The 56959-nt window shown below is 71.2% G+C and carries 53 protein-coding genes (1 of these 53 cut by a window edge); 38 read left to right on the top strand and 15 right to left on the bottom strand.

Annotated features, from left to right (window positions below; genetic code table 11):
* A protein-coding gene (locus ABGB08_RS25885; RefSeq protein WP_347594583.1) for an amidase crosses the window boundary here: on the bottom strand, positions 1-307 show its 5' end (the start). 1085 nt of this gene lie to the left of the window's left edge; only the first 307 of its 1392 coding nucleotides appear in the window; its start codon is at positions 305-307; its stop codon lies beyond the left edge, outside the window.
* Positions 308-566: 259 nt separating this feature from the next.
* Between ABGB08_RS25885 and ABGB08_RS25880 the strand changes: the two genes are divergently transcribed.
* A complete protein-coding gene (locus tag ABGB08_RS25880; RefSeq protein ID WP_347594581.1) occupies positions 567-1409 on the top strand; it encodes an SEC-C domain-containing protein in 843 nt (280 codons plus the stop codon).
* Here ABGB08_RS25880 and ybaK read toward each other — a convergent pair.
* Both ybaK and ABGB08_RS25870 read right to left on the bottom strand, forming a co-directional pair.
* A complete protein-coding gene (gene ybaK, locus ABGB08_RS25875; RefSeq protein ID WP_347594579.1) occupies positions 1406-1897 on the bottom strand; it encodes a Cys-tRNA(Pro) deacylase in 492 nt (163 codons plus the stop codon). The two genes, ABGB08_RS25880 and ybaK, sit on opposite strands and share 4 nt — an antisense overlap.
* Positions 1898-1902: 5 nt before the next feature.
* Positions 1903-4485, bottom strand: coding sequence for a CHAT domain-containing tetratricopeptide repeat protein (locus ABGB08_RS25870; protein WP_347594577.1), 2583 nt, complete (start codon positions 4483-4485; stop codon positions 1903-1905).
* Between the two features lie 100 nt (positions 4486-4585).
* On the opposite strand from ABGB08_RS25870, the gene ABGB08_RS25865 reads away from it, so the two are divergent.
* Entirely contained in the window at positions 4586-5857 is a 1272-nt protein-coding gene (locus ABGB08_RS25865; protein ID WP_347594575.1) for a S8/S53 family peptidase, read from the top strand.
* Between the two features lie 133 nt (positions 5858-5990).
* A complete protein-coding gene (locus ABGB08_RS25860) occupies positions 5991-6452 on the top strand; it encodes a hypothetical protein (RefSeq protein ID WP_347594573.1) in 462 nt (153 codons plus the stop codon).
* 93 nt (positions 6453-6545) lie between these two features.
* Here the strand turns inward: ABGB08_RS25860 and ABGB08_RS25855 are convergent, their stop codons facing one another.
* Positions 6546-8090, bottom strand: a complete 1545-nt coding sequence (locus ABGB08_RS25855) for a phospholipid carrier-dependent glycosyltransferase (protein WP_347594572.1) — start codon at positions 8088-8090, stop codon at positions 6546-6548.
* A gap of 122 nt (positions 8091-8212) precedes the next feature.
* Here ABGB08_RS25855 and hisD point away from each other — a divergent pair, with 122 nt between their 5' ends.
* From hisD to hisF, 8 genes are all read left to right on the top strand, one after another.
* Positions 8213-9517 (top strand): histidinol dehydrogenase, encoded by a 1305-nt coding sequence (hisD, locus tag ABGB08_RS25850; protein WP_347594571.1) that lies wholly within the window; start codon positions 8213-8215, stop codon positions 9515-9517.
* Positions 9514-10587, top strand: a complete 1074-nt coding sequence (locus ABGB08_RS25845; protein WP_347594569.1) for a histidinol-phosphate transaminase — start codon at positions 9514-9516, stop codon at positions 10585-10587. The genes hisD and ABGB08_RS25845 overlap by 4 nt, the downstream gene beginning before the upstream one ends.
* Positions 10584-11177 carry an imidazoleglycerol-phosphate dehydratase HisB gene (gene hisB / locus ABGB08_RS25840; protein WP_155356222.1) on the top strand — a complete coding sequence of 198 codons (594 nt, stop codon included), beginning with the start codon at positions 10584-10586 and terminating at the stop codon, positions 11175-11177. Before ABGB08_RS25845 ends, hisB begins: the two co-directional genes overlap by 4 nt.
* Positions 11178-11325: 148 nt before the next feature.
* The gene (gene hisH, locus ABGB08_RS25835) at positions 11326-11961 is read left to right on the top strand and encodes an imidazole glycerol phosphate synthase subunit HisH (RefSeq protein ID WP_347594567.1); all 636 of its coding nucleotides are present in this window, start codon (positions 11326-11328) and stop codon (positions 11959-11961) included.
* Entirely contained in the window at positions 11958-12296 is a 339-nt protein-coding gene (locus tag ABGB08_RS25830; RefSeq protein ID WP_347594565.1) for a hypothetical protein, read from the top strand. Before hisH ends, ABGB08_RS25830 begins: the two co-directional genes overlap by 4 nt.
* Before the next feature lie 7 nt (positions 12297-12303).
* On the top strand, positions 12304-13032 hold the full coding sequence (priA, locus tag ABGB08_RS25825) for a bifunctional 1-(5-phosphoribosyl)-5-((5-phosphoribosylamino)methylideneamino)imidazole-4-carboxamide isomerase/phosphoribosylanthranilate isomerase PriA (protein WP_347594707.1): 729 nt from the start codon (positions 12304-12306) through the stop codon (positions 13030-13032).
* On the top strand, positions 13029-13415 hold the full coding sequence (locus tag ABGB08_RS25820) for a RidA family protein (RefSeq protein ID WP_347594563.1): 387 nt from the start codon (positions 13029-13031) through the stop codon (positions 13413-13415). The genes priA and ABGB08_RS25820 overlap by 4 nt, the downstream gene beginning before the upstream one ends.
* Entirely contained in the window at positions 13412-14182 is a 771-nt protein-coding gene (gene hisF, locus ABGB08_RS25815) for an imidazole glycerol phosphate synthase subunit HisF (RefSeq protein ID WP_347594561.1), read from the top strand. Before ABGB08_RS25820 ends, hisF begins: the two co-directional genes overlap by 4 nt.
* A gap of 3 nt (positions 14183-14185) precedes the next feature.
* On the opposite strand, the gene ABGB08_RS25810 is transcribed toward hisF, so the two are convergent.
* The 3 genes from ABGB08_RS25810 to ABGB08_RS25800 form a co-directional block, all read right to left on the bottom strand.
* Entirely contained in the window at positions 14186-14827 is a 642-nt protein-coding gene (locus tag ABGB08_RS25810; RefSeq protein WP_281356318.1) for a GPP34 family phosphoprotein, read from the bottom strand.
* Between the two features lie 352 nt (positions 14828-15179).
* Positions 15180-15341, bottom strand: coding sequence for a hypothetical protein (locus ABGB08_RS25805; RefSeq protein WP_170321267.1), 162 nt, complete (start codon positions 15339-15341; stop codon positions 15180-15182).
* Positions 15342-15478: 137 nt separating this feature from the next.
* A complete protein-coding gene (locus ABGB08_RS25800) occupies positions 15479-15646 on the bottom strand; it encodes a hypothetical protein (RefSeq protein WP_170322588.1) in 168 nt (55 codons plus the stop codon).
* A 301-nt stretch (positions 15647-15947) separates the two neighbouring features.
* Between ABGB08_RS25800 and ABGB08_RS25795 the strand changes: the two genes are divergently transcribed.
* The 5 genes from ABGB08_RS25795 (at position 15948) to ABGB08_RS25775 (ending at position 25978) form a co-directional block, all read left to right on the top strand.
* Complete coding sequence (locus ABGB08_RS25795) at positions 15948-17117, top strand: cyclopropane-fatty-acyl-phospholipid synthase family protein (protein ID WP_347594558.1); 1170 nt, start codon at positions 15948-15950, stop codon at positions 17115-17117.
* 62 nt (positions 17118-17179) lie between these two features.
* Entirely contained in the window at positions 17180-17629 is a 450-nt protein-coding gene (locus ABGB08_RS25790) for a hypothetical protein (protein ID WP_347594556.1), read from the top strand.
* Between the two features lie 9 nt (positions 17630-17638).
* The gene (locus ABGB08_RS25785) at positions 17639-19546 is read left to right on the top strand and encodes a CHAT domain-containing protein (protein ID WP_347594554.1); all 1908 of its coding nucleotides are present in this window, start codon (positions 17639-17641) and stop codon (positions 19544-19546) included.
* On the top strand, positions 19543-24645 hold the full coding sequence (locus ABGB08_RS25780; RefSeq protein ID WP_347594552.1) for a hypothetical protein: 5103 nt from the start codon (positions 19543-19545) through the stop codon (positions 24643-24645). The genes ABGB08_RS25785 and ABGB08_RS25780 overlap by 4 nt, the downstream gene beginning before the upstream one ends.
* Positions 24646-24727: 82 nt before the next feature.
* Positions 24728-25978 (top strand): hypothetical protein, encoded by a 1251-nt coding sequence (locus tag ABGB08_RS25775; protein ID WP_347594550.1) that lies wholly within the window; start codon positions 24728-24730, stop codon positions 25976-25978.
* A 75-nt stretch (positions 25979-26053) separates the two neighbouring features.
* Here the strand turns inward: ABGB08_RS25775 and ABGB08_RS25770 are convergent, their stop codons facing one another.
* Complete coding sequence (locus ABGB08_RS25770) at positions 26054-26764, bottom strand: GntR family transcriptional regulator (RefSeq protein WP_347594548.1); 711 nt, start codon at positions 26762-26764, stop codon at positions 26054-26056.
* A gap of 107 nt (positions 26765-26871) precedes the next feature.
* Here ABGB08_RS25770 and ABGB08_RS25765 point away from each other — a divergent pair, with 107 nt between their 5' ends.
* The 8 genes from ABGB08_RS25765 (at position 26872) to ABGB08_RS25730 (ending at position 34619) form a co-directional block, all read left to right on the top strand.
* Positions 26872-27855, top strand: a complete 984-nt coding sequence (locus ABGB08_RS25765; RefSeq protein WP_347594546.1) for a phosphoglycerate dehydrogenase — start codon at positions 26872-26874, stop codon at positions 27853-27855.
* A 196-nt stretch (positions 27856-28051) separates the two neighbouring features.
* A complete protein-coding gene (locus ABGB08_RS25760) occupies positions 28052-29434 on the top strand; it encodes an acyclic terpene utilization AtuA family protein (protein WP_347594544.1) in 1383 nt (460 codons plus the stop codon).
* Entirely contained in the window at positions 29427-29795 is a 369-nt protein-coding gene (locus ABGB08_RS25755) for a DUF4387 domain-containing protein (protein WP_347594542.1), read from the top strand. Before ABGB08_RS25760 ends, ABGB08_RS25755 begins: the two co-directional genes overlap by 8 nt.
* Entirely contained in the window at positions 29788-31446 is a 1659-nt protein-coding gene (locus tag ABGB08_RS25750) for an FAD-binding dehydrogenase (RefSeq protein ID WP_347594540.1), read from the top strand. The genes ABGB08_RS25755 and ABGB08_RS25750 overlap by 8 nt, the downstream gene beginning before the upstream one ends.
* A 342-nt stretch (positions 31447-31788) precedes the next feature.
* A complete protein-coding gene (locus ABGB08_RS25745) occupies positions 31789-32901 on the top strand; it encodes an extracellular solute-binding protein (protein ID WP_347594538.1) in 1113 nt (370 codons plus the stop codon).
* A complete protein-coding gene (locus ABGB08_RS25740) occupies positions 32898-33275 on the top strand; it encodes a hypothetical protein (protein WP_347594536.1) in 378 nt (125 codons plus the stop codon). The genes ABGB08_RS25745 and ABGB08_RS25740 overlap by 4 nt, the downstream gene beginning before the upstream one ends.
* Positions 33272-33529: a hypothetical protein gene (locus ABGB08_RS25735; RefSeq protein ID WP_347594534.1), complete on the top strand. Its 258-nt coding sequence runs from the start codon at positions 33272-33274 to the stop codon at positions 33527-33529. The genes ABGB08_RS25740 and ABGB08_RS25735 overlap by 4 nt, the downstream gene beginning before the upstream one ends.
* Positions 33522-34619: an ABC transporter ATP-binding protein gene (locus ABGB08_RS25730; RefSeq protein ID WP_347594532.1), complete on the top strand. Its 1098-nt coding sequence runs from the start codon at positions 33522-33524 to the stop codon at positions 34617-34619. The genes ABGB08_RS25735 and ABGB08_RS25730 overlap by 8 nt, the downstream gene beginning before the upstream one ends.
* Positions 34620-34735: 116 nt before the next feature.
* On the opposite strand, the gene ABGB08_RS25725 is transcribed toward ABGB08_RS25730, so the two are convergent.
* Both ABGB08_RS25725 and ABGB08_RS25720 read right to left on the bottom strand, forming a co-directional pair.
* The gene (locus tag ABGB08_RS25725) at positions 34736-35902 is read right to left on the bottom strand and encodes an alpha-hydroxy-acid oxidizing protein (RefSeq protein ID WP_347594530.1); all 1167 of its coding nucleotides are present in this window, start codon (positions 35900-35902) and stop codon (positions 34736-34738) included.
* A 508-nt stretch (positions 35903-36410) separates the two neighbouring features.
* Positions 36411-37064, bottom strand: a complete 654-nt coding sequence (locus tag ABGB08_RS25720; RefSeq protein ID WP_347594528.1) for a TIGR03085 family metal-binding protein — start codon at positions 37062-37064, stop codon at positions 36411-36413.
* A 230-nt stretch (positions 37065-37294) separates the two neighbouring features.
* Between ABGB08_RS25720 and ABGB08_RS25715 the strand changes: the two genes are divergently transcribed.
* Entirely contained in the window at positions 37295-39058 is a 1764-nt protein-coding gene (locus tag ABGB08_RS25715) for an ABC transporter ATP-binding protein (protein WP_347594705.1), read from the top strand.
* Positions 39059-39060: 2 nt separating this feature from the next.
* The gene (locus ABGB08_RS25710; protein ID WP_347594703.1) at positions 39061-40821 is read left to right on the top strand and encodes an ABC transporter ATP-binding protein; all 1761 of its coding nucleotides are present in this window, start codon (positions 39061-39063) and stop codon (positions 40819-40821) included.
* Positions 40822-40964: 143 nt separating this feature from the next.
* On the opposite strand, the gene ABGB08_RS25705 is transcribed toward ABGB08_RS25710, so the two are convergent.
* Positions 40965-43010 carry an HNH endonuclease gene (locus tag ABGB08_RS25705; protein WP_347594526.1) on the bottom strand — a complete coding sequence of 682 codons (2046 nt, stop codon included), beginning with the start codon at positions 43008-43010 and terminating at the stop codon, positions 40965-40967.
* 436 nt (positions 43011-43446) lie between these two features.
* Here ABGB08_RS25705 and ABGB08_RS25700 point away from each other — a divergent pair, with 436 nt between their 5' ends.
* Together ABGB08_RS25700 and ABGB08_RS25695 are read left to right on the top strand one after the other, a co-directional pair.
* Positions 43447-45270, top strand: a complete 1824-nt coding sequence (locus ABGB08_RS25700) for an AAA family ATPase (RefSeq protein WP_347594524.1) — start codon at positions 43447-43449, stop codon at positions 45268-45270.
* A complete protein-coding gene (locus tag ABGB08_RS25695; RefSeq protein WP_347594522.1) occupies positions 45267-45614 on the top strand; it encodes a hypothetical protein in 348 nt (115 codons plus the stop codon). The genes ABGB08_RS25700 and ABGB08_RS25695 overlap by 4 nt, the downstream gene beginning before the upstream one ends.
* Positions 45615-45665: 51 nt before the next feature.
* Here the strand turns inward: ABGB08_RS25695 and ABGB08_RS25690 are convergent, their stop codons facing one another.
* From ABGB08_RS25690 to ABGB08_RS25675, 4 genes are read right to left on the bottom strand one after another with little or no spacing between them, the layout of a single operon-like run.
* On the bottom strand, positions 45666-46463 hold the full coding sequence (locus ABGB08_RS25690) for an ABC transporter permease (RefSeq protein WP_347594520.1): 798 nt from the start codon (positions 46461-46463) through the stop codon (positions 45666-45668).
* Positions 46460-47293, bottom strand: a complete 834-nt coding sequence (locus tag ABGB08_RS25685; RefSeq protein ID WP_347594518.1) for an ABC transporter permease — start codon at positions 47291-47293, stop codon at positions 46460-46462. The genes ABGB08_RS25690 and ABGB08_RS25685 overlap by 4 nt, the downstream gene beginning before the upstream one ends.
* Before the next feature lies 1 nt (position 47294).
* Positions 47295-48500, bottom strand: a complete 1206-nt coding sequence (locus ABGB08_RS25680) for an ABC transporter substrate-binding protein (protein ID WP_347594516.1) — start codon at positions 48498-48500, stop codon at positions 47295-47297.
* 15 nt (positions 48501-48515) lie between these two features.
* The gene (locus ABGB08_RS25675) at positions 48516-49535 is read right to left on the bottom strand and encodes an ABC transporter ATP-binding protein (protein WP_347594514.1); all 1020 of its coding nucleotides are present in this window, start codon (positions 49533-49535) and stop codon (positions 48516-48518) included.
* 82 nt (positions 49536-49617) lie between these two features.
* Here ABGB08_RS25675 and ABGB08_RS25670 point away from each other — a divergent pair, with 82 nt between their 5' ends.
* The 10 genes from ABGB08_RS25670 to ABGB08_RS25625 all read left to right on the top strand — a co-directional run bounded on the left by ABGB08_RS25670 (position 49618) and on the right by ABGB08_RS25625 (position 56844).
* Positions 49618-50343 carry an FCD domain-containing protein gene (locus ABGB08_RS25670; protein WP_347594512.1) on the top strand — a complete coding sequence of 242 codons (726 nt, stop codon included), beginning with the start codon at positions 49618-49620 and terminating at the stop codon, positions 50341-50343.
* A gap of 4 nt (positions 50344-50347) precedes the next feature.
* Positions 50348-51070, top strand: a complete 723-nt coding sequence (locus ABGB08_RS25665; RefSeq protein ID WP_347594510.1) for a cache domain-containing protein — start codon at positions 50348-50350, stop codon at positions 51068-51070.
* Positions 51071-51127: 57 nt separating this feature from the next.
* Positions 51128-51475 (top strand): phosphoribosyl-AMP cyclohydrolase, encoded by a 348-nt coding sequence (gene hisI / locus ABGB08_RS25660; RefSeq protein ID WP_174889783.1) that lies wholly within the window; start codon positions 51128-51130, stop codon positions 51473-51475.
* Positions 51472-52011 (top strand): Trp biosynthesis-associated membrane protein, encoded by a 540-nt coding sequence (locus ABGB08_RS25655; RefSeq protein WP_347594507.1) that lies wholly within the window; start codon positions 51472-51474, stop codon positions 52009-52011. Before hisI ends, ABGB08_RS25655 begins: the two co-directional genes overlap by 4 nt.
* A 118-nt stretch (positions 52012-52129) precedes the next feature.
* Positions 52130-52696 (top strand): DUF4190 domain-containing protein, encoded by a 567-nt coding sequence (locus ABGB08_RS25650; RefSeq protein WP_155360642.1) that lies wholly within the window; start codon positions 52130-52132, stop codon positions 52694-52696.
* A 44-nt stretch (positions 52697-52740) separates the two neighbouring features.
* Entirely contained in the window at positions 52741-53145 is a 405-nt protein-coding gene (locus ABGB08_RS25645; RefSeq protein ID WP_347594505.1) for a DUF2752 domain-containing protein, read from the top strand.
* Positions 53146-53253: 108 nt separating this feature from the next.
* Positions 53254-54075: an indole-3-glycerol phosphate synthase TrpC gene (gene trpC, locus ABGB08_RS25640; RefSeq protein WP_155342984.1), complete on the top strand. Its 822-nt coding sequence runs from the start codon at positions 53254-53256 to the stop codon at positions 54073-54075.
* Complete coding sequence (trpB, locus tag ABGB08_RS25635) at positions 54072-55301, top strand: tryptophan synthase subunit beta (protein ID WP_347594502.1); 1230 nt, start codon at positions 54072-54074, stop codon at positions 55299-55301. Before trpC ends, trpB begins: the two co-directional genes overlap by 4 nt.
* Positions 55302-55310: 9 nt before the next feature.
* Complete coding sequence (trpA, locus tag ABGB08_RS25630) at positions 55311-56108, top strand: tryptophan synthase subunit alpha (protein WP_347594500.1); 798 nt, start codon at positions 55311-55313, stop codon at positions 56106-56108.
* Positions 56109-56343: 235 nt separating this feature from the next.
* Positions 56344-56844 carry a MauE/DoxX family redox-associated membrane protein gene (locus tag ABGB08_RS25625; protein WP_347594498.1) on the top strand — a complete coding sequence of 167 codons (501 nt, stop codon included), beginning with the start codon at positions 56344-56346 and terminating at the stop codon, positions 56842-56844.
* Positions 56845-56959: the final 115 nt, after the last annotated feature.

Raw genomic sequence — 56959 nt, 5'->3', positions numbered from 1 at the left:
GGTCGTCTTCCTCCGGCACATGATCGGCGAACAGCCGCGAGCCGTAGGTGGTGCGCACCCCCGCCGTGTCCACCAGATCCTTGTGCCCGACCGGAAGCCCGTGCAGCGGCCCCCGCCAGGGCCCCGCGTCCAGCTCGGCCGCCTGCTTGAGCGCCCGGTCGGCGACCAGCGTGACGATCGCGTTGACCGCCGGATTCACCGCCTCGATCCGCCGCAGATGCGCCTCGGTCACCTCGGCCGCGCTCACCTGCCTGCCGCGCAGCAACTCCGACAACTCCACCGCGGACGCCTCGTGCAACGTGCTCATCCGCCCATAGTGCCAGGGGTCAGAAGCAGTTCAGGAAATGCGAGCGAGCGTAGGCGAACACATGCTTTGATGAGACCAACGTCGCCCAGAGTTGCGGGGAGACGCAAAACGCCCGTGGAGCCGGTGTAAGACCTACGAAAGGTAGGCGGTCGGTGCTGAAGCGGGAACCCCGGAAACGGGGAACGCCGGGCCGTAAGGCTACGGCTGCCTGTTCTGTGCTCGCATTTGATCACATTTCAGGTAACGGTAGGGTGCTCTGGTGCTTCCCGATCACCTCTTCCAGCCGCTCGACCTGGACCGGGCCCTCGACCGGGCGTACGACCGGGGGGAGGAGCGGGCCGCCTGGGACCTGCTGGCCGACGCGCTGCTGGACCCGAGGGCGCGCGGCGACGCGGGGCTGCGCGCCTATGTCGAGGTGCTCGTGGACGAGTACACGCTGGACGGCTGGGAGCGGGACACCTTGGCGGTGCTGGGCGAGCTCGCCGACGCCGAGCCCGGGCTGCGCGGGGCGCTGCGGCTGCCGATGGCGGAACTGCACGCGCAGCTCGGCGAGGAGGAGACGGCGCTGCGGCTGCTGCGGGCCCGGCAGCGGGAGCTGGCCGGGTTGCCGGAGGCGGAACGGGACGAGGAGTTCTATCCGGCGGCGGCCATGGTCGCCGGGGCCGCCGATCCGAGGTTCGCCCGGGCGCTTCTGGACGAGGGGCTGGCGCTGGCGATGGGCCTGCGCCGCCCGGAGGCGACCGTGCGCTACCTGAGCCTGCTGCGCAACCGCTTCGGGGGCGCGCAGGATCCGGCCGTCGCGGCCTATCTGGCCGGGTCGGCCGAACCGGAGCCGGAACGGCCACGGCCGGTCCAGCCGGAGATGGCGCGCAAGCCCACGGTGCGAATGCCGTATCCGCCCGGGGCGGACCGCAAGGCGCTGGAGAAGGGCTTCCGGGAGGCCGACCTGGAGGCGAGGGTGGCGGTAGTCAAGATCGCCGCGGGTGGTTCCGTGGCGGATGCCGATCCGGCGGGCGACATCGCCTGGCCGCCCGGGCGTAACGATCCCTGCTGGTGCGGGAGCGGGCGCAAATACAAGAAATGTTGCGGGTCGCCGGTCTAGCCGCGGGAGATCGGGGCGGTGACCGCCTGGGTGAGCCGGACCAGGTTGCCGGGGGCGGTCTCGATCTGCAGGCCGCGCCGCCCGGCCGAGAAGTAGATCGTGTCGAAGCCGAGCGCCGACTCGTCCACCACGGTGGGCAGCCGCTTGCGCTGGCCGAGCGGGCTGATGCCGCCGACCACGTAGCCGGTCACCCGCTCCACCTTGGCGGCCTCGGCCATGGCCGCCTTCTTGCCCTTCAGCGCCGCCGCGAACGCCTTCAGGTCGAGCTTGCCCGCCACCGGCACCACCGCGACCGCGAGCCCGCCCTCGGTCTCCGCCACCAGCGTCTTGAAGATGCGCTCGGCGGGCACTCCGAGCGCGTTCGCGGCCTCCTCGCCGTACGCCTCCGCGCTGGGATCGTGATCGTACGGGTGCAGGGTGAACTCCGCCTTCGCCTGGGTGAGGGCCACCGTCGCCGGGGTGCCCTGCCCGCCCTTGGTCTTCGCCACGGCCCTCAGCCTAGTGTGGTGGATCCGGCGCCCAGGCAGACGAACCCGGCCGCCGCCACCCCGCCCGCCCGCTCCTGCGCCAGGGCCAGCGCGCTGGCGGCGGGGTGGCCGTCGGCGAGCAGGCCGTGCAGGTCGACCATCAGCGGGGTGGTCTGCGCGTCCGGCACCGGGACCAGGGAGGCGATGATGCATTGGGTGCCCAGGGCGAGGAAGGTGGCGCTCAGGCCGAGCAGCTCGTCCCCGGCCCTGACCACCGAGCGCCCGCTCTCGCAGGCGGCCAGGATGACCATCCGGGGCGGCTCGGCCAGGCGTTCCAGGTCGTAGACGGTGAGCGGGCCGTCGGCCAGGCTCAGCGCGGAGAACAGCGGGTTGGTCAGGTTGACCCGGCCGTGCGCCGCCAGGTGCGCCAGACCGGCGCCGTCCAGCGCGGCCAGCGCCGCCTCCGCGGTGGCGTCCTCGCCGGTCAGCGCCTTGGCCCCGTGCAGGGCCGCGACCGTGCCCGCCTCCTCCCGCGCCCCCGGCAGGCCGGGCCCGGCGACCGCGGACACGTGCCCGCCGCCGTCGCGCCCGCTCGCGGTGTGCCACATGCTCGCTGACGGGGCGACGCTGACCGCGCGCCCGGCGCAGGACGGCAGCACCGACCAGGGCAGGAACTGCAGCGGCCCGGTGGGGATCAGCACCAGCGGCCGGTCCCCGAGCTCGGCCGCCAGCGGGGCGAGCAGCAGCGCGTCCAGCCGGTCGGCGGCGTGCCTGACCATGACGGCGGCGGCGGAGGAGTCGGCGCGGGCCAGCCGCCGCAGCGCGAACGGCAGCCGCTCCACCAGGTCCCTGATCGGCGCCAGCGGCCCCAGCGGGTGCAGCTTGGCCCGGCCTGCGGTCACGGTGACGGCGTGCAGCTGGTCGTCGAGCTGGACGTACTCCACCAGGGCCTGGTCGCCCAGGGACTCGGCCAGCCGCGCCACCGGCGGCGGACCGGCCGCCGGACCGGCCGCGCCGTGCTGCCTGCGGCTGTAGTCGCGGATCTCCCGCTCCAGCGCGGCCTGGCGCTGCACGACCTTCGGGTTCCGGCTGGCCTCCAGGTTGCCCGCCGTGGCCCGCAGCTCGGCCAGCGCCCCGGCCAGCCATGGATCGCCGGGCGGCCTGGCCCGTTTCATCAGCAGATGGCTGGCCCGGCCCTGCTCCGCCCAGGCGAGCACCCGGGCCGCCGCGCCGTGCTCGAAGGCCATCCGCAGCCCGAGCCCGGCCAGCTCGATCCGGAATCCGAACGAGTAGGCGCGCAGGTCGGTCGCCCCCAGCGAGGCGCGGTGCTCGTCCAGGATGCGCAGCGCGGTCCTGATCGCCACGGCCGCCCCAGGCCGGTTGCCCCGCGCCAGCCGCAGCAGCGCCTCCGCCTGCCAGGCCCTGACCCGCAGCAGGGCGGGGCCACGGCGGCGGGCCCGGGCGGCCTGGACCAGCAGGTCCTGCCCGCGTGCGCGCTGCCCCCGGCCCAGCGCCAGGGCCGCGCCCATCAGCCGGGTCTCCACGCCCGCCGCGGTCCAGCCGGCCGCGTCCAGGTCACCGGCCAGGGTTTCCACGCGCCGTACGGGGATGCCCTGCTGACCGGCGGCCAGCCGGGAGCGAAGCACCACGAAGGAGGCCAGCACCCGCCACTCCGGGCGCTGCTGCGCGGCGAACTCGCGGACGGCGCGGCGGGCCGCGCGGAGCGCGTCCTCGTGGTCGCCCGCCATGGTGGCCGCGCGGGCCAGCAGCAGCCGCACCTCCGGCAGCAGGATCGCCCGCCGCAGGCGTTCCAGCTCGGCCACCGCCTCCTCGGCCGCCGCCCGCGCCTCCGCGATCAGCCCGACCGACAGCAGCAGCTCGGCCCGGTCGGTCAGCAGCCAGCCCAGCTGGTGGGTGCGCAGCTCCCGGAACCGGGCCTCGGCCTGGTCGAAGTAGCGCAGCGCGGTCGGCACGTCGCCGCGCGCCCCCATCACCCAGCCCAGGTTCCCGCGCGCGATGGCCAGCGACAGGTCCAGGCCGAGCTCCCGGCAGAGCGCCTCGGCCTCGCGGAAGTCGGTCTCGGCGGCGGCGAACTCCTGCCGGTAGCCGTGCACGATGCCCCGGTTGGACAGCACCCGCTGGAGCCACAGGTGGTCCTGGGCCCGGCGCAGCACCGGGATGGCCGCCCGGTAGCCGGCCAGCGCGTCCGCCCGCCGCCCGAGGTGGTTGAAGACCGCGGCCTTCTGCGCCTCGGCGCGGGCCCGCAGCACACCGTGCAGGCCGGGCAGCAGCTCCTCGATCTCCCGCAGCGCCTGCCGCGGCCGCCCGCCGACGCTGGTCACGAAGGCCAGCCGGAGCCGGGCCTCGGCCGCCAGCTCGGGCGATCCCGCCCGCTCGGCCAGCCGGATCGCGGCGTTCAGGTGGCGGCTGGCGGTGCCCAGGTGGTTCAGGTGCACCGAGGCGATGCCCAGGGCGCGCCTCGCGGTCGACTCGGCCAGTGGGTCACGCGCCGCGCGCGCCTGCCGGGCCAGGGTGGTGGCGAAGGCCACCGCCCGCTCGGGATCGGCTTCGGCCAGCGCCAGAGGGTCGTCGACCGTGGTCGTCGTCATCACCCGGATTTCTCAGGCGGGATCCTGCGAGAGATGTATCAAATCCGGGTGGCACGCCTCCGTCAATAGAGCAACCGATCAATAGTGTCAGGAGCGAATCATGGCGCAGACGCCAGAGATATCGGAGAACGTCCATCGCGGCGCCCTCGGGGCGTGGTGGCAGGACCAGATCGTCGTCGACCTCCGCCACGCGGAACTCGTCCGCGAACGCCTGGTCAAGGTGGCCGGTCTCGCCTGGCGGGAGCTGCGGGCCAGCCAGGCGCTCGGCCTGGCCCTGGTCGAGCTGCCGGGCCTGGCCGACGCCGCCGCGTCCTTCCGCGCCGACCTCGCGCTGGTCAAGGCGGCCCAGGCCAGCCGCCAGCTCGCGTACGGCCCCGACGCCTCGGTGCCCGATCTGGACCTGGTGATGTTCGCGCTGCGGAAGAGCTTCTCCGACGAGTTCGAGGGCTGGGTCCCCACCTGGGGCAAACATAGACTGATCGACGGCGTCGCCGGGTCGCCGTACACGGGCGGCGGGGAGGACCGGCCGACCCCGTGCCCGCCCGTGGCGATCCCGCCGGCCACCGGGCCGGGGCTCCGGGTCGGCGTGCTGGACACCCGCCTGGTCGCGCATCCGGCGCTGGCCGGGCGCTGCGACGTCCCGGCGGACGCGATCTTCGAAGGGGAGCCGCCCTACCCGTCGCTCGCCGGGCACAGCGTGTTCATCTGCGGCGCCATCCTCCAGGAGGCGCCGGACGCGCGCCTGGTCGTCCGCGCCGTGCTCGACGACCACGGCGTCACGATCTCGTCCTGGGACGTCGCCGAGGCCATGATGGACTTCCACGGCAAGGCCGACATCCTCGCCATGTCCTTCGGCTGCGTCACCGCCGACCACTCCCCGCCGCTGGTGCTCAGCCGGGCCATCGAGCGGCTCAGCGGCAGCATGGTCCTGGTGGCCGCCGCAGGGAACCACGGCATGCGCCAGCCGGCCTCGCCGGGCGAGCCCAGGTTCTCCGTGGTCACCGCCAGGACGCCGGTGTGGCCCGCCGCGTTCGACGAGGTGATCGCGGTCGGCGCCACCCACGACGACACGATCACCGTGAAGGCGCCCTTCAGCCCCGACCTGCCCTGGGTGGACGCCGCGGTGGACGGCGTGGACGTGGTCAGCACCTACTTCACCGGCCTGGTCGAGATCGTCAGGCCGGAGCTGGGCGGCACCCGCACGCCGATGGGGACGGAGACCTTCGACACCGGATTCGCCCGGTGGAGCGGCACGTCGTTCGCGGCCGCCCGGTTCTCGGGCATGGTCGCCCGGCGGGCCGGGGAGCCGGGGCTCGACCTCAGGACCGCCTGCGCCCAGGTCGTCGCCGAGCACCGTCCGCCCACGAAGTGATTCGCCGTGACGGTGGTCAGGGCTGGCCGGGGCCTGCCCTGACCGCCGCTCGGGGTCGCCGGGAGGGGCGTCTCCATGTCAACGATCCATTTATCGCTGTTAGCCGACCCGCTGCTCGGGCAGGATGGCTGCCATGCGTGAACACCCGTCCGACGATGAGCTGATGGCCGAACTGGCCGCGCTCTTCCAGGCCGTCGACGGCGTGCCCGCCGAGGTGCTGGAGATGGGCCGGGCCGTGTTCACCTGGCAGCACGTGGACGCCGAGCTGGCCGAGCTGACCTACGACTCCTGGCGCGGCGATCCCGCGCCGGGAGTGCTGGTCCGGGCCGAGGTGGCCGCGCTGCGCGACATCGCGTTCGAGACCAGATCCGGCGTGCAGATCGAGATCGGGGTGACCGGCGACGCGCTGCAGGGCCAGCTGATCCCACCCCGGCCCGGGGAGGTGCGGGTGGTGCTGGTGTCCGGCCGGGACAGCAGCGTGCCGGTGGACGAGGTCGGCGGGTTCACCATCCGCCCGATCCCGCCCGGCCGGTTCCGGCTGCACTTCCGCACCCCGGACGGGGTCAACGTGGTGACGGCGCCGATCTCGCTGTGATCCAACGGGAAACCTGCTCATCAGCCTGCCACCCCACTGTCTTGCCTGGTCAGGGCCGTAGTGGCAGTCCATTTAGCAACTTTCCCATTGGAATCAGATCCAGCTGCTGAACAGCATGCGGCGGAACCACTCCTCGTGCGGGATGTTCTCGGCGGTGAGGATCGGCTGCAACCACCAGAAGTTGGCCAGCGCGAACAGGGTGAACACCCCCACGATCGCGGCCCCCACGGCGCGCCGGTTCGGCGGCGCGTCGGCGGGCCCGATCAGCAGCCCCGCGGCCAGCACGATGGCCAGGATCAGGAACGGCAGCATCGGCAGCGCGTAGAACAGGTACATGGTGCGGCTGTCGGCGATCGCGAAGTAGAACCACGGCAGCCAGCCGACCGCGTAGGCCAGCAGCACCGCGCCGCCGCGCCAGTCCCGGGTGGCGGTGTACCAGGCGATCATCGCGATCAGGGCGAGCAGGCCGCCGTACCAGATGACCGGGGTGCCGACGCTGAGCACGGCCTGGTTGCAGGAGGCCACCTCGCAGCCGGGGGCCTGCTCGTTGAAGAACAGCACCGGGCGCTGCAGCAGCGGCCAGGACCAGGGCCAGGACTGGTAGGAGTGGGAGGTCGCCAGGCCGGTGTGGAAGCTCAGCGCGGCCTGCTGGTAGCCGAACCAGGACCGGAAGGAGTCGATCAGGAAGAACACCGGGCCGTGCGCGGTGGCCTGATCCCAGTTGCGGCCGTAGCCGCCCGCGGTGGCGAACCAGCCCGCGTACGACAGCACGTAGAGGACACCGGGCAGCACGAACGTCCAGGCCGCCGTCAGCGGCAGATCCCGCCGGTACGCCCCTGCCAGCGGCCGGCGCAGCCCGATCGCCCGCCGCGCCCCCATGTCCCAGATGAACACCATGACGGTGAACGCCACGATGTAGAAGATCGCGGTCCACTTGGTGGCCAGGGCCGCCCCCAGGCAGAGCCCGGCCGCCAGCCGCCACGGCCGATACCCCAGCCGGGGCCCGAGTTCCTCGAGATCGGCTGATTCGTACCAGGCGACCAGCCGTTCCCTGGTGCGATCCCGGTCCACCACCAGGCAGGCGAACGCGGCCACCAGCCAGAACGTCAGGAAGATGTCCAGCAGCGCCGCCCTGGACAGGGTCAGGTGCAGCCCGTCGATGGCCAGCAGGAGCCCGGCCAGGGAGCCGAGCAGGGTGTTGCGGGTCATCCGGCGGGCGGTCCTGGCCAGGATGAGGATCGACAGGGTGCCGAGCAGGGCGGCCATGATCCGCCAGCCGAACGGGTTCACCCCGAACATCAGCTCACCGAGGCCGATCACCCACTTGCCCAGCGGCGGATGCACCACGTAGCTCGCGCACTCCGAGACCGTCGGGCAACTCGCGAACACCTCGCCGCCGTTGAGCAGCGGGATGTTCGGCTCCTCCACCGACTTGCGCTCCACGCCGAATTTGATCAGTGAATACGCTTCTTTGGCGTAGTACGTCTCGTCGAACATCACCGCGTGCGGCGTGCCCAGGTCACGTAACCGCAGGTAGGCACCGAAGACCGTCACGAGCAGCGGTCCCGCCCACCCCCACAGGACGCTGTCCTGGAATGGCGGTAAAAGGCGGTCGCGTGCCGACGGTGATTCTGCCATTAGGCAATGATATTGAGGTTGCTGAGGTGAATTGACCCTCTTATGGGGTATCGGAGGCGCGGCGACACGTCCGAATCGTGGACAGAATCGGATCAGGGCCGGTCCCTCCGTAGACTGGGCGGGTGATTTCCCGTATCGACCTGCGCGGCCCGCTGCCTCGGGACCTGCGCGACGTGCTGCCCCGCGCCGACCTCGACGTGGAAGCCGCCCTGGAGAAGGTGCGGCCGATCTGCGAAGACGTGCGCCATCGCGGCGCGGCAGCCGTACGGGAGCTGACCGCGCGATTCGACGGAGTGGATCTGCCTGCCGCGCGAGTGCCCGCCGAGGCCCTCGCCGCCGCCCTGGCCGGGCTCGACCCCCAGGTCAGGGCCGCCCTGGAGGAGGCCATCCGGCGCACCCGCCTGGTCCACCGCGACCAGCGCCGCGCCGACGTCACCACCACCGTCGTCCCCGGCGGCACCGTCACGGAACGCTGGGTCCCGGTCGAGCGCGTCGGTCTGTACGCGCCGGGGGGCCTGGCCGTCTACCCGTCCAGCGTGATCATGAACGTGGTCCCCGCCCAGGAGGCCGGCGTGCCCTCGATGGCCGTGGCCTCGCCGCCGCAGGCCGACGGGCTGCCGCACCCGGCCATCCTGGCGGCCTGCGCCCTGCTCGGCGTGGCCGAGGTCTACGCCGTGGGCGGCGCCCAGGCGATCGCCATGTTCGCCTACGGCACCGAGGACTGCCCGCCCGTCGCCATGGTCACCGGGCCTGGCAACATCTGGGTGGCCGCCGCGAAACGGCTGCTCAAGGGCCGGATCGGGATCGACGCTGAGGCCGGGCCCACCGAGATCGCGGTGCTCGCCGACGCCACCGCCGACCCGGTGCACGTGGCCGCCGACCTGATCAGCCAGGCCGAGCACGACCCGCTGGCCGCCGCCGTCCTGGTCACCGACTCCGAGGACCTGGCCGAGGCGGTCGAGAAGGAACTCGCCGCCCAGGTGGCCGCCACCCGGCACACGGAGCGGATCTCGGCCGCCCTGAACGGGCGCCAGTCCGGCATCGTGCTGGTGTCCTCGATCGACGACGGCCTGCGGGTCGTGGACGCGTACGCGGCCGAGCACCTGGAGATCCAGACCGCCGACGCCGCCGCCGTGGCCGCCCGGGTGCGCAACGCCGGCGCCGTCTTCGTGGGGGCGTTCGCGCCCGTCTCGCTGGGCGACTACCTGGCCGGGTCCAACCACGTGCTGCCCACCGGCGGCTGCGCGTGCCACTCCTCCGGCCTGTCCGTCCAGACCTTCCTGCGCGGCGTGCACGTGATCGACTACACCCGCCCGGCGCTGGCCGAGGCCGCCCCGCTCGTGTGCGCGCTCGCCGACGCCGAGGACCTGCCCGGTCACGGCGCCGCCATCCGTGCCCGCTTCGACTGGGAGATTCCGGCCTCGTGACCACTCTTGACGACCTGCCCATCAGGGACGACCTGCGGGGCAAGCAGCCGTATGGGGCGCCGCAGCTCAACGTGGCGGTGCAGCTCAACACCAACGAGAATCCGTACCCGCCGTCGGCGGCGCTGGTGGCGGATCTGGCCGAGGCGATCCGGCGGGGCGCGGCCTCGCTCAACCGCTACCCGGACCGGGACGCCGTGGAACTGCGCAAGGACCTGGCCGACTATCTCGGCCACGGGCTCACCGGCGGGCAGCTGTGGGCGGCCAACGGCTCCAACGAGATCCTCCAGCAGGTGCTGCAGGCGTTCGGCGGGCCCGGGCGGTCGGCGATCGGGTTCGAGCCGTCGTACTCGATGCATCCGATCATCGCCTCCGGCACCAGCACCCGGTGGATCGAGGGCGGGCGCGAGGAGGACTTCTCGCTCGATCCCGGCCGGGCCGTCGCGCTCATCGAGCGGCACCGGCCCGACGTGGTGTTCCTGACCTCGCCGAACAACCCGACCGGGACGGCGCTGCCGCTCGCGGTGATCCAGCGGGTGCTGGAAGCCGCGCCGGGCATGGTGGTGGTGGACGAGGCGTACGCGGAGTTCGCCAGGGCGGGCACCCCGTCGGCGCTGACCCTGCTGCCCGGGCGGCCCCGGCTGATCGTGACCAGGACCATGTCCAAGGCGTTCGCGCTGGCCGGGGCCCGGGTCGGGTATCTGGCCGCCGACCCCGCCGTGATCGACGCGCTGCTGCTGGTGCGGCTGCCGTACCACCTGTCCACGCTGACCCAGGCCGCCGCCCGGGTGGCCCTCGCGCACCGCGACGAGCTGCTCGGCACGGTGGACGCGCTGCGCGCCGAGCGGGACGCGACCGTGACCTGGCTACGGCAACGTAACCTGACAGTTGCTGACAGCGACTCAAATTTCGTGCTATTCGGTAAGTTTCCGGATCGGCATGCGGTGTGGGCGGGGATTCTCGACCGCGGGGTCCTCATCCGGGAGACCGGTCCCGACGGGTGGCTGCGCGTTTCCATCGGCACACGAGATGAGATGGCGGCCTTCCGTGCCGCGTTGGAGGGGATTCTCTGATGAGGGTCGGTCGGATCGAACGCGCCACCAAGGAGACCTCGGTCCTGGTCGAGGTCAACCTCGACGGGACGGGGGAAGTCGACGTGTCCACCGGGGTCGGGTTCTACGACCACATGCTCGCCCAGCTGGGCAAGCACGGCCTGTTCGACCTCACCGTGAAGACCGAGGGCGACCTGCACATCGACTCCCACCACACGATCGAGGACACCGCGATCGCGCTGGGCGCCGCGTTCCGCGAGGCCCTGGGCGACAAGTCGGGCATCAGGCGGTTCGGTAACGCGTCCTGCCCGCTGGACGAGGCGCTGGCCGAGGTCACCGTGGACCTGTCCGGGCGGCCGTATCTGGTGCACAGCGAGCCGGACGGCATGGCGCCGATGATCGGGCCCGACTACGACACCACGCTCACCCGGCACATCCTGGAGTCGTTCGTGGCGCAGGCGGCGATCTGCCTGCACGTGCGCGTGCCGTACGGCCGCAACGCCCACCACATCGTGGAGGCGCAGTTCAAGGCCCTGGCCCGGGCCCTGCGCGCGGCCTCGGAGCCGGACCCCCGCGCCGTCGGCGTACCGAGCACCAAGGGCGTGCTGTGACATCGGCCGCGCCTCCGGCACGGCGGCTCGGCCGCTCTCAGCTCGTGTCTTCCCTCCTCTCTCCGGTCGCTTCGCTCCCTGCGTTCGTCAGTCCAGACACGAGCGCGGCCGAGCAATTCCCACATACGATTAAGTGGAGCTGGTGGCAGTGGCGAAACGCGTGGTGATTCTCGACTATGGGTCGGGCAACCTGCGCTCGGCCGAGCGGGCGCTGGCCAGGACCGGCGCGGAGGTCACCGTGACCGCCGACTACGAGGCGGCCCTGGAGTGCGACGGCCTGGTCGTGCCCGGGGTCGGCGCGTTCGCGGCCTGCATGGCGGGGCTGAAGGGCGTGCGCGGCGAGCGGATCGTGGGCCGCCGCCTGTCGGCCGGGCGGCCGGTGCTGGGCATCTGCGTGGGCATGCAGATCCTGTTCGAGAAGGGCGTCGAGCACGGCGTGCACACCGAGGGCTGCGGCGAGTGGCCCGGCACGGTGGAGCGCCTGGACGCGCCGGTGCTGCCGCACATGGGCTGGAACACCGTCACCGCGCCGCCGGAGTCGGTGCTGTTCCGCGGCCTGGACGCGGGGACCAGGTTCTACTTCGTGCACTCCTACGGAGTCCGGACGTGGGAACTCCAGGCCGGGCCCGGGTTCACCCAGCCGCTGGTCACGTGGGCGGAGCACGGCGTGCCGTTCGTGGCCGCCGTGGAGAACGGGCCGCTGATGGCCACCCAGTTCCACCCGGAGAAATCCGGCGACGCGGGCGCCTTACTGCTCGCCAACTGGCTTAACACCCTGCCATGAGCAAGGAACGAGCCAAGCGCAGGGCCGTCCGCGAGGCGGAACGGGAGCGGCTGGCCGCCATCAGGGCTCGCCGCGAGGCCCGCGCGACCCGCCGCAGGGAACTGCGCGGCCGGATCACGGCCGCGCTGCCCAAGCCGATGCGGGTGGCCAGGCAAGGCGGCTACCTGGCGCGGCGGCGGCGCGCCCAGAACGCCGTCATGGCGACGCTGTGGTTCCTGATCCAGGTTCTGGCCTGGATCCTGCTGGACACCTGGATGGCCAGGCTCGCCGTCTTCGGGGTGTCGCTCCTGCTGATCCCGGTGCTCGTCACCGTCTTCTTCGACCGGAGGTCGTGAAATGTCTATAACCGGGTCGCTTGTGTTGCTCCCCGCCGTGGACGTGGCGGATGGCCAGGCGGTTCGCCTGGTGCAGGGTGAGGCGGGGTCCGAGACCTCCTACGGCGACCCGCTCGCCGCCGCGCTCGCCTGGCAGGACGCCGGAGCCGAGTGGATCCACCTGGTGGATCTGGACGCCGCCTTCGGCCGGGGCGCCAACCGGGAGCTGCTCGCCGAGGTGGTCGGCAAGCTGGACGTGCAGGTGGAGCTGTCCGGCGGCATCCGCGACGACGCCTCGCTGGCGGCGGCGCTGGCCACCGGCTGCCGCCGGGTCAACATCGGCACCGCCGCGCTGGAGAACCCCGACTGGTGCGCCAAGATCATCGCCACCCATGGGGACAAGATCGCGGTCGGCCTGGACGTGCGCGGCACCACGCTCGCCGCCCGCGGCTGGACCGAGGAGGGCGGCGACCTGTGGGAGGTGCTGGACCGGCTGGAGGCCGACGGCTGCCCCCGCTACGTGGTCACCGACGTCACCAAGGACGGCACGCTCCGCGGCCCCAACCTGGACCTGCTCCGCGACGTCTGCGCCAGGACCGATCGGCCGGTGATCGCCAGCGGCGGCGTCTCCTCGCTGGACGACCTGCGGGCCCTGGCCACCCTGGTCCCCGACGGCGTCGAGGGCGCCATCGTCGGCAAGGCCCTGTACGCCGGGCAGTTCACGCTGGAATCGGCGCTCGCGGCGGTGCGCGCATGATCCCCGCCACGCGTATCGCCTCCGGCGGCCCCTGGGAGGACCGCTACGGCTACTCCCGCGCCGTGATCGCCGGCCCGCACGTCCTGGTCTCGGGCTGCACCGCCGTGGTGGACGGCGAGGTCCAGCACGTCGGCGACGCCTACAACCAGACCCTCACCGCCTTCGGGATCGCCCTGGACGCCCTGGACCGGGCCGGGGTGAGCCGCGACGACGTGGTCCGCACTCGCCTGTACGTGGTGAACGTGGGCGACTTCGACGCGGCCGGTCACGCGCATGGCCACCTCTTCGGCGAGGTCCGCCCGGCCTGCACCAGCGTCCAGGTGGCCGGCCTGGTCGACCCGCGGATGCTGGTCGAGGTCGAGGTCGAGGCGTACCGGCCATGACGGTCGCCGTGCGGGTGATCCCCTGCCTGGACGTGGACGCGGGCCGGGTGGTCAAGGGCGTCAACTTCGAGAACCTCCGGGACGCGGGCGACCCGGTGGAGCTGGCCCGCCGCTACGACGCGGAAGGCGCCGATGAACTGACATTTCTGGACATCACCGCGTCGAGCTCGGATCGCTCGACCATGTACGACGTGGTCCGCAGGACCGCCGAGCAGGTCTTCATCCCGCTCACCGTCGGCGGCGGAGTGCGGGCGGTCGAGGACGTGGACCGGCTGCTCCGGGCCGGCGCCGACAAGGTGGGCATCAACACCGCCGCGATCGCCCGCCCCGAGCTGCTGCGCGAGGCGTCCTGGCGGTTCGGCGCCCAGTGCATCGTGCTGTCGGTGGACGCCCGCCGGGTGGTGGACGGCCCGCCGACGCCGAGCGGGTTCGAGGTGACCACGCACGGCGGCCGGCGCGGCACCGGCCTCGACGCGGTCGAGTGGGCGGCGCGCGGCCAGGAGCTGGGCGTGGGCGAGATCCTGCTCAACTCGATGGACGGCGACGGCACCAAGGACGGCTACGACATCGAGATGATCGAGGCGGTCCGGGCCGTGGTGACGGTCCCGGTGATCGCCTCGGGCGGCGCGGGCAAGCCGGCCGACTTCCCGCCCGCCGTCGCGGCGGGCGCGGACGCGGTGCTGGCGGCCAGCGTCTTCCACTTCGGCGAGCTCAAGATCGGCGACGTGAAGGAGGCGCTGCGCGCCGCCGGTCACCCGGTCAGGTGAGGCTCAGCGGCGGCTGATGACGGCGTCGCCGCAGGCCGCCTCGGTCTGGGCGATCAGCTGCTGCAGGGTCTCCGGCAGGGCGGCCAGCGACTCGCGCAGGTAGCGCGGGTTGGCGTCCCAGAGCACGAGCTGCCCGCCGCCGGTGGCGACGATCAGGCCGAACAGCACGCCGTCCTGCATCCGCAGGGGCTGGCGGCGCTCGATCGCCAGGTTGAGGCGGCCCACCGGCCAGGCGGCCGTGTTGGCCGCCACCGGCGCCTGCACCTGCTTGGCCAGCAGGCGCCGCCCCGGCGGGTGCAGCAGCCCCGCCTCGGTCATCCGGGCGGCGATGTCGGCGTGGGCCGTACGGGCCAGGAAGAGCAGCCAGGTGCCGACCGGGTGGGTGGGCTCGGCCTGGATGTGGTCGAGCGCGAACTGGGTCGGCGCGTCGCCGGTCTCGGCCGGGTCGACCACGGCGAGCTGGATCTGCCCCGGCACCAGGCGCACGGTGACGCGCCCGGCCAGCATGAGCTCGCCGAGGATGGCGGCGGCCAGTCCGAGACCGGTCAGCCGGGGATGGATGCGCCCGCGCCCCGTGACGTCGTCGTGCATGACGAAATACAGATCGTCAGCCAGACGCGATGCTGGAAGATCACCTTCAGCCACGTTCGGTGATGTTATCGGCGAATTGTTAATTCTGTCAGTACGGCGCTGGAGTTCGGTCACGGGAATTTCGCCGACGTGCCCGCGCGAACCCGTGGAATAAATGTGTTTTCAGTGGCTTTTGGGTGATAAGTCCAATTTTGTATGTGTGGTGGTCAAGTAACGCTCTGTAGTGGATACTGGGATGAGCGGGCTGACAAGGTGTCGGCCTGATCCTCGACTCAGGGGTCGGGCCTGAGCACGCGTGACAGGCGTGCGCAAGCCCACCCCTCGACCAGATTCGTCCTGTCCGGGCCGAGCCCCGGACCGAGTCGCAAAAAAAGACCCGTGAGGCGAACTCACGGGCCGGGTCAGATCACCCTAGAACCTGCGTGAAGAAGGTCGCCAACTGCGTGGCACCTGTGTTGATCGTGTCGAACACGCCCGTCACGGCCGCGGCCGCGGCGGACGGCTGCGTGTAGAGGTAGAAGACCACGAACGCGATACCCGCATACGTGAGCACCTTCTTGACCTGCATCAGGGGGCCTCCTGCGGTCAGTTTCCCGCTGCTATGTACCCGGCAACCCGAATGATCATAACTAGCCGGGAAGAGAGGAGGACCTTCCGCCCGCCATTAAGCGGCTGACTGCTCGCTGACTCGCCCCTGACTGGCGGCTACGACCCGGTGAACAGGGAGTTGAAGAACTGCGCCAGAGAGTTCGCTCCGGTGCCGATGCCGTCCATCACGCCGCGCACGGCGTTCGCCGCCCCTTCGGGCTGGGTGAACAAATAGAAGACCACGAACGCGATGGCCGCGTAGGTCACCAGCTGCTTGACTTTCATGGAGGGGCTCCAACCGTGATGCGCGCTGCCCTCATGCTGCCCCATTTCGGCCGGAACCGTAGGGGATTTGCGGAGATCATCCCAGGCCCGCAACTCGCCCGCGCCCCGGAAAATTCCCGTCATCGGGGGAAACGCCTGCCCCAGGTTCGCGCGGATGAACCATTCATCCAACGTGGCTCGCGCATGATCGTATGCTGGCCTCGCGCACCGCATGTGGACGCTGCACCCTGGCGTATTCCGAGGCCGGGTTCCGGTCCGGCTACCTGAACGTCCACCAGTTCATCCTGGAAAGGGCAGAAACATGTCGGAGACGCTCACCTCCGGATTCGCCGGGCGGCTGATGCCTCTCGTCGAGGAGCTGTTCGGGGGCTTCTCGCCGGTGGCGCTGCGCACCTGGGACGGCGGCTTCGCCGGGCCCGCCGGAGCGCCCGTGGTGGTCCTGAGATCGCCGCTGGCGCTCCGGCAGCTGCTCTGGAACCCGGGAGAGCTCGGCCTGGCCCGGGCGTACGTCACGGGGGATCTCGACGTGGAGGGCGACCTCGCGGAGAGTTTCCGGCGGGTCTGGGCGAGCCGTGGCGCCAAGCCGGGCAAGACCGCCCTGGCGCGGGCGCTGCGGGCCATACCGGAGGTGCTCGGGCCGCGCCCGCCGGTCCCCGCCAGCGAGGCGCGGCCGCGGGCTAAGCGGCACGTCCGGGATCACGCGCACGACTACGACCTGCCCAACGAGTTCTACGAGCTGGTCCTGGACCCGTCCATGGCGTACTCGTGCGCCCGCTGGGCGCCCGGCGACTCGCTGGCGGACGCGCAGCGGCGCAAGCTCGACCTGGTCTGCCGCAAGCTGAACCTGCGGCGCGGCGACCGCCTGCTCGACGTGGGCTGCGGCTGGGGCTCCATGATCTTGTACGCGGCCCGCGAGTACGGCGCCCGCGCCACCGGCGTCACCGTCTCCCGCGAGCAGCGCGCCTTCATCCGGACCAAGAGCGCCGGGGTCGAGGTGCGGCTGCAGGACTACCGCGACATCACCGGGGAGCCGTACGACGCGATCTCGTCGATCGAGATGGGCGAGCATGTCGGCGAGGAGAACTACGCGGCGTACGCGGCCACCCTGTTCCGGATGGTCAAGCCGGGCGGCCGGGTCGTCGTCCAGCAGCGCTCGCGCGGCGGCGGCGGGCCGGGCGGCGGGCCGTTCATCGAGCGCTACATCGCTCCCGACCTGCACCTGCGCCCGCTCGGCGAGACCATCGCCATCTTCGAGGAGGCCGGGTTCGAGGCCGTGCACGTGGAGAGCCTGCGCGAGGACTACGCCCGCACCGCGCACGCCTGGCACGAGACCTTCGAGCACCGCTACGACCGGGCGGTCGCGCTGGTCGGCCCGGAGCTGGCCCGGGTCTGGCGGCTCTACCTGGTCGGCGGCGGCCTCGCCTTCGAGCGGGGCCGGATGGGCGTGCACCAGATCACGCTGGCCCGCTGACAACCACTCCCGCGCCGCGCACGTCTGGTGAAAAGCTCGGAAAAAACGCGGAGGGGATCCCGATGGAGCAGCAACAGGGCGGCTTGAGCATGTTGCAGGCCGTGGTGGCGATCGTGCTGATCGTGGTGTTCGCGGCCGTGCTGGTGGTGCTCGGGTTCCTGCGCGACGACGAGCACTGGGATCGCCTGGTCTACCTGCTCGGCGGGCTCGAGGCGATCGTGTTCGCCGGGGTGGGCGCGCTGTTCGGCAGTTCGATCCAGCGGGCCGGTACGGCCGCCGCTCGCCAGGACGCGGCCGAGGCCAAGGAAGAGGCCAAATCCGAGCGGGAACGCGCTCAGGGCCTGCGGGAGGCCGCGACGAACGGCGCGAACCTGGCGGCGGCCGTGCAGATCGCCGCGGCGGGTGAGCCGGACGCGCGCCGGGGCGCCCGCCCGGAGGCGGCGGCGCAGCCGTCCGACGGCCGGTTGGGGGACCTTGCGGCATACGCGCAGAGGCTGTTTCCTGGCGTCTAGGGGCATCTGTTGATCACGAGCATCCTCAGGGTCGGCCCGGCGGCCGAGGGCGGCTACCCGGCCGCGCTCTACACCGATCGGGACGCGGCCGCCGGCGCCTGGACGCGGGAGCCGGTGGCCCGGTGCGTCATCCCCGCGTCGCCGAGCCTGCGGGAGGCCCGCGCGGTCCTGCTCGGGGTCCCCGACCCGGCGGTCCGGCGCGCGACCGGCGAGGCCCTCTACGACCTGGTGGCCGCCACGGACGTGGGCCGGGCCTGGACGGATCTGCGGGACTCGCCCATGCGGACATATCTCGACATCCGACCGGTTGAACTGCGGGCGCTGCCGTGGGAGCTGATGACCGACCCCGACCGGCGGCACCTGTTCCTCGACGACGAGCGGCCCTGCCTGCGCGGCGACTTCCAGCCTGGCCGGGTCGGCGAGTTCCTGGTCCCGATCCGGCTGCTGATCGCCGTCGGCAACGCGCGGGACCCCGACCTGCGGGCCGCCGACGAGGTCGACGCCATCCGCAGCGCGCTGGGGGAGCAGCCGGGGGCCTGGCATGCCGAGGTGCTCTGGGAGCCCACCCCGACCGAACTGTTCGAGCGGTTCGAGGCGCTCCAGCCGCACGTGTTCCACTTCATCGGCCACGCCGGGACCGACCCGTTCGACGATTCGCCCATGCTGGAGCTGGTGACCGGTGCGGGCGTCGAGTCGGTCACCAGCGAGATGGTCGGGAACGCGCTGCGGGGCGGGCCGCGGATCGTGTTCCTCAACGCCTGCCGTACCTCCTACGGGCAGGACGCGGCGGAGGCGCAGCGGGCCACCTGGGCGATGGCGGGCGCGTTCGAGGCGCGCGGCGCCGACGCGGTGCTGGCCATGCAGGGCGACATCCCGTCCCCGTCCGCGGTCGCCTTCGCCGGGCGCGTCTACGCCGCCCTCGCCGCCGGGGATCCGCTGGACGCGGCCGTGCGCCGCGCCCGCCGCGCCCTGTTCACCGCGCGCGACCCCGCCTGGGCGCTGCCCTCCCTGCTGGTACGGCGCGAGCCGGAACACGTGCTGCCCTGGCGGCTCGGCGTGGCCAGGCAGAACGCCGAACGGGCCACCCGCTCCTGGTATCCCACCGTGCTCTCCACCATCGACAGGACCGCCGAGCACTGGCGGCTCTGGGGCGGCCCCGGCTTCGACGCGCCCTGGCAGGCGCTGCTGCTCCGCGGCGAGGCGAAGGCGGGCAAGACGTCCCTGCTCAGGTCCGCCATGTTCACCTGGCACCTGCGCGGCTGCCACGCCGGATACGTGGACGTGCAGGCGATCAAGGACGGCAAGAACGTGTCCTGCCTGGACATCCTCCGGGCGGTGGCAGGAACGCTCGCGGACGCCCACCCCGAACCCGTCCGCCGGTTCCGGCACGCCCTGGTGCACCTGCGCCAGGGGCGGCTTCCTCCGCCGGAGGGTCTCGACCCCGACGACGGCGGGCGCTGGGAGCCCGCCCACGAGGGCGAGCCCGAACTGCGCGCCCGCCTCTTCGCCGCCATGCGCGCGCTGCTGGCCGAGGCGGCGGGCGACGGGCCGCTGATCATCGCGCTGGACCATGCCGGGAGCGCGTTCTCACTGGAACTCACCGACTACCTGGTGCCCGGCCTGCTCGTCCCCATCGCGGCGGGCGAGGTCCCGGGCGTGCGGATCATCGTGGCCGAGCGCAACGCCGACGGGCTGGGGGACTACACCGGCCTGGCCGAGTCGCTGGAGGTGGAGAAGTTCCCGCAGGCGCAGACGGTGCGGATCTTCCGGGAGTACGGGGCGCGGGTGCGCAGGCCGTACCGGGATCAGTGGAAGGAGATCGTGGAGACGCTGAGCACGCTGCCGGGGCCGTGGCTGGATCCGAGCCGGCTGACCCAGCTCCACACGCTGCTGCCCCCATCGGCGGGTAAGCCATGACCACCGATCTGGCGATGCTGCTGTTCGGGCAGTTGCCCGAGCGGGGCACGCTGCAACGGTGCGCGGCGGTCACCCGGTTCGACGCGGCCCTGTACGACCGGCTGCTCCGCGGCGACGGGGACGAGCTGGACGATCTGGTGGCCGCCGGGCGCGTGCGGGAAACCTCCCCCGGGCAGTACCGGCTGGAGCCCAGCCTGCGGGACTGCGCCTGGGACCAGTGGTGGGTGGACGGAGGCCTCACTCCGGGCGCGGCCCAGGTTCCGCCCGCGCTCGCGTCGCTCGCCTTGGACCTGGCCGCGTACTACCGGGGAACCGACGAACTGGAAGAGTTACGCCAGTGCGTGCTGTGCGCTCCGGTCCGCGCCCGCGAGCTCTTCGACCGCCTGTACGCCGCCGCCGACCGTGACTTCGACCTGGTCCGCTGCCAGGACCTGGTGGACGTGCTGGCCGACCCCGACCGCGCCCACCTGGTCCCGATCGACCTGGCCGAGCGCCGCGACGCCCGCCAGGTCCGGCTGACCGCCCGCGGCCTGGCCGCCACCGAATACCACCAGACCGGCCGATACCTCGCCCGCCACGCCCTCGAGCAACGGCTGGCGGCACTGACCGGAGAGTCCGGGATCCTCCAGCTTTACGCGATGGGCGGCATGGGCAAGACCATGCAGCTGCGCTGGTTCACCGCCCGCCACTGCCTGACCCAGGACCCGCTCATCCCGTGCGCCCGGATCGACTTCGACGTGATCGACCCGGTCAACGCCATCCGGTTCCCGTGGCTGCTGCTCCTGGAGCTGGCCGGGCAGCTGAACCCCCAGATCATCGGCTCCCCCTTCCAGGAACTCCTCCGCGACCAGGGCAAATACCGCCGCGCGCTCAGCCGGGCCGCCGTTCCCGACACCGCGCTGCTGGGCGAGGTGGCGTCGGTGGCGGCCGACTCCGCCGACGTCACCGGCCGATTCCTGGCCGCCATCGCCGAAGCCCCGGGGCTCTCCCGCGCGATCATCGTCCTGGACACCCTGGAGGAGGTCATCCTCCGCCCGGTCGCCGACCCCGCCGTCCTGCTCGACCTGCTCGCCGCCCTCCACACCGCCGCCCCCACCCTGAGCTTCGTCCTCTCCGGCCGGTACGACCTCCGCGACCGCCTCCCCGGCTTCACCGGACGATTCCCCGCGGCGGACAGCGTCGAAGTCACGCCCTTCGACGCGGAGGAGGCGACCCGCTACCTCGTCCGGCGCGGCGTGCCCGAGGACCTGATCCCCGCCATGATCAGACGATCGGACGGCCTGCCCTTCACCCTCGCCCTGTACGGCGACCTCGCCCAGGGCAACCGCGCCGTCACCGCCGCGGAGATCGACCAGACCGAGAACCCCGCCCTGCTCTACTGCCTGGACCGCATCCTCGAACGAATCCCCGACGACCGCCTCCGCTGGCTGCTCCGCTACGGCGTCGTGCCCCGCCGCCTCGACCTGGACTACGTCACCCGGGTGCTCCCGCCGTTCCTCACGCGCGGCATGACCACCGACAATCCTCTCGACAACCCCGCCCACGACGGCCGCCCCCGGCGCGACATCAAGATCTTCCTCACCACCGAGCAGTCGCCCCAGGACCTCGGCCTGCTCGCCCTCTGGGCGGAGCTGATCCGGTACGCGGGCGCGTCCTCCTGGGTCTTCCCCGTCGCCCCCGACGTGGTGATGTTCCACGAGAACCTGCGCGGCCCGGTCCGCGCCTTCCTCCGCGACCAGGCGGTGTTCTCGCGGCTGCACGAGGCGTCCGCCCGCTACTACACCGAACGCCGCGACGCCGAGCCCGCCCTGTGGGCCCGCTGGACCCGCGAGATCGTCTTCCACCGGCTGCACCTCGCCCGCGACGACGGGCTCGCCTTCTGGCGGGATAGTCTCGAGGAGGCCTGGCTGGCCGGGAGTGACGACTGGGCGGCCGAACTCGCCGCCGACCTGCTCTCCGCCGACTACCAGGACATCAGCGGCGAACCCGCCTTGGTCGACCATGAGGCCTGGTACGACGCCCACATCGCGCTCGCCCGTGCCGCCGTCACCCGCGCACGCAAGGAGCGTGCGGCGGGTGCGGCCGGAGCCTCGTGGAGTACGGCCGAACGCGATCTTGCCGCCGCCGACCTGCTGCTCATCGCCCATCCGGAGATCACCGGTCCGACCGTCGCCCACCTGGTCGCGAAAGCCGCCGTGGACGCGTTGCGCGGGCGGGTGGAGGAGGCCGAGGCCACGATCGCCCGCGCCGTGGAGCTGGGCGTCCTGCCGTCACTCGAAGCCGACACCCTGCTGGCGCGCGCCGATATCAGGCCGTCCGAAACGTTGCCATCGGTCTTCAGGCGCGCGGGAGATCTGGGCCTGGACGATGTCGCGACGTATGCCGCACGGCGATACGGCAGCCTGCAGGCGGCCAGCGGCCGGTTGACGGCCGCTCTCGACTGGTTCGAGCGGGCGGGCAGCGCCGCGCTTCCCGAACTGGGCGAAACATTGATCAGGCTCGGCCGCCCGAGTGCGGCGGTCGAGCGCCTGACGCGTCCCGGCGCGCGGCCGGAGGCGCGCGAGGTGGTGCTGGTGGCCGCCAAGGCGATGCTGGAGCTGCGGCAGCCGTACCGGGCTCGGCTGCTCCTGGCGGAGCATGACCTGGGCGACCCCGACCCGATTCCGGGGGCGGGCGGCCTGGGCCCGATCGCGGGGGCGCGAGCCGACGGCGGCCTGGGCGGCGCTGACCCGGTTCAGGCCGCGATTCTGGCGGCGCGAGCCGAGGGCGACCTGCTGCGGACCGCCGCCGCCGAGGAGATTCTGGATACGGCGCGTCGCCAGGTCGTCTCGGATCCGGACTACGCCGCGCTCACGCTGGAACTCGTCTGGTTGCACCTCAGGCGAACCGGGAACCTGCGTCTCGCCGAGCGGGCCCTGGACGCCGTCGAGCGCCATCCGGAGCTCCCGCCCGGGCTCGAACTCGCGGCCAGGCTGGCCCGGATCGCCGTGCGATACGGGCGGTCCCAGTGGTCTCTAGCCCGGGAATTGGCCGCCGAGACAGTGGACCGAGCGCAGGATGGTCCGCCAGTCCTGCTGGTGGCGGCGGGCGTGGGTGGCCTCCCGTTCGGGGACGCCCTGTTCGCGCGCGCGATACTGCGCGGGATCAGGCAGTTCGAGGAAACGGGGGCACGGCTCGCGCTGCTCGGCGAGCTGCGGGGCACCGCGTCGATGGACGACATGGAACTGGCTCACGCACTTGCCCGGGAGACCCTCGATCCATGGCTGCTGGAGCGCGACCAGTACCCGGTCGCCGACCGGGCGCACCTGGATCTCGTGGCGGCCGAGGTGGCCCGGCTGGACGGCCGCGCCGAACTGGCGCGGCAGCTGCTGCGGGGCGCGGCCGAGGCGCTCGGCGCGTTCGATCCCCTGGTCTGGCTCGACTGGATCGACGCCATGGACCGCCTCGAACCGGCCCGCCCCGGCGAGCCGGAACCGCTCCCCGGATTCCTCGACCAGCACGCGGACCATCACGAACTGTGCGCCGCCTATCTGATCGCGCTGGCCCGGCGGCGCCTGCCGATCGACCCGCACGAGGTCACGAGGCTGCGTCTCGCGGACGCGGGGGCCCGGCTCGGGGCCGCGGACGATGGGGCCCGGCTCGGGGACACCTCGCGTCGTGCCGAACTGGCGGCGGCGCTCTCCGCGCTGGCCCTGGCCCAAGGCCTGCCCTCGGCCGCACGGGCGGCCGCTGACCAGGCCGTTCGCCTGTGGGCCGCGCTTGGCCGCGACGAGGACGCCAGAATCGCGGCCGAGACGCTCTTCCCCGGGTCCTCCGGCGAGCCCGAGGCGGCTCCGACCGTGCCCGGCCACGCGGGCGACGAGCTCGCGCTCCGGCTCGGCCTGTCGCAGGATCGGGAACGCCTGCAGGTGCAGGTGGACGGCCCGCGCGGGACCGCCACCGAACTGATCAGGATCCCCGACTGGCTTGATGCCTTGGGTGTACGCGGCGAGCTCCAGCTGGCCCGGGAGCTGACCCAGCCGATCGATTGGGCCCGCTCAGCCGGACAGGTGCTCAGGCCGCTCAGCCCACGCCTGGAACCCCGCGGCGACGGCAAGCCCGTCGACCTGCGCCTGATCGACGGTGGCCCGCTCTCCTCGGCCCCCTGGGAACTGGCCCGGCTTCCCGCCGACGACGCCCAGACGCACGACGGCCTCTTGGCCCGCCATCCTGAGCTGCGCTACCTCTATCGGGGCATCGGCGTCCGGGAGGGCCTGCGGGTCGAGGCACAGGCGGTGGAACGCCTGCTCGCCCGGCTGGCCCTGCCGCATGACGAAGTCGACCGGGTCCTCGGCGCCACGGCGGCGGCGGACCTGCGGGAGTTCCAGCGGCAGTCCCGGCTCCGGGACCAGGGCCGGTTACGCCGCTCCACCTGGCGGGCCCTGCACCGGGCGCTGCGCACGGCGCGCGCGGGCCGTCCGCCGCACGTGCTGCTTCTTCAACCGAGCCGGAGCAGGTCGGTGAGATGGCAGCGCGGCCTGCGGGGCAGCGTCGCCGACGCCGAGGCGATATATCGCGACCACTCGGTCCACCTCACGGTTCTTGAGGATCTGGACGCGTCCACACTGGACTGGCAAATGATCGCCGACGTGGGCGAAGCGGAACGGGTGGATGTCATCCACCTGATCGCGGCCATCGAACGCCGTGGCCGGGAGACCGTGCTGCACTTCCTGACCGACGAGCCCGGCTCCGGCCTGACCGTCGACGACCTAGATCGCTTCGTCCACGCCCTGGGTCAGACCGTCCCACCCTTGATCATCCTGGATTCGATCACGCCCAGCACGTCCCTGGAGCTCGCTCTGGGTGTGCTGCAGCGCAACAGGATGGCCGACGACCTGCTCGGCGTGGACGGCATCTGGACCCTGCTGGCCACCGGCCTCGCCGCTGGGAAGGCCAGAGCCACGCAGATGACCCGGATCGCCGCCGCTCTCGTCAACGGCGAGAGCCCCGCGGAGATCTGGCGCAGCGTGCAGTCCGCCTCGGGCGAGTTCCCCTTCGCGACCACCGCGCTCTTCTCGAAGCTGCGCCCGGACGCCATGTTCCACCCGGGCAAACAATGAGCGCGGCGGCCGGACACAGCTTCGCGACGACCGCGCTCTTCTCGAAGCTGCGTCCCGACGCCATGTTCCGCCCGGGCCGGCAATGAGCGCGGCGGAGCGGCGGCGGGCCGAGTTGCGGGCCAAGCTCGGGGGCCTCGAAGCCGAACTCGCCTCCTGGAGCGAGCTGAGCCGGGCAGGCGGCCCGCTGGAAAAGCACCACACCCAGGTGGCGGCGATCGTGGCCGCGATGGCGATCCCGATCGCCGAGTTGCGGCCTCGGGTGAACGCGGCGGACGTGCTCGACACCTGGCCGGACACCGAGCGCTCGCTGCTCAGGATTCACCAGGTGCTCGAATATTTCCGGTCGAAGCTGACCCTCCGCTTCGTAGCCGCCTTCCGGGACTACCTGGCAATGGCCGACGAGTTCGCCTGGGAGTGTTACCGCCCGGCCAGGCAGCGGGGATCCGGGCCCCACAACGTCCCAGCCGATCGGGTGCGGGAACCGCCGCTGACATTCTTCAGCCAGGACAGCACGCCGTTCGCGATCCCACGCGGCGCCTCCTACCGCGGCGAGATCGGCGTTCTCCCGCCAGGCACCCTCCGCGCGGTGGTCGAGCGGCTGCCGGTCCCGATGATCGGCATCCCGTGGTTCCAGCTGCGGCACCTGCCGGACGCGCTCGTACTCGCCCACGAGGTCGGCCACCACGTGGAAACCGACTTCCGGCTCACGCCGACACTCGAACGACTGGTCGACAAAGCTGTTCCGGCCGCGCGCAGGCCACTGTGGCGGCGCTGGCTGGGCGAGATCTTCGCCGACGTGTACGGAACCCTCGCCGCGGGCCCCGCATTCGCCGCCGCACTGACCGACTTCCTGGCGACAGGCCCGGACAGCGGCCAGGGAGCCTATCCGCCATCCAAGATCCGCATCGCCCTGGTGGCCGAAGTGCTGGGGGAGTCCTCCCCCGACGAAGAGGATCTGGACGTGCCCGCCGTCGCCGCCGCTCTGGTGGCCGGGCCTTATCCGGAGTTCGGCGGCGTCGCCCTCTCCGATGTGATCAACTTCAGCCAGGAACGCCAGGTGGCCGAGCGCACCGCGACCCAGCTCCTGCGCGGCTTCGCCATCAAGGGCGCCCCGAGCGTGCGGACGCTCCTGGCCGCCGCCGGTCTCGCCTTCGGGTCCGACCCTCTCGCGTACGAGAAAGGAAACGTCGCGGACACCGTGGTCAGAGCCGCATTGGCGACGATCAAGCAGGGGATCCGGGCCGTGGGCACCCCCACCGCCCCGGCACGCGACACCGAGGCCGGTCAGGCGATCATGAACATCCTGGCTACATCCCCAGACGCGCCTTCATGAGCCGGTCCACCGCCTCCGGGTCGCCATCGAGAGTGACCCGCGCGTGGCGATAGCTGACGGTGTGCGGCCGAAGCACTAGCCGCCGGAGAGCAGAGCGCTCAGACCGCCCCGGGCGTCCTCGATCACGACGGCCTCGGCTGTCGTTGAATCCCCCGCGCGCAGTGCGCGGACCAGCGCACGGTGGGTGGTGTAGCGGTCAAGACCGAAGTTCGGGTCCTGGGCGATGCGTTCGAGCCTCCGGGCCCGGCTCTCGGAGCGGGAGAACACCCGGGTCTGGTCGAGCAGACGCATCAGAACCGGATTGTTGGCACAGGCGCTGACGGCGTCGTTGAACCGCTCCATCGTGTCCAGGAGTTGGTTGACATTCCGGGTCACCGGGTCGCCGTTCGAATGACGCTGCTTGATAAGGATCAGCAGGTCGTCGGCCTGGTCGAGGATGGCGTCGAGATTGTCGAGTTGCTCGGGCGTCGCGTGGCGGGCCGCGAACCGGGCGACCATGCCGCGCAGAGCGACCTCCACTTCGGCGAGGTCCTGCAGCGCGGTGTCGCCGATGGTGGAGACCTTGACCGTGCGGGGCCCGGCGCGTTCGAGAAGGCCGTCCTGCTCGAGCCGCCTGATCGCCTCCCGCACCGGTGTCGGGCTCACGGTGAGCCGCTCGGCCAGCCCGCGCTCCGTCACCTTCTGGCCCGGCCGGAGCTCGCCCGTGACGATGGCGGCCCGGACCGACCGGTAGGCCTGGTCGGCGAGGGTGTCGCTGCTGAGCGTTGCGAGAGATTCGGTGGCCACAGCCGTAGCTTAGCGCATCGCCATGGCAGCGAGTTATGCAATGTTTGACAAACAAGCTATAGCAAATCCACAATGAGTCGCCACGCCCCGACGTTCGAGGAAGAAACATGGTGTCTCGCGTCCTGATCACCACCGACTACCTGAGGCCGGATGATGAGGTCGATCACTACCTGCGCCGGCTTGGATGCGAAACCGTGCACCTGCCGATGCGCGGGCGGCGTGACCCGGCAGAGCTGGCGGCGGCGCTGCGTGACATCGAAGGGGCTCTGATCGCGAACGAGCCGATGACGGCCGACGTGCTCGCGGGGGCGACGGCGTTGCGCGTGATCGTGCGGACCGGGGCCGGGTACGACTCCGTCGACGTCGAAGCCGCCGCACGGCTGGGTATCACGGTCAGCAACCTCCCGGGCATCAACGCGAACGCGGTTGCCGAGTACACGCTGGGGTTGCTCCTCGCCGCCGCCCGTCGCCTGGTTCAGAGCGCCGCGGGTGTCGCGGCCGGGGAGTGGCCGCGCGAGGATGGGCGTGAGCTGCGGGGTGCGACGCTCGGTCTGATCGGGTACGGCGCCGTCGCCCGGGCGGTCGTCCCGCTCGCGAGCGCGTTCGGCATGTCGGTGCTCTGCAGGACGAGCATGCCCGTCAGCGAGCGGTCCGGCGAGTCCGTGCGCTTCGTCGAGCTCGACGAGCTCCTGGCCGCCTCCGACTACGTCTCCGTCCACACGGGGCTCACCGAACGGACCCGGGGCCTCCTCGACGCCGCGGCGTTCCGCCGGATGAAGCCTGGCGCCGTGCTCGTGAACACCGCGCGGGGGCCGATCGTGGACGAACAGGCGCTCGTCGACGCCGTGCGCTCCAGTGTGATCGCCGGGGCGGCGCTGGACGTCGTGTGCGTCGAGCCGCTGCCCCCGGACAGTCCGCTGCGGGGCGTCGACGGGATCGTCGTGTACTCCCACCTGGCCGGCCAGTCGGCCGAGGCCCGTCGGGCCGCAGGGCTAGAGGGTGCCGCCGAGCTGGTGGCCGCGCTCAAGGGCACTCCCCGGTTCGCGGTCACCCGTCCGGACGTCGTGCGGAGCGCGGCGGTGCGGGCATGAGCAAGGGGTACCGGATCGCGGTCATCCCGGGCGACGGGATCGGGACCGAGGTCATTCCGGCCGCGCTGACGGTGCTCGAGGCGCTGGCCGATCGTTTCGGCTTCTCGCTCCGGTCCTCGCAGCCCTCCCGGCTTGAGGCCGAGAGGCCCGACCCCTCCCGTTCGAAAGGACGCCAACCATCGAAAGGAAGCGGACCATGGACAACACACCGGTCGACTCCGTCCGGATCATGACGCCCGTCGGCATGCTCGGTGCCGGATGGGACGAGGCCACGATCGAGCGCGGGCTGGCCCTCGGCGTCGACGTGATCACCGTGGACGGCGGGTCCACCGACTCCGGTCCGTACTACCTCGGGTCGGCGACAGCGAAAACCACCGCGAAGGCGGTGGCCCGCGACCTGCGCAGCCTGCTCAGGGCGGCGGCCCGCGCCGACGCGCCTTTGATCATCGGCTCGTGCGGCACCAGCGGCACCGACAGCGGCGTCGACTGGGTCGCCGGGATGGTCACCGAGATCATGGTGGAGGAAGGCCTGGGCCTCAAGGTCGCGCGGATCTACAGCGAGCAGAACCCGGCCGACCTCAAGGAACACCTCAACGCCGGCCGGATCCACCCGCTGCCGCCCCTGGGCGGGATCCGGGCTGAGACGCTGGAGAGCTGCACCCACATCGTCGGGATGATGGGACACGAACCGATCGTCCAGGCGCTCAAGGCGGGTGCCCAGGTCGTGCTCGCGGGCCGCGCGACCGACACGGCGGTGGCGGCGGCGTACCCGCTGATGAAGGGGATGCCGGCCGGACCCAGCTGGCACGCCGCCAAGATCGTCGAGTGCGGCGGCCAGTGCACCGTCAACCCGCGCGCGGGCGGGGTGCACACCACGATCGACGCGGGCGGGTTCACGATCGAGCCACTCGACCCGGGCAATGCGTGCACGCCGTACACGGTCGCCGCCCACATGCTGTACGAGACGGTCAACCCGTTCGAGATGCGTGAGCCCGCCGGAACCCTGGACGTGCGCGACGCGACGTACGTCGCCGTGGACGACCGCACGGTCCGGGTCGAGGGGTCGCGGTTCCACACCGCCGACCAGCACACCGTCAAACTGGAGGGTGCTCGGGTCACCGGCTACGAGACCATGTCCTTCACCGCCGTCCGCGATCCGCTCATTCTCGCGGACATCGAGTCCTGGGCGGACCTCCTGCGCGCGCATCTGCGCCGGTGGGTGAGTCAGACCCTGGGACTCGCGGACGACGAGTACGCCTTCGACCTTCGCCTCTACGGCTACAACGCGGTACTGGACGACCTCGAGTTCGACACCAGCCCACCGCGGGAGGTGGGCGTTATGCTCCTCGTCAACGCCCCGGACCAGGCCACCGCCACGGCGGTGGCGAAGCTCGCCAACCCGCTGATGCTGCATCTGCCGACGCCCGAGATGCACTACCTGCCCAGCCTCGCCTTCGCGTCCTCGCCGGCGGAGGTCGAGCGGGGCCCGGCCTACGAATTCGTGCTCAACCACGTCGTCGACAGCATCACGCCCACCGGCATGTTCCGCATCGAACACGGAGACAACCACCATGGCTGACAGCACGGCGCCTCCTGCGGCGCCCCCGAGCACCGTCGGTGACCTCGCGCTCGAGGTCCGGTCCAAGAACGCCGGCCCCTTCTGGGTGACGATGGAGCTGTTCATGCGGGACGCGGACGGCTACCGGATCGTGGCGGACGAGACGTTCCTCAACGAGCGGGTGATCGCCGACCTCTACCGCGTCGACGCCGGCACGATCCAGGTGTTCCGGATCCCGTCGCTCAACGTCGTCAAGATCTCGTTCCCGCGACCCGTCTCACAGGGATCGCTGCGGGACCGCGACATGCACGCCGGCCAGCACCATGTCCCCCTCGCCGTGCTCCGCGTGCCGGCCACGACTCCGGGCGTGAGCCGTGGCTGACGCCGACATCATCGTCGTCGGGGCGGGCCTCGCCGGCCTGGTGGCGGCCGCCGAGGCCGCCGACGCCGGTCGATCGGTCGTGCTGGTCGAGCAGGAGGGGGAGCAGTCGTTAGGGGGTCAGGCGTTCTGGAGCCTGGGCGGGCTCTTCTTCGTGGACAGCCCCGAGCAGCGCCGGATGGGCATCAAGGACTCGCGCGAGCTGGCCTGGCAGGACTGGCTCGGCAGCGCGCAGTTCGACCGCGAGGAGGACCGCTGGCCCCGGGCGTGGGCCGAGGCGTACGTCGACTTCGCGGCCGGTGAGAAGCGTGCCTGGCTCCGTGGGATGGGGCACCGGGTCTTCCCGCTGGTGGGCTGGGCCGAGCGCGGTGACGGCCGCGCCGACGGCCACGGCAACTCGGTCCCGCGCTTCCACCTCACGTGGGGGACCGGGCCCGGTGTGATCGCGCCCTTCGAGCGACGCGTGCGCACCCATTCCGGCAGCGGACGGATCCGCTTCGCGTTCCGTCACCGGGTCGACGGTCTCGTCGTCGAGGGCGGCGCGGTCGTCGGGGTGCGCGGACAGGCGCTCGAGCCCACGGCCGCGGACCGAGGCCGCCCGACGTCGCGCATCGCCATCGGCGACTTCGAGCTGCGTGCCCAGGCCGTGATCGTCACCAGTGGTGGCATCGGGGGCGACCACGACCTGGTCCGCAAGGTCTGGCCGGCCCGGTTGGGGGCGCCGCCGCGGACGATGGTGGCCGGGGTGCCGGCGCACGTGGACGGCCGGATGCTGGGGATCACCGAGGCGGCCGGCGCCCGGGTCATCAACCCGGACCGGATGTGGCACTACGTCGAGGGTCTGCGCAACTGGGACCCAATCTGGGACAAACACGGCATTCGCATCCTCCCTGGCCCCTCGTCGCTCTGGCTCGACGCCACCGGCAAGCGGCTGCCCGCACCGTACTTCCCGGGCTTCGACACCTTGGGAACTCTCCGTCACTTGCGCCTGACGGGCTACGACTACTCGTGGTTCGTGCTCACCCAGAAAATCATCGAGAAGGAGTTCGCGCTCTCGGGGTCGGAGCAGAATCCCGACCTCACCGGCAAGGACATCAAGCTCGTCTTGTCGCGCGTCAGAGGTGGGGCGCCGGCCCCGGTGGAGGCGTTCAAGCGGCACGGTGCGGACTTCGTCGTCGCCGACAACCTCACCGCGTTGGTCGCGGGCATGAACAAGCTCGCCGACCCGGACGCGCCGGAGATCAAGGAGTCGACGCTCCGGTCCCTCGTCGAGGCGCGCGACCGTGAGATCGACAACGCGTTCACCAAGGACGCGCAGGTGACCGCGATCCGCGGCGCGCGCAACTACCGCGGCGACAAGTTGAGCCGGGTGGCGACCCCGCACAAGCTGCTCGATCCGAAGGCGGGGCCGCTGATCGCCGTGCGGCTCCACATCCTCTCGCGTAAGACGCTCGGTGGTCTCGAGTCCGACCTCGACGGTCGATGCCTGCGTGCCGGCGGCAGCCCCCTCCCGGGGCTCTACGCCGCGGGTGAGGTCAACGGGTTCGGTGGTGGCGGGATGATGGGCTACAACGCCCTCGAGGGCACGTTCCTCGGCGGTTGCCTCTTTTCCGGCCGGGTGGCCGGCCGAGCCGCGGCCCGGGCGGTCGACTGACCGGCGGGCGCCCCGGCCGATGCCGGGGCCGCCCGCCGTACGGGACGCGCGCACCTGCTCGGGATGCGCGCTCTTCACGCAGCTGACGACGCGGCGCTGCGCCCAGGAATCGTGCCGCCATGCCGGCGCGCATCGTCACCACGGCGACACGCCGTGTCGCCATCACTGCCTGGGTCCACCGCCGGAAAGTTCCATGGCAAAAGCGGTCTGCAACTATTGACAGTTTTGCAATAGCATTCACAAGATGGCGAGTGCCACAGTGAGTCGACCGTGATCAGCTGCCTGCACGGTCCTCCGAGTCCGACCCGGCGACGCCGCCGTCGAAAGAACCCGAGGAACACCATGAGAAGGACCGCATTTCCGCCCCTCGCGCTCGCCGCCACCCTGACTCTCGCGGCGTGCGGCAGTTCGGCCGGTGATACCGCCGCCACGACGCCCACGGCGACGGCGAACGTCGGACGGGCCTCGGCGGTCACCCCCGTGGATGACGCCACCCTCAAGGCAGCGCGTGCCGAGGGCGAGGTCCTGCTCTACACCAACGCCGAAGAGCAGCAGATGGCGCCGGTCGTGCAGGCCTTTGAGAAGGCGTACCCCGGCATCACGCTCCGAAGCCTCACGCTTGGCAACCAGGAGATGTTCCAGCGTTACGAGACCGAAGCGGCGTCGGGGACCTCGTCGGCCGACGTGGTCATGAGCAGCGATGCGGTGGGCTGGCTGTCCTTCGTCCGGAACGGCAACGTCGAGGACTACACCGATCCGAACACGCCGAACCTGCCCGACCACGCGGTGCTGGGTCCGGGCGTTTACTCCATGTCGGTGGATCCGGTCATCGCGGTGTTCAACAAGGCGCTGCTCCCCGAAGCGAAGCAGCCCACCACGATGGTGGAGCTGGCGGCGATGGCCCGGCAGCTCGACGGGAAGATCGGGACGACCGACATCAGCAACGTCGTCCAATTCGGAGCCACCAGCGCGTACCTCGGCAAGTACGGCGAGGCCGGGTGGGACACGCTCGAGAAGATCGGCGCCCACGCCGCGGTGGAGTCGAGCAACGGTCCGCTGGTGACCAAGCTCGCCCAGGGCCAGTACGCCGCGGAGTTCTTCGTCTCCGGCACCGTCCGGGCGTTCATCACCGGCGACGTCGCCAAGGTCGTGAACTACAGCTACCTCAAGGACGGGACGCCGTTGCTGCCGCGCGCCGTCGGGGTGACCGCCAAGGCCAAGCACCCGAACGCGGCCAAGGTCTTCGTCAACTGGCTGCTGTCGGTCGAGGGCCAGGAGGCCGCGTGCCAGGGCGGTTTCACGCCCTACCGCGACGGGGTGACGTGCGACTTCGGGCTGCCCCAGGTCAAGGCCGCGGTCGGCGAGGACAACCTGATCATCGGAACGTTCTCGCCAAAGCTCGCCGACGAGCACGACCAGATCGTCGCCCGCTTCAACAAGGCATTCGGCCGATGACGGTCACGGCCGCGCCGAGGTCCGGGGCGGCGGCTCCGGGGTCCGGCCGCATCCGCCGGCTGCGGCGCCTGTCCGTTCCGACGACCGCCAGTCACTACCTGATCTGGGCCGCGACCCTGGTCGTGGTCGTCGGCCCCGTGGTGCCGATCGCCCTCGCGTCGCTGTGGTCGACGCCGCTCTACCGATCCGGCGGTCACCTCACGCTCGGCAACTTCCGCGACCTCTTGACGGACTCCGCCTGGTGGGGCGCGGTGGGAAACAGCGCCACCTTCGCCGCCCTCACGACAGTGTCGTCCGTGCCGTTCGGCGTGGCTGCGGCCGTGCTCCTGACCCGTACCAACGTGCCGTTGCCACCTGGTGGCAGGCCTCGGTGAGCGTCGCGCTTCGGCTGAGCGCTCCCGCCATGGCCGCGTGCTTCATCCTGCTGTTCGTGTCGATGCTGAACGACGCCGACCCCGCCGTTTTCCTGGTCACCGACCGGACACCGGTCATGGGTCTGACCATGCTGCAACTCGCGGCGACGAGCACCGGCGGCGCCGTCGCCGCCTTCGGGGTGATCCAGATGGCCATCACCCTCGCGGTGCTCGGTGCCGGGCGAATCTTCCTGGGGGTGCGGGCCCATGCCTGATCTGACCTTGACCAAGGTCGCCAAGAGCTTCGGTGTCAACGTCGTGCTCCACGACCTCGACCTGCGCGTGCGGGACGGCGAGTTGTTCACGCTGCTCGGTCCCAGCGGTTGCGGCAAGTCGACGACGCTGTGGTCGATCGCCGGCCTGCACTCGCCCGACCGCGGGACCATCACCTTCGGTGACCGGGTGGTGTTCGACGGTGGCCGGATCGACGTGGCACCCGAGCGCCGCAACTGCGGCGTGGTGTTCCAGTCCTACGCCGTCTGGCCGCATCTGTCGGTGCACGACAACGTCGCGTACCCGCTCAAGCTCCGCAAGGAGAAGCGCTCGGCCCGGGCGGCCCGGGTCCGGGAGGTACTTGAGCTCGTGGAACTGGACCGCCTGGAGCACCGCTACCCGCACGAGCTCAGCGGCGGGCAGCAGCAGCGCGTGGCACTGGCCCGCGCGCTGGCGCACCCGCCCGACCTGCTGTTGCTGGACGAGCCGTTCTCCAACCTGGACGCCAAGCTGCGGGAGCGCGCCCGGGAGTGGCTGCGCGCCCTGCAGCAGCGGATCGGCGTCACCACCGTCTTCGTGACGCACGACCAGCACGAGGCGCTCTCGATGAGCGACCGGATCATGGTCATGGACCAGGGCCGGGTCCGGCAGATCGGCACCCCGGAGGAGATCTACCAGGAGCCGGCCGATGTGTTCGTCGCCGACTTCGTGGGGACCGTGAACGTACTCGCGGGGCGAGCCGTGCCGGGCGCGGACGGCACCGCGCGGGTGTGGCTGGACGGCCTGGGTCTGCCGCTCGTCGTTCCGACCGGTGCGGGCCTCGATGGCGGTGCGGGCATCGATGGATACGTGCGGCTCACCGTCCGCCCGGAGCGCATCGTGGTGCACCCGCCGAGCGGCGCTCCCGCGGACGCGGTCAATGTGGTCACGGTCAAGGTCCGCTCGCGGGCCTTCCTCGGCGACCACTACCGATACGTGGCGGATCTCGGGGAGCGCGAGCTGGTGGTCCGGACCCTGAGCCCCGTCGACCACGGCTCCGAGCTGACCGTCGAGCTCCCGCCGGACGCGATCCGCATTTTCGGACCCGCCTGACCCGACCTGAGAGGACAACCCTGGGTAACCCCGTGTACAACTTGTCACCTGAACGCGACGCCGACACCGGTCCCGGTCATGTCCGGGCTCGGCGTCGTCGGGACCCTTTGGGCCGCTTATCCTGTCGTCGGCCGAAGCGCGTCCGGCGTCAGGTCGGCGATCGTGGGGTAGCCGTCCACCGCCATCGTCAGGTCGGCCTCGGCGAGCAGCGAGCGCAGCACGTGGACGACCCCGTCGACGCCGCCGAGCGCGAGCCCGTACGCGTACGGACGCCCGACGCCGACCGCGGTCGCCCCGAGCGCCAGCGCCTTGACGATGTCGACGCCGCTGCGTACGCCGGAGTCGAACAGCACCGGCAACCCGTCCGCCGCCTCGACGACGCCCGGCAGGCAGTCCAGCGCCGGCAGGCCGCCGTTGGCCTGGCGTCCGCCGTGGTTGGAGCAGTAGACGCCGTCCACTCCGCCGTCCTTCGCCCATCGCCCGTCGTCCGGATGGCAGATGCCCTTCACCAGCAGCGGGAGTGTGGTGATGGACCGCAACCAAGGCAGATCGTCCCAAGTGAGAGGGTTGCCAAACAACTGCGCCCAGCGCAGGATCGCGCCCTGGGGGTCTTCCTCCGGGGTCCGGTCCAGCCGCGACCGGAACACCGGATCCCCGAGATAGTTTGTCAGGCAGTGGCCGCGCAGCTGCGGGAAGTTCGAGGTCCGCAGGTCGCGCGGGCGCCAGCCGGTGATCCAGGTGTCGAGCGTGACGACAATCCCGGCGAACCCGGCTTTCTCCGCCCGATGGACGAGGCTCTCGGCGAGCTCTCGGTCGGTCGGCGTGTACAACTGGAAGTAGCCGGGCGTGTCGCCGAACTCGGCGGCGACGTCCTCCAGTGGGTCCACCGAGAGCGTCGAGGACACCATCGGGACGCCGGTGCGGGCCGCGGCGCGGGCGGTGGCCAGATCGCCGTGACCGTCCTGCGCGCACAGGCCGATGACGCCGATCGGCGCCAGGAACAGCGGCGAAGGCAGCGTCCGCCCGAACAGCTCGATGGTCAGGTCGCGCTGCGTGGCGCCGACGAACATCCGTGGGACCAGCCCCCACCGAGCGAACGCGGCGACGTTCGCGCGTTGGGTGTGCTCGTCACCGGCGCCGCCCGCGACATACGACCACACCGAGGGCGGTAGCACGGCCTCAGCACGTTCTTCCAGCTCAGCGAAGGACATCGGATACGACGGGACAACGCCCCGCAATCCGTTGAAGTAGATCTCGTTTTGATAGAGCCCGAACGGTTCCATTGCTATAGCATAAGGCGTGTGTAGCGCATCTTGTCGACCCAATTCGTGACACGGACCATGCGAACGCAGATCGTGCACTCCGTGGTTTCCTGACCTGCCCCAGACAGGTCAATGCTCATTGCCGTGCCGCCATACGAGGTTGCCGTTGTCGCTTGCAACCGAGCCCAGCGGCGGGCCGGCACTCGCTCGGCAGGCGGGCCCCGGCGTTCTGGGACTAGCCGGGGATCCGGACCGCTAACCGGGTCGCATTCGTAGCCGCAAGGGCGGCGCCTTCTCCTCACTCGTCCGCCGAAGCGTGGCGAACGTGCCGACCTTGCCGAACACGCCTCTGCTTGGAAGAAGACGAACGAAGCGTTACGTGCTGGAGGCACGGGCCCTGCACGCGATACGTGATCACGTTGATAGACCCACTCACCGCCCATGGGGTTCCGGTCGCGAGTGGCTACATGCCCGGACGGAATGGGTCAACTACCGCAAAGCCGCTGGACTCCGTTCCGGTCGCGCGTGGCTACATGCCCAGGGGAGCTTTCATGAGCCGGTCCACCGCGTCAGGGTCGCCATCGAGCGTGACCCGTGCGTGGTCCTGACGGCCGAAGGCGAACAGCAGCAGCTCCTGGGCCTCGCCGGTCACCACCACGGCTGGTTCCGCCATCTTCGCCCCAGCTTTGTCACCGGTGTCCGCCCGGCGCAGCACCACCCCGACGGGTGACTTGCGGAAGAACAACCTGCCGCCTGTCCTGAGCCGTCGCCACAGCATGTCGTCCAGATCCGCGGGCAGCGCACGCGGCTCCCAGCCGGGCTGCGCCCGGCGCACATCCTCGTGGTGGATCAAGAACTCGACGGTGTTGACCAGCGCGTCCAAACCTGGAACCAGCCCATACGGCGTCCACCGCGGCGGACCCTCCCGGAACATGCCCACGACTTCCGGGTAAGGCCGGGCGGCCAGCTGGTTCTGCACCGATCTCGTATACGGCGCCAGGAACTTCACCGCGATGCCCGCCGAGGCGTCCACGCGCCGCTCCCGGACCACCAGGTGGGCGGCCAGATCGGCAGTGGTCCAGCCCGCGCAGAGGGTCGGCGCGCCGGGTCCGAGCCGATCGAACAGATCGCTGAGCGCGCGGCGTTCGGCGCGCGCGTGGGTTTCCTGGGTCGCCTGGGTCACCCCTCCAGCCTAGACCGAGCGGCGTTCTAGCGCGTGTTCGAACAAATGACCGGGCGAGTCGGGGAATATTCCGACAGATCGCGGCAATTTTCAATGCTTAGGACCAACGACCTGCCTTCGTGTCGGCCAATGGGCTGATCCAGGATGTCTGTCCCCTTATGTACTGTCATTCCTTGGCAGCCACCCGATCGAGAGGACCCCGCGTGCCGACAAAGGTCTCACCCACAGTCATGCGCCAGGGGTTCAAGGTCATCGGCCACGCGATCCGCGCCGAACCGTCCATCTTCCTCGCGGCCGTGCTCTCCAGCGCCGTCTACGGCGTGATGACCGTGCTGTCCGCCTGGGCCCTCGGCTGGGCCACCGAGCACGCGGTCATCCCGGCCTTCCAGGGCGGCGCCCCGGAAGGCGCGCTGGCCACCGCCACCCTGCTCATCATCGGCACCGCCCTGTTCAAGGCACTCGGCGTGATGGGCCGCCGCATCCTGGCCGGCATCATGCAGTTCCGCATGCAGGCCCGCTCCCGCCGCGCGGCCACTAGGCAGTACCTGCGCCTCCCACTCGCCTGGCACCACCGCCACCCCACCGGCCAGCTGCTCTCCATCGCCAGCTCCGACGCCGAGGCGGCCTGGGGCCCGCTGGCCCCGCTTCCGATGGCCGTCGGCGTGGTCGTCATGCTGATCGCCGCCGCCGTCGCGATCGTGATCACCGACCCGGTGCTGGCCATCGTCGGTTTCCTGATATTTCCAGCGATCGCCCTGCTGAACCTGGTCTACCAGCGGCGGCTCTCCCCGCTCGCCACCCGCGCCCAGGAACTGCGCGCCGCGGTCAGCGAGGTCGCCCACGAGAGCTTCGACGGCGCGCTCGTGGTCAAGACCCTCGGCCGCGAGGACGCCGAGACCGTGCGCTTCCAGGCCAGAGCCGACGAGCTGCGCGACGCCAACATCGCGGTGGGCCGGATCCGCGGCCTGTTCGACCCGCTCCTGGAGGCGCTGCCCACGCTGGGCGTGCTGGCGGTGCTGCTGGCCGGCGCGTACCGGCTGGGCAGCCAGGATGTCACCTCCGGCGAGCTGATCCAGGTCGCCTACCTGTTCACGCTGCTGGCCTTCCCGATCAGGGCGCTCGGCTGGGTGCTGGCCGAGCTCCCGCGCAGCGTGGTCGGCTGGACCCGCGTCCAGGAGGTCCTGGACGCGACCGGCTCCCTGGAGTACGGCACCGCCGTGCTCCCCGGCGACGCCCCCGCCCGGATCGAGGCCACCGGCGTGACGTACGGCTACGACCCCGGCGCTCCGGTATTACGCGGCGTCAGTTTCCAGGCGGCTCCGGGCCGCACGGTCGCCCTGGTCGGCCAGACCGGGGCGGGCAAGTCCACCCTGACCCTGCTGCTGTCCCGGCTGATCGACCCCGACGAGGGGGTGGTCGCGGTCGACGGGACCAACCTCAGGGACGTGGTGCGCGGCGGGGTGGCGGCCAGCGTGTCGCTGGTGCCGCAGCAGACGTTCCTGTTCGACGACTCCGTGCGCGGCAACGTGACCCTCGGTGCCGACCTGCCGGACGAGCGGGTCTGGGCGGCGCTCCGGCTGGCCCAGGCCGACGGCTTCGTGAGCGCGCTCCCCGACAGCCTCGACACCCGCGTCGGCGAGCGCGGCGCGACCCTGTCCGGCGGGCAGCGGCAGCGGCTGTCCCTGGCCAGGGCGCTGGCCAGGGAACCCCGGCTGCTGATCCTGGACGACGCCACCTCCAGCGTGGACCCGCAGGTGGAGAAGCGCATCCTGGTCGGCCTGCGGGAGCAGGCCTCCACCGTGATCGTGGTCGCCTACCGGATGGCCACGATCGCGCTGGCCGACGACGTGATCTACCTGGAGCAGGGCGTGATCGCCGACCACGGCACCCACGAGCAGTTGCTGGACCGGTGCGAGGGTTACCGCAACCTGGTCACCGCGTACGAGCGGGAAGAGGCCGAGCGGGCCGCCCTGGAAGAGGAGGCTGTCGCGTGACGATGCAAGCGCTGGAGCGATCCGCCGTCGAGACGGTCCGGCAGGGATTCCGGCTGTCGCCGGAGTTCAAGCGCGGGCTGGCCGGCACGCTCGTGCTGGCCGTCCTGGCGACCGTCGGGAAGATCATCGTCCCGATCGCGGTGCAGCAGGTGATCGACGAAGGGCTGGCCAAGGCAACCCCCGACCTCCCGTTCATCCGGAACGCGCTGCTCGTCTGCGCCGCGGCCGTCCTGCTCACCGCGCTGTGCTCCTACCTCATGAACGTGCGCCTCTACCGGGCCACCGAGTCCGGCCTGGCCACCCTGCGCGGCAAGGGCTTCAGGCACGTGCACGACCTGTCGGTGCTCACCCAGAACACCGAGCGGCGCGGCGCCCTGGTCTCCCGGGTGACCGGCGACGTGGACCAGATCAGCACGTTCATGCAGTGGGGCGGCCTGATGATCATCCTGGCGGTGGGCCAGCTGGGCATCGCCACCGTGCTGATGGCCGTCTACTCCTGGCAGCTCACCCTGGTGGTATGGGGCTGCTTCCTGCCCGTGGTCGTCGCGCTGCCGCGCTTCCAGCGGCTGGTCGCGCGCGGCTACACGACGGTACGCGAGCGCACCGGCGACGTGCTGGCCGGGGTCAGCGAGTCGGTCGTGGGCAGCGCCGTCATTCGCGCGTACGGCTCGGAGGACCGCACCTCGGATCGCATCGACACCGCGATCAACGCTCAGCGCAAGGCGCAGATCCGGGCTCAGCGGATCATCGGCCTGACCTTCCCGGTCACCGAGCTGGTGGCCTCCTTCGCCATCGCCGGAGTGGTGCTGCTCGGCGTCGTCCTGGGCGCGGACAAGACGATCACGGCCGGCGAACTGCTCGCCTTCCTGTTCCTGATCACCCTGTTCATCATGCCGCTGCAGATGGGCACCGAGGTCCTGAACGAGGCGCAGAACGCGATCGCCGGCTGGCGGCGCATCCTCGGCGTGCTCGACACCCCCGCCGACGTGGCCGACCCGCGCGACGGCGCGATCCTGCCGCGCGGCCCGATCTCGGTCACCTTCGACAACGTCGGCTTCGCCTACCCCGACGGGCCGCCCGTGCTGCGCGAGGTCTCCGCCGAGATCCCGCCCAGGAGCAGGATCGCCGTGGTCGGCGAGACCGGCTCAGGCAAGACCACCTTCGCCAAACTGCTCACCCGCCTGATGGACCCCGGCTCCGGCCGGATCCTGCTGGACGGCGTGGACCTGCGCGACATCAGGTTCTCCTCGCTGCGCGAGCGGATCGTGATGGTCCCGCAGGACGGCTTCCTCTTCGACTCCACCCTCGCCGAGAACATCCGGTACGGCCGTCCCGACGCCACCGACGAGGAACTGACCACCGCCCTCACCGAACTCGGCCTGGCCGACTGGCTGGAGGGCCTCGCACAGGGCCTCCAGACCCCGGTCGGCCAGCGCGGCGAGTCGCTGTCGGCGGGGGAGCGGCAACTGGTCGCCCTGGCCCGCGCCTACCTGGCCGACCCCGACCTGCTCCTGCTGGACGAGGCCACCTCCGCCGTGGACCCGGCCACCGAGGTCCGCCTGGCCAGGGCCCTGGACGGCGTCACCCGCGGCCGCACCGCGATCTCGATCGCGCACCGCCTGTCCACCGCCGAGGCCGCCGACGAGATCATCGTCTTCGAGCACGGCCGAATCGTCCAACGCGGCCCACACACCCACCTCGTCAACGAGCCCGGCGTCTACGCCGACCTGTACGCCTCCTGGACCACCGCCACCCGCTCTTAGACCTGTCACCGCCGAAGGACCCGACGAAGTCGGCACCCGACCAAACGAGAGTCGGCACGCAGAGTCGGCACGCAGAGTCGGCACGCAGAGTCGGCACGGGCGGTTCCCGGCCCGGGTGGGTGGCGTGCTCGTGCCGGTCCGGTTCAGCGTCGGAATCGTCCGGCGTAGCGGCTTCTCTTACCGAGGTGGAGGAGGGTCCAGGTGCCGTCGTGGTTGCGGCGGGTGCGGTAGCGGTCGGGGTGGGTTGCTTTGTCGCGGTTGTGCCAGGTGCAGGCGGGGGCGAGTTGGTCGAGGTCGGTGGTGCCGCCGTCGGCCCAGCCTTGGACGTGGTCGATTTCGGCCATGTCGGCCGGGATGGGGCAGCCCTGGCAGTAGCAGGTGGTGTAGCGGGTCAGGATGGCCTGCCGCTGGGCGGGGGTGGCCAGGCGTACGGCGCGGCCCATGTCCAGGACCTGGCCTTGGGCGTTGACGACCATGCGGACCAGTCGTGAGGTGCGGGCGAGCCGGTGGACGTCGGAGATGGGTAGCAGTTGCCCGGTGGCGATCAGCAGTCCGGGCGCGAGCCGGTCCGGCGCGTGCCCACAGGTCCTGCACGCCTCCTCCACCGGCCCCTCACCCGTGCCCGCGCCATCGGCACCTGTCCCGGCCGAACCCGTGTCTGTGCTGCTGGCACCTGCTCTGGCTGAACCTGTGCCCGCGCTGCTGGCACCCGCTCCGGCTGAACCCGTGTCTGTGCTGTCGGCGCCCGCCCGGGCTGAAGCCGTGCCTCCAGTGTGGCGAGGGCCGCTCGCGCGGCAGGTCGAGTCGTCACCGGCCTGAGGTGTCCCGGGCCGAGTATCGCTGGAGCCGGCGGTGCCGGTGTTGGCGGTGTCGGGGCCAGCGGTGTCGGCCGCGGCGGTGTCGGGGTCAGCGGTGTCGGCCGCACCTGCGTTGGCCGCGGTGGTGTCGGCGCGTCCGGCTGTGCTCTGCGATGGCGGTGCCCCCGTGGCGGGGGCGGCTGGTGTGGCCGGTGCGGCGGGAGTGCCGGGCACTGCAGTGGAGGCCGCGTGGGTGGAGTCGGAGTCATGTGCGGGGTGGCTGGTGGTGGGGTGGTCGGTGGGGAGGGATTCGGCGCGGACCAGGACCAGCAGTTCGGTGGTGACCTTCTTACTCAGCAGCGCCGACAGGGCGTCGGCCTGGCGGAGCCGGAGTGGGCGGTCGTCGTCTTTGCCTTTCGGCCGGGCGTAGGCGGCCAGGAACTCGCGCAGGCGGGCACCGGCCTCCCGCGGCAGCCGGAACTCCCCCTCCACGCCGCCAGTACTGGACGGGCGGACCAGCAGGAAACGGGCGGCGTAGTCGGCGTCGGCGTCATCGGCCAGGGTGCCCGGGTCCAGCAGCTCCCGCAGGTACCGTCCGGCCTTGAGAATCTCGGCCGGGGAGGCGCGGTCGGCCAGGTCCAGCAGGATCGGCTCGGCCAGCCCGGCCTGCGCATCGTCCAGATGGGCGGTGACCTGGCAGATCGCCTCGACCGACCCCTCGGCCAGCGTGCCGGAGGCGAACCGGTCCCGGACCAGGGGCAGGCGGGCCAGCTGGGTGGCCAGCCGGATCAGGCGGGAGGCGCCCGCGCCGGTCATGCCCGCTGAGGCGCGCAGCCAGGTGCCGGTCGAGGCGTGCCCGCTGTTCTTGGCCTCACCGGTGGCGTGGACTCGTCCCACCCGCGCGGCGATCGCCGAGCTCAGCCGGTCCTGGCCGAACAGCAGGTCTTCCGTCTCGCCCAGGCACAACCCGGAGCTGTCGGGCAGGTCGGCCATCGCAATCCGGGAGGCGAGCTGCCGGAACTCGGCCACCAAAACCCCTGAACCCACCGGCTCGCCCCAGGCCTCCGGCCCCGCCGAGCGGCCAGGATCGGCCGAGCGGCCAGGATCGGCGGAGCGACCGGCGTCGGCCGAGCGGCCAGGGTCGGTGGAGCAACCAGGGTCGGTGGAGCGGCCGTGGCGGAACTGCTGCCGTGTGTTCTGCTGCGGAGTGTTCTGCTGCCCTGCCTCGCCGTATGGGTCGCTGTGCGCGTCGTCGTCGGTGTCGTCGGCGGAACGCTGGGGCGGGACGTGGTCAGGGTCAAGCACGGTGCCCTTCAGGAACGCGGGCAGCTCGCGTCCGCGGGCACCCTCCGCACGGGAGGGATCCAGCACGTCGATCGGAGAACCGAGCATGAAGGCGCCCCCCTTTCGCTTCGGCGGATCCGAACAACCACCCTCACGCTATCCAGCAGCTACGACAAAACCTGGCCTTGATCCACGGTAAAACCGCAGGTCACGCGGCCCCGTGAAAAGATCTACCTACCCGTCACCATTCGAAGATCCATCCGCCACGCCCGATCAGGAGCAGGACACCAACCCGCAGACCCTCAACCCGCGAGGAACAGGCCCAGCGGGTGACCTCGCCCGTGATCCGCTGGGCCAGCCTACGGCGGTCGTAAATCGGCCGAAGTCAGTGATCACCGTCTACTCGGTCCGATCTGCCGACGTTGTCGGAAGGCAATACTCGGACGTCATGGACGAATGGGACGAATAACTGTGCAGGTCGGGGCCGGGTAACGCCAAGGGCGGCCTCCTTGATATCCCCCTGAAGCTAACTTCGAGGAGCGTCGTGTCCGAGACCTTGCGTGACCTGGTGACGGCCCGGCTCGCCGGCTCCTCGCTCGACCCCGCCGCGCAACGGATCATGTTGGAGGCGCTGGGGGAGGACGAGCCGGGCCGAAGCCGTCCCATCCGGCGGGCGTATCTGCAGTCGGTGACGGTCAGTGGGTTTCGCGGCATCGGCCGTACGGCACGCCTCCCGCTCACACCCCGTCCGGGGTTGACCCTGGTGGTGGGCCGGAACGGCAGCGGCAAATCCAGCTTCGCCGAAGCCGTGGAGATCGCGCTCACTGGTGACAATGCCCGCTGGAGCTCGAGGTCGGATATCTGGCGGCGGAGCTGGCGCAACCTGCACGAGTCTGCGCCTCCGCAGGTTGCGGTGGAGCTGCTGCTGGAGGGCGACACTGAGCCGAGCACGGTATTGCGCGAGTGGACAGGCGAGGACGTGGGCGATTCCCGCGCCGAGGTGGAGCGGCCGGGCAGCGACCCGGTGCCGCTGGCTGAGCTGGGATGGGCGCCGGATCTGGCGCTGTACCGGCCGTTCCTGTCCTACTCTGAGCTCGGCCAGATGATCAGCGGCAAGCCGAGCGAGATGTACGACGCGGTCGCGACGATCCTGGGGCTGGAGCTGCTGGCCACCGCCGACAAGAACCTGCGCGACCGGGCCTCAGACCTGGAGAAGGTGATCAAGCAGGCCGACGCCGAACTGCCCGAGGTGGCGGACCTGTCCGGACCGGACGTGGCTGTGGTCGAGCAGCCCATGGCAGCCATGGCAATGGCGGCCGCCTGCCGGGACGCGCAGGAGCAGGCGGTCAAGCGCTTGGCGGATCTGGACGGGCGGTGGAAGGAAACCGCGACGGCGCTGGCGGCGTGGCTGGCGGTGGCCCGGCGAGCGGAGGCTGGCAGGCCGGAGCTGAAGCAGGTCAAGGCGGCGCGGAAGTGGCTTCGTGATGTCCACGATGAGCTGCGGGCCGAGCGGATGGCGCCGCTGGGAGAGACGTCCCAGCTGATCTGGAACTTGCTGCGGCAGCAGAGCAACGTGACGCTCGGGCCGGTCCAGCTCGCCGGTGCGGCCACCCAGCGGCGGGTGGTGATGGACGTGTCGGTGGACGATATCGAGGCGCCCGCGCTGGGGGTGATGAGCCAGGGTGAGTTGCACGCGCTCGCGCTGACGTTGTTCCTGCCGCGTGCGACGTCACGGCAGAGTCCGTTCAAGTTTTTGGTGATCGACGATCCGGTGCAGTCCATGGATCCGGCCAAGGTGGATGGGCTGGCCCGAGTGCTGACGATGATCGCTGAGACCCGGCAGGTGGTCGTGTTCACCCATGACACACGGCTACCTCAGGCGTTGAAGTATCTGCGGCTGCCGACGACCGTCATCGAGGTGGTCCGCAAGGAACGGTCGGTGGTGGAGTTGAAGGAGTCCGACGATCCGGTGGCGCGGGCGCTGCGGGATGCGCGGGCGCTGGCCAAGTCGGGCAAGGTGCCCGCTGACGTGGTGCGGCACGTGTTGCCGGGACTCTGCCGTACCGCGCTGGAAGCGGCGTTCCTGGAGGTGGTGTGGCATCGGTTGCTGACCGCTGGGCGGGACCACGGGCTGGTGGAGCGGCAGATCGGCGACGCGTACAAGCTGACCGAGCTGGCCGCGCTGGCGTTGTTCGGGGACGCCTCGAAGTGGAGTCAGGTGCTGGGGGAGCTGAACCAGCGCTACGGCGGATGGGCGGCGGATCTGGTGGTGTTGTGCAACAAGGCCACTCACCAGGCGGTCCGGTTCGACGATGTCGAGGAGTTGGTGCGTCAGACGGGTCGGCTGGCCAAGCTGGTGAGGGCGTGATGACCGCGCTGGCGCTGCTGAGCTCGGCCGATCAGCTGCTGGGTCAGACGGTGGGCGTGTGGCCGCGGCCTGCGGCTTTGCTGTTGCGGTTGTCGCTCGAGCATGGCTTGCGGGAGTACTTTCAGCGCGTCCGGCCCGAGCTGAACAAGTGCACGATGCTGGAGCAGATGCTCTGCCTGGAGGCGTATGCCGGGTCCGGGGTGGCCCGGCAGTGTGCCATCTTGTGGTCGGGACTGAGCCAGGCGTGTCACTATCACGCCTACGAGTTGTCGCCGACGCCGGGTGAGTTGGGGCGCTGGCGGGGGGAGGTCGCCGCGGTGCTCAGGCTTCTGGGTACATCGTGAACCACAGCTCATCTCCTCTTGCGCTGCTCTCAAGAACCGTCCCGCAGGCGGCTAATAGCGGGTGGCCTCTCCGCTGATCCGCTGGGCCAGCCAGATCGGCAGCACCGACAGCAGGATGAGCGCCGCCGCGACCACGTTCACCACCGGCGCCTGGTTGGGCCGGAACAGGTTCTCGAAGATCCAGATCGGGAGGGTTCGCACTCCCGCCCCGGCCGTGAACGTGGTCACGATGATCTCGTCGAAGGACAGCGCGAACGCCAGCAGCCCGCCCGCCAGCAGCGCCGACCGCATCATCGGGAACGTCACCAGGCGGAACGTGGTGAACGTGTCCGCGCCCAGGTCGGCCGACGCCTCCTCGATGGACACCCCGAGCCGCCGCAGCCGGGCCAGCACGTTGTTGTAGACCGTCACCACGCAGAACGTGGCATGCCCGACGATCACCGTGAACAGCCCGAGCGGCACCCCCAGCACCGAGTGGAAGGTGTTGCTGAGCGCGATCCCGGTCACGATGCCCGGCAGCGCGATCGGCAGCACGATCAGCAGCGACACCGTCTCCCGGCCGAAGAACGAGTGGCGCTGCACCGCGAACGCCGCCAGCGTGCCCAGCAGCAGCGCGATCAGCGTCGCCCCCGAGGCGGCCTGCACCGAGGTCCACAGCGCCTCGCGCATGCCGCTGGATCGCCAGGCCGCCGCCCACCAGTCGAAGGTGAAGCCGGGGGGCGGCCAGCCGAACGTGCGGTCGGCGTTGAACGAGTTGAGCACCACCACGGCCAGCGGCACGTAGATCACGGCCAGCCCGGCCGCGAGGGCCGCCCACAGCGCGGCGCGAGCCGTACGAGACAGGTTCACAGGTTCTCCAGCGCTCCGGTCCGGCGCACCGCCGCCAGGTAGACCAGCATGATGACCACCGGCACGGTCGCCACGGCCGCCGCGAACGGCAGGTTGTTGGCCGCGCCGATGTTGTCGTAGACCACGTTGCCGATCAGCTGCGACCGGCCGCCGACGATCTTCACGGTGATGTAGTCGCCCAGCGACAACGAGAACGTGAAGATCGACCCCGCCGCCACGGCCGGGAAGGTGAGCGGCCACACCACCGTGCGGAACGTCCGCCAGCCGCGCGCGCCCAGATCCCCGGCCGCGTCCAGCAGCGAGTTCGGCAGCCGCTCCAGGCCCGCGTAGATCGGCAGGATCATGTACGGCAACCACAGGTACGACAACGTGAGCACGGTCGCCCCCAGCCCGTACCCCCAGCCGAGGATGCCGCCGGTGGACAGCAGCACCCGCCACGCGTACGCCTTGACCAGATACGACGCCCACAGCGGCGTGAGCACCGCGATGACCAACCAGCGCTGGGCCCTGGGCGAAGCCAGCTTGGCCATCGCGAACGCCATCGGGAACGCCACCACCAGATCGATCAGCGTCACCGCCGCCGCGACCCCGAGCGAGCGCAACGCGATCGTCCGATACACCTCACCGGTGACCAGATCCTCGAAGTTCGCCCAGGTGAACGTCCTGATCAGGTTCCCGGTGAAGGTGTCGGTGGACCAGAACGCCGTCACCAGCAGCGCGGCCAGGGCGCCCAGATAGGCCAGCCCCAGCCACGCCATCGGCGCCGACAGCAGCAGCGACAGCCGGACCCCGGCGTGCCGGTGCAGGAAGGTCGCCAGTCGCCGCCTCACATCAGCCCTTGATCTCGGTCCAGGCCCGCGTCCACTCCGCGTAGTCCTTGCAGGTCACGTCGGTGCGCCCGTCCAGGCACTGCGGGATCGGGGTGGTCCAGTAGTAGACCTTCGAGAAGTAGTCCTCGTCGGTGGCGTGGAAGGTGTCGCAGTGCTTGGGGTCGGCCGTCTCCGCGCACGACTTGGCGTTCGACGGCGCCTCCCCGAACCACTCGGCCACCTGCGCGTTCGCCTTCGGGGAGATGATCCAGTCCAGCCACTTGTAGGCGCAGTTGGGGTTCTTGGCGGCGGCCGCCACCATCCACGTGTCCGACCAGCCGGTCGCGCCCTCCTTGGGCAGCGTCACCTCCACCGGGGCCTTGTCGGCCAGCGCCAGGTTGGCGATGACCTGCCAGGTGGTGCCCACCACGGTGTCGCCGGCCTTGAAGGCCTGGATCTCCTTGGTGTAGTCCGACCAGTACTCGCCGATGATGCCGCGCTGCTGCTTCAGCAGGTCCACCGCCGCGGTGAACTGCTTGTCGTCCAGCGCGTACGGATTCTTGATGCCGAGTTCGGGCTTGGTGGCCATCAGGTAGACGGCCGCGTCCGCGATGTAGATCGGCGAGTCGTAGGCGGTCACCGACCCCTTGTACGGCGAGGCGGGGTCGAACACCACCCCCCAGGAGTCAGGGGCCGGGCTGACCTTGTCGGTGCGCCACATCAGCAGGTTCGCCCCCCGGCCGTGCGGCACGCCGTAGGAGACGCCGCCGACCGAGTTCCACGGCTTGTCCTTCAGGCCGGAGAACACGTCCGCGTAGTTGGGGATCAGCGAGGTGTTGACCGGCGCCACCGTGCCGGCCGCGATCAGGCGGAGCGAGGCGTCGCCGGAGGCGGAGACGGCGTCGTACTCGCCGGTCTTCATCAGGTTGACCATCTCGTCGGAGGTGCCCGCGGTCTTGGTGTTGACCTGGCAGCCGGTGCTGCTCTCGAACTCGCTCACCCAGTCGACCTTGGGGTCGGTGGAGCCGTCCTCCACGTAACCGGCCCAGGCGACCAGGTTGACCTGGCCCTCGCCGGCGCCGAGGGAGGCCAGCGCCTCGATCTTCGGCGGGGTGAAGCCGCTGACGCCGGGGGCGGGGGCGGCGGTGCCGGTGGGTTCGGTGGAACCGCAGGCGGCGGCCAAGGCCAGTGCTGCGACGGCTGCGGCGATGCGGGGGGTTGATCGCATATGAGCTCCTGATATCTAGACGATCGCGAACTCGTGGCGGCGGTGCCACACGAGCCGGACCCTGGTGCCGCGCAGGCCCATCACGTCCATGGACGAGACCTGCAGGTTCTGCTGGAGGGCGATGAGCCGCCCGCCCGCGTCCAGATCCACCACGAACCGGGTGGCGGGCCCGGCGTAGACGACCTCGGTGACCAGGCCGGTGGCGCTGTGCTCGCCGTCCCCGACGGCTTCCTCCGGCGGCGCGACGCGCAGCTTCTCGGGGCGGACGCTGAACGTGCCGTCCTTGCCGAGCACGGCCTGCGCCGCCTCGCCCGAGATCAGGTTGGAGGTGCCCACGAAACCGGCCACGAACGCGCTGGCCGGTCGCTCGTACACCTCGGCCGGGGTGCCGACCTGCTCGACCCGGCCGTGGTTGAACACCGCGACCCGATCGCTCATGGTCAGCGCCTCCTCCTGGTCGTGGGTGACGAACAGGAACGTGATCCCGACCTCGCGCTGGATCGCCTTCAGCTCGACCTGCATCTCCTCGCGTAACTTCAGGTCGAGCGCGCCGAGCGGCTCGTCCAGCAGCAGCACCCGGGGGCGGTTGACCAGGGCGCGGGCCAGCGCCACGCGCTGCCGCTGGCCGCCGGAGAGCTCGCCGGGCCGCCGTTTGCCGAAGCCCTCCAGGCGGACCGTGGCGAGAGCTTCGAGGGCTTTCTCGCGGCGGTTGGGGACCTTCTTGACGCGCAGGCCGTACTCGACGTTCTGCAGCACGCTCATGTGCGGGAACAGGGCGTAGTCCTGGAAGACGGTGTTCACGTCGCGCTCGAAGGGCGCCAGCCGGGTGACGTCCCGGCCGCCGAGCTCGACGGTTCCGGCGGTGGGGGTCTCGAAACCGGCGATCATCCGCAGCACGGTGGTCTTGCCGCTGCCCGACGGGCCGAGCATCGCGAAGAACTCGCCGTCCGCGACGCCCAGGTCCACACCCGCGACCGCCTCGACGCTCCCGAAGCTCTTGCGCAGCCCGCGCAGGGCCACCGCTTGGTCTGCCATGAAATTAAACATATGGTGTTAAATGTTTCGCAACAAGACACGATCCGGTATCACAGGTGTTAACCGCGATGGAGGGAGCCAGATGGAATCGGCGCGTCTGGCCGTCTTCGCGCCGGTGGACAGCACCGCCCGGGTCGAGGCGGTGATCCGCCGCCTCACCGACGCGATCGCCCTCGGCCTGCTCGCCGACGGCGAGCAACTCCCCAGCGAGGCCGAGCTCGCCGGACAGCTCGGGGTCTCCACCGTCACCCTGCGGGAAGCCCTGATGGCCCTGCGCCAGCAGGGCATGGTCGAGACCCGCCGGGGCCGCGGCGGCGGCAGCTTCGTCCGCCTCCCCTCCGACCTCGACCTCGGCTCCCTCCTGCGGGGGTACGCGGTGGAGGAGTTGCGCGATCTCGGCGACCACTACGCGGCCATCGCCGGAGCCGCCGCCCGCCTCGCCGCCCAGCGCGCCCTCCCCTCCGATCTCGCCCCGATCCTCCGCTCCCTAGACGAGATGGCCGAAGCCGACTGGGACGGCCGCCTGCGCCGCCTGGACGGCCGCTTCCACGTGGAGATCGCCGCCGCCTCCCAGTCCGCGCGACTCACTCAGGAGGAGATCCGGTTACAGGCTGACATCGGACCCTTGCTGTGGCTTTCCCGGGACGAGCACCATGAGATGGCCAAACGCAATCTGTTCGACCAGCATCGGGCCATCGTCGAGGCCATCAGGGCGGGAGAGGGAGACCAGGCCAGGGAGCTCGCCGAACGCCACGTGCTGGACGCGGTTGACCACCTCATCGAGCTTCGGCTGCGGCTCCAGGAGTAGCGAAATGACCCAACTTCAGGCTGGTCGCCCCGCCGACGTCGTCAACGCGGCCGTCACCCGCGTCACCGAGGTCGCCGACGAGGTCTTCACCACCCTCCGCGAAGTCCGTACCGCCACCGCCGCCACCGCGGGCTCGGTCCGGGGCCGTACGCCTGTCGCCGCCGACCTGGCCACGCTCCGCCCCCTGCTGTGGAGCCGCCTCGACCCGGGCCGCCTGGGCGCGCTGATCGCCGGAATCGGCTTCATCGCCGCCCCCGGCCTGCTCGCGGACGCCCCCTGGTATCTGGAGTGGTGGCAGGAGAACCCCTCAGGCCGGCCCGTCCAGCTGTTACGCGACCTCGACCCGTCGAGCAGCGCCTTCTACGACTACACGCACTGGGACTGGTACACCGGCCCCCTCGCCGGCGCCGAACACACCATCTGCGGACCCTACGTCGACTACCTGTGCACCGACGAATACAGCCTCACCCTGTCGGTCCCCGTGACCGTGGCCGGCGCCTTCATCGGCGTCGCCGCCGCCGACGTGTTCGTCCGCCGCTTCGAGGCCGCCGTCGACCCCGCCCTCCGCGAGATCCCGGCCCCCGCCCTGCTCACCAACGCCGAAGGCCGCGTGGTGGCCTCCAACACCACCCGCTGGATCACCGGCTCGGCCTACCGCGGCGCCCCCGGCTTCACCGCCCACCCGATCGCCGATCTGCCGTTCGCCCTGGTCGCCGCCGACGGCTGACCACGCCCGAGGGGACGAACACGCTGGTCGGGGCCCCAGATGAGGCAGAATTACGACATGCCCTTGGACCCGAAGATCGCCGGTAGGTTGAAACGCACCCGGGACGGCCTGGTGGCCGTGGTCGTGCAGCAGCATGACAGCGGGGAGGTGCTCATGCTGGCCTGGATGGACGACGAGGCACTGCACCGCACGCTGAGCACGGGCCGGGCGACGTACTGGTCCCGGAGCCGGGGCGAATACTGGGTGAAGGGCGACACGTCGGGACACGTGCAGTGGGTCAAGCACGCCGCGCTGGACTGCGACGGCGACACGATCCTGCTCCAGGTGGACCAGGTGGGGGCCGCCTGCCACACCGGTGATCGCACCTGCTTCGACGCCACACCCCTGGAAGTGACCATCACATGAATCCCGCCCGGCGCGTGATCTCGCTCTGGCTGGCCGTCTGCGCCGCCGGATCCGGGCTCACGCTGCTCGCCGCCAGCCGGGACTGGGCGGTGCTGACCTTCGACGTCACCGCCCCCAACCTGCCCACCCTGACCCTCACCGGCGGCGAAGTCGCGGCCTCCCTCACGCCGGTGGCCCTCGCCGCCCTGGCCGGATCCGTCGCCGTGCTCGCCGCCCGCGGCGTCTGGCGCGCCGTCCTGGCGGGCCTGATCGCCCTGTGCGGCGCGGCGATCGTGCTGGCGTCCCTGCGCGCCTGGGGCGACATAGCCCCCGAGGGCAGCGCCGCGGCCACCGCCGAGCTCACCCCCTGGCCGCTGATCGCCGTCGCCGGAGGAGGGCTCCTGATCCTTTCCGGCCTGTACGCGACCCTCCGCGCCACCCGATGGGCGAGCCCGGCACGCGGAAGCCGTACCCCGATGAGGCCATCGGGAGAGCGAGAGTTGTGGGACGCTCTGGACGCGGGACTAGACCCGACCGAATCCGACGAGCATCGTTGACAAGCGGGCCACGCCTGGTCACAAATTGTCCACACCTTGAGCGTATTTCCCAAGTAATCAGAGCAAATCGCTAGGCTGCGCCCCGCACCTCTCACGATGACCGCTAGGAGTCATTCACATGAGTTACGGGAACCAGCCGGGCGACACCGGGGAGCACGGGGGCCAGCCCGGCTACGGGCAGCAGCCCGGTTACGGCCAGCAGCCCGGCTACGGGGATCAGGGATACGGTCAGCAGCCGGGCTACGGGCAGCAGCCCGGCTATGGGGCGCAGCAGCCCGGCTACGACCAGTACGGCCAGCCGCAGCCCGGCTACACCCAGCCCAGCGGCTACGACCAGTCCTACCAGCAGCAGGCGTACCAGCAGCCCGGCTACCAGTACCAGCAGCCGGGCTACGGCTACCCGCCGTCCAGGCCGACCAACGGGCTCGCGGTCGCGTCCCTGGTGATGGGCATCGTCGGCCTGCTGCTGTGCGGCGTCACCAGCATCCTCGGCGCGATCTTCGGGCACATCGCGATGGCGCGGATCAAGGAGAGCGGCGAGGAGGGGCGCGGCATGGCCGTGGCCGGCCTGGTCACCTCCTACATCACGATCGCCCTGTGGGTCATCCTGTGGCTGGCCTTCGGCGCCGCCATCCTGGCCCTGATCGGCATCGCCGAGACCGCGGACACCAGCTTCAACTACTAGATGTCGAGGGCCCGTACGGGGGCGGGCCTGGTTAGGCTGTCCGGATGAAGACGGCGACGCGGCGTTTCGCCGTGCCCGCGGGGGTGGCGGCGATCACGATCGCGGCCACCGGATACGTCGCCGCCGTCGACCCGAACGCGGCCGGGCACTATCCGGCCTGCCCGTTCCTCGCGGTCAGCGGGTTCTTCTGCCCTGGTTGCGGCAGCCTGCGCGCCGTGCACGCGCTCGCCCACGGCGACCCGCTCGCCGCCCTCAGCCTCAACCCGCTGTTCACGCTGACCGCGCCGGTGCTGCTCTACCTGTGGGCCCGCTGGGCGTACGCGGCCTGGACCGGTCGCCGGATGACCACCGTCCTGGCCAGGCCCGTCTTCGCGCGCGGCTTCGTCGCGGTGGCCCTGGTCTTCTGGGTCGTACGCAATCTCCCGTTCGGCCGCTTTCTCGCGCCGTGACACGCCCCGGTGGCCGGGCAGGGGCGGCAGGGCCGATACCATCGGCAGGGCAAGGCGGGTGCGATGCGACGCCCCGCGAGCGCAGTCAATCGGAGGGACCCGGAGTTCGTGAGCGTTCTCGACGAGATCATCGAAGGGGTCCGGGAGGACCTCGCCGAGCGGCAGAAGACCGTGTCGATCGACGAGCTCAAGCAGCGCGCCGGACGTGCGCCCGCCCCCCGTGACGTGCGCGCGGCGCTGGGCGGAGACCGGGTCTCGGTGATCGCCGAGGTGAAGCGGTCCAGCCCGTCCAAGGGCGCGCTCGCCGCCATCGCCGACCCGGCCGGTCTGGCCGCCGACTACGAGGCCGGGGGCGCGCACGTGATCAGCGTGCTCACCGAGCGCCGCCGGTTCGGCGGCAGCCTCGACGACCTGGCCGCCGTGCGGGCCAGGGTGGACGTGCCGATCCTGCGCAAGGACTTCATCGTCAGCTCCTACCAGCTCTGGGAGGCCCGGGCCTACGGCGCGGACCTGGCGCTGCTGATGGTCGTCTCGCTGGAGCAGGAGGCGCTGGTCTCGCTGATCGAGCGGGCCGAGTCGATCGGGCTGACGCCGCTGGTCGAGGTGCACACCGAGGACGAGCTGGAGCGCGCCGTCGCCGCGGGCGCTAAGATCATCGGGGTGAACGCGCGCGACCTCAGGACGCTCCAGGTGGACCGGGACGTCTTCGCCAAGCTGGCCCCGAAGATCCCGGACGGCATCATCAAGATCGCCGAGTCCGGCGTGCGCGGGCCGCACGACCTGCTCGCCTACGCCCGCGCGGGCGCCGACGCGGTGCTCGTGGGGGAGAGCCTGGTCACCGGCAAGGACCCGAGGGCCGCGGTCAACGACCTGGTGACCGCGGGCGCGCACCCGTCATCCCGACAGGAACGGCAGCAGGAGAAGCCATGACATCCTCCGAGGACACCGTCCTCCAGCCGGGCGACCTGGTCGGCGGTGATGCCGGGACCGGCGGCAAGTTCGGCGTGTTCGGCGGCCGTTACGTGCCGGAGGCGCTCATCCCGGCGCTGGACGAGGTCGCCGCCGTCTACGAGAAGGCCAGGACCGACGTCGCGTTCATCCGCGAGTTCGACCACCTGCTGCGGACCTACGCGGGGCGGCCCACCACCCTCACCGACGTGCCCAAGTTCGGCGCGCAGGCGGGCGGGGCCCGGGTCGTGCTCAAGCGCGAGGATCTCACCCACACCGGCGCCCACAAGATCAACAACGTGCTCGGCCAGGCGCTGCTCACCAAGCGGCTCGGCAAGACCCGGGTCATCGCCGAGACCGGCGCGGGCCAGCACGGCGTCGCGACCGCCACCGCCGCCGCGCTGATGGGCCTGGAGTGCGTCGTCTACATGGGCGCGGTCGACTGCGAGCGGCAGGCCCTCAACGTGGCCAGGATGAAGCTGCTCGGCGCGACCGTGGTGCCGGTCACCAACGGCAGCCAGACCCTCAAGGACGCCATCAACGAGGCGTTCCGCGACTGGGTCACCAACGTGGACAGCACCCACTACCTGTTCGGCACCGTCGCCGGGCCCTACCCGTTCCCCGGCATCGTCCGGGACTTCGCCCGGATCATCGGCGTCGAGGCGCGCCGCCAGATCCTGGCGCTCACCGGCAAGCTGCCCGACGCCGTCTGCGCGGCCGTCGGCGGCGGCTCCAACGCGATCGGCATCTTCCACGCCTTCCTCGACGACGAGGGCGTCGCCCTGCACGGCTACGAGGCCGGCGGCCGGGGCCTGGAGACGGGCGAGCACGCGCTCACCCTCACCGCCGGATCCATCGGCGTGCTGCACGGCTCCCGCACCTACGTGCTGCAGGACGAGGAGGGCCAGACGATCGAGTCGCACTCGATCTCGGCCGGCCTGGACTACCCGGGCGTCGGGCCCGAGCACGCCTGGCTCAAGGACAGCGGCCGGGCCACCTACCACGGCATCACCGACGCGGAGGCGATGGACGCGTTCGCGCTGCTGGCCCGCACCGAGGGCATCATCCCGGCGATCGAGTCCGCGCACGCGCTGGCCGGGGCGCTCAAGCTGGGCCGCGAGCTGGGCCCGGAGGCCACGATCCTGGTGAACCTCTCCGGCCGGGGCGACAAGGACATGGGCACCGCGATGACGTACTTCAACCTCTAGGGCTCCGATATGACATCTCTTGCCGCGGTCTTCGAGAAGGCCCGATCCGAGGACCGCGCCGCGCTGGTGGGCTACCTGCCCGCCGGGTTCCCGACCAAGGAGGGGGCCGTCGCCGCCGCCTCCGCCATGGTGGACGCGGGCTGCGACGTGATCGAGATCGGCTTGCCGTACTCGGATCCGCTGATGGACGGGCCGACCATCCAGGACGCGGTGCACCGGTCGCTGAGCAACGGCACCCGGATCGCCGACGTCATGCGCACCGTCGAGGGTGTGGCCAGGACGGGGGCGGCGACCCTGGTCATGACGTACTGGAACCCCATCGACCAGTACGGTGCGGAGCGTTTCGCGCGGGACCTGGCCAATGCGGGCGGGGTGGGCACGATCACGCCCGACCTGACGCCGGAAGAGGCCGGGCCGTGGCGGGAGGCCAGCCGGGAGGCGGGCATCGAGACCGTGTTCCTGGTCGCGCCCAGTTCCACCGAGGAGCGCATCGGCATCGTCGCCGACTGCTGCACCGGATTCGTCTACGCGGCCTCGCTGATGGGCGTGACCGGCGCCCGCGAGTCGGTCGGGCTGGCGGCCGAGGGCCTGGTCAAGCGGACCCGCGCGCACACCACCCTGCCGGTCTGCGTCGGCCTCGGGGTCGGCACCGGCGCCCAGGCCGCCGAAGTGGCCGCGTACGCGGACGGCGTCATCGTCGGCTCTGCGTTCATCCGGCGGCTGCTCGACGCGCCCGACGAGTCCGCGGGGCTCTTCGCGGTGCGCGAACTCGCGGCCGAACTCGCGGCGGGATGCCGCCGCCGCTGAGCCTGCTTCCGGTACGGCCGATCTCCCTCAGGAGATCGGCCGTTTTGGTGTGTTATGCAGGCAATATTCGGCGATCGCTCGCGGTTTACCGGGCTCTTATCCAGGTCATGGTGAGCTGTCTCTATTAAGTTCGGGACCGGTGACCGCCCACGCGGTCAGGTTAAGGAGTTCTCACGTGGCAGCGGATATTCCCGCTTCGCGATGGCCACTCTCCGCACAGGGAGCGGTACCCTGGGTGACGACCATCGCCCGGCTCGTGCTCGGTGGCGTGCTCATCGCCGCGGGCTGGCTCAAGATCGGCACGCCCGCCCTGTCGGTGCAGGCGGTCAAGGCCTACGAGCTCCTGCCGGGCGGGGTCGCCACGGCCGTGGGTTACGGCCTGCCCATCCTGGAGATCGTGGTCGGAGCGTTGCTTGTCCTGGGCCTGCTCACGCGCGCCTCGGCCGTCGTGGCCGGGCTGCTCATGCTCGCCTTCGTGGCCGGCATCGCCTCGGCCTGGGCGCGCGGGCTGCGCATCGACTGCGGCTGCTTCGGCGGCGACGGCACGCTCGCGGCCGGGCAGGACCCCGCCTACCTCAGCGAGCTGCTCCGCGACGCCGGGCTCGTGCTCTGCGCGGCCTGGGCCGCCTGGTTCCCGCCGGGCCGGTGGGCGCTGGACTCCCTGCTGGGCCTGAGCGACCCGCCCGATCGCCACGACCACGACGAGGAGAACGTTTCGTCAACGACCCCCTCCTGAAGGAGGGGGCTTGAGGTGCGGCAATGCGCTTCGAAGCCCCGCGTTGACCAGCCCCAGTCGATCACCGTGAAGGAGGTGCATTCGATTGACTACGTTTCACGTAAGCGAGCAGACC

This window comes from Acrocarpospora sp. B8E8, assembly GCF_039871605.1.
GTDB lineage: Bacteria > Actinomycetota > Actinomycetes > Streptosporangiales > Streptosporangiaceae > Acrocarpospora > Acrocarpospora macrocephala.
Note: the sequence above shows the minus strand (reverse complement) of the source record. Positions and strands in the feature narration are given on the sequence as shown.

Excerpts from the sequence above, each read along its gene's own strand:
- ABGB08_RS25870 (WP_347594577.1), bottom strand. The coding sequence starts at position 4,485 with ATGACGACGACCACGGTCGACGACCCTCTGGCGCTGGCCGAAGCCGAT.
- ABGB08_RS25865 (WP_347594575.1), top strand. The coding sequence starts at position 4,586 with ATGGCGCAGACGCCAGAGATATCGGAGAACGTCCATCGCGGCGCCCTC.
- ABGB08_RS25860 (WP_347594573.1), top strand. The coding sequence starts at position 5,991 with ATGCGTGAACACCCGTCCGACGATGAGCTGATGGCCGAACTGGCCGCG.
- ABGB08_RS25855 (WP_347594572.1), bottom strand. The coding sequence starts at position 8,090 with ATGGCAGAATCACCGTCGGCACGCGACCGCCTTTTACCGCCATTCCAG.
- ABGB08_RS25830 (WP_347594565.1), top strand. The coding sequence starts at position 11,958 with ATGAGCAAGGAACGAGCCAAGCGCAGGGCCGTCCGCGAGGCGGAACGG.
- ABGB08_RS25820 (WP_347594563.1), top strand. The coding sequence starts at position 13,029 with ATGATCCCCGCCACGCGTATCGCCTCCGGCGGCCCCTGGGAGGACCGC.
- hisF (WP_347594561.1), top strand. The coding sequence starts at position 13,412 with ATGACGGTCGCCGTGCGGGTGATCCCCTGCCTGGACGTGGACGCGGGC.
- ABGB08_RS25805 (WP_170321267.1), bottom strand. The coding sequence starts at position 15,341 with ATGCAGGTCAAGAAGGTGCTCACGTATGCGGGTATCGCGTTCGTGGTC.
- ABGB08_RS25800 (WP_170322588.1), bottom strand. The coding sequence starts at position 15,646 with ATGAAAGTCAAGCAGCTGGTGACCTACGCGGCCATCGCGTTCGTGGTC.
- ABGB08_RS25795 (WP_347594558.1), top strand. The coding sequence starts at position 15,948 with ATGTCGGAGACGCTCACCTCCGGATTCGCCGGGCGGCTGATGCCTCTC.
- ABGB08_RS25790 (WP_347594556.1), top strand. The coding sequence starts at position 17,180 with ATGGAGCAGCAACAGGGCGGCTTGAGCATGTTGCAGGCCGTGGTGGCG.
- ABGB08_RS25780 (WP_347594552.1), top strand. The coding sequence starts at position 19,543 with ATGACCACCGATCTGGCGATGCTGCTGTTCGGGCAGTTGCCCGAGCGG.
- ABGB08_RS25775 (WP_347594550.1), top strand. The coding sequence starts at position 24,728 with ATGAGCGCGGCGGAGCGGCGGCGGGCCGAGTTGCGGGCCAAGCTCGGG.
- ABGB08_RS25765 (WP_347594546.1), top strand. The coding sequence starts at position 26,872 with ATGGTGTCTCGCGTCCTGATCACCACCGACTACCTGAGGCCGGATGAT.
- ABGB08_RS25760 (WP_347594544.1), top strand. The coding sequence starts at position 28,052 with ATGGACAACACACCGGTCGACTCCGTCCGGATCATGACGCCCGTCGGC.
- ABGB08_RS25755 (WP_347594542.1), top strand. The coding sequence starts at position 29,427 with ATGGCTGACAGCACGGCGCCTCCTGCGGCGCCCCCGAGCACCGTCGGT.
- ABGB08_RS25745 (WP_347594538.1), top strand. The coding sequence starts at position 31,789 with ATGAGAAGGACCGCATTTCCGCCCCTCGCGCTCGCCGCCACCCTGACT.
- ABGB08_RS25740 (WP_347594536.1), top strand. The coding sequence starts at position 32,898 with ATGACGGTCACGGCCGCGCCGAGGTCCGGGGCGGCGGCTCCGGGGTCC.
- ABGB08_RS25730 (WP_347594532.1), top strand. The coding sequence starts at position 33,522 with ATGCCTGATCTGACCTTGACCAAGGTCGCCAAGAGCTTCGGTGTCAAC.
- ABGB08_RS25725 (WP_347594530.1), bottom strand. The coding sequence starts at position 35,902 with ATGGAACCGTTCGGGCTCTATCAAAACGAGATCTACTTCAACGGATTG.
- ABGB08_RS25715 (WP_347594705.1), top strand. The coding sequence starts at position 37,295 with ATGCGCCAGGGGTTCAAGGTCATCGGCCACGCGATCCGCGCCGAACCG.
- ABGB08_RS25710 (WP_347594703.1), top strand. The coding sequence starts at position 39,061 with ATGCAAGCGCTGGAGCGATCCGCCGTCGAGACGGTCCGGCAGGGATTC.
- ABGB08_RS25705 (WP_347594526.1), bottom strand. The coding sequence starts at position 43,010 with ATGCTCGGTTCTCCGATCGACGTGCTGGATCCCTCCCGTGCGGAGGGT.
- ABGB08_RS25680 (WP_347594516.1), bottom strand. The coding sequence starts at position 48,500 with ATGCGATCAACCCCCCGCATCGCCGCAGCCGTCGCAGCACTGGCCTTG.
- ABGB08_RS25675 (WP_347594514.1), bottom strand. The coding sequence starts at position 49,535 with ATGGCAGACCAAGCGGTGGCCCTGCGCGGGCTGCGCAAGAGCTTCGGG.
- ABGB08_RS25670 (WP_347594512.1), top strand. The coding sequence starts at position 49,618 with ATGGAATCGGCGCGTCTGGCCGTCTTCGCGCCGGTGGACAGCACCGCC.
- ABGB08_RS25665 (WP_347594510.1), top strand. The coding sequence starts at position 50,348 with ATGACCCAACTTCAGGCTGGTCGCCCCGCCGACGTCGTCAACGCGGCC.
- hisI (WP_174889783.1), top strand. The coding sequence starts at position 51,128 with ATGCCCTTGGACCCGAAGATCGCCGGTAGGTTGAAACGCACCCGGGAC.
- ABGB08_RS25655 (WP_347594507.1), top strand. The coding sequence starts at position 51,472 with ATGAATCCCGCCCGGCGCGTGATCTCGCTCTGGCTGGCCGTCTGCGCC.
- ABGB08_RS25650 (WP_155360642.1), top strand. The coding sequence starts at position 52,130 with ATGAGTTACGGGAACCAGCCGGGCGACACCGGGGAGCACGGGGGCCAG.
- ABGB08_RS25645 (WP_347594505.1), top strand. The coding sequence starts at position 52,741 with ATGAAGACGGCGACGCGGCGTTTCGCCGTGCCCGCGGGGGTGGCGGCG.
- trpB (WP_347594502.1), top strand. The coding sequence starts at position 54,072 with ATGACATCCTCCGAGGACACCGTCCTCCAGCCGGGCGACCTGGTCGGC.
- trpA (WP_347594500.1), top strand. The coding sequence starts at position 55,311 with ATGACATCTCTTGCCGCGGTCTTCGAGAAGGCCCGATCCGAGGACCGC.